Source organism: Mycobacterium sp. NGS67, assembly GCF_059812185.1.
In genome coordinates this window covers 1-57,671 of the sequence record NZ_JCALCF010000006.1, presented here as the reverse complement: position 1 = coordinate 57,671, position 57,671 = coordinate 1, and the positions used below count along the sequence as shown (strand labels likewise).

General features: G+C 66.1%; 32 protein-coding genes and 1 riboswitch (1 of these 33 running past the window's edge). Of the genes, 19 read left to right on the top strand and 13 right to left on the bottom strand.

Annotated features, from left to right (window positions below; translation table 11 throughout):
* The 3 genes from AC5Y4D_RS07035 to AC5Y4D_RS07025 form a co-directional block, all read left to right on the top strand.
* On the top strand, positions 1-161 hold the final stretch of the coding sequence (locus tag AC5Y4D_RS07035; protein ID WP_500036838.1) for a glycosyltransferase. It extends 1,075 nt beyond the left edge of the window; the window shows 161 of its 1,236 coding nt (coding positions 1,076-1,236); its start codon lies beyond the left edge, outside the window; it ends in the stop codon at positions 159-161.
* A 69-nt stretch (positions 162-230) separates the two neighbouring features.
* Positions 231-1,031 carry a glycosyltransferase family protein gene (locus AC5Y4D_RS07030; protein ID WP_500036837.1) on the top strand — a complete coding sequence of 267 codons (801 nt, stop codon included), beginning with the start codon at positions 231-233 and terminating at the stop codon, positions 1,029-1,031.
* Positions 1,032-1,060: 29 nt separating this feature from the next.
* The gene (locus tag AC5Y4D_RS07025) at positions 1,061-2,818 is read left to right on the top strand and encodes an AMP-binding protein (RefSeq protein WP_500036836.1); all 1,758 of its coding nucleotides are present in this window, start codon (positions 1,061-1,063) and stop codon (positions 2,816-2,818) included.
* 11 nt (positions 2,819-2,829) lie between these two features.
* Here the strand turns inward: AC5Y4D_RS07025 and AC5Y4D_RS07020 are convergent, their stop codons facing one another.
* The 4 genes from AC5Y4D_RS07020 to pks2 form a co-directional block, all read right to left on the bottom strand.
* Positions 2,830-6,318 (bottom strand): MMPL/RND family transporter, encoded by a 3,489-nt coding sequence (locus AC5Y4D_RS07020; protein WP_500036835.1) that lies wholly within the window; start codon positions 6,316-6,318, stop codon positions 2,830-2,832.
* A 90-nt stretch (positions 6,319-6,408) separates the two neighbouring features.
* Positions 6,409-7,677 (bottom strand): glycosyltransferase, encoded by a 1,269-nt coding sequence (locus AC5Y4D_RS07015; RefSeq protein WP_500036834.1) that lies wholly within the window; start codon positions 7,675-7,677, stop codon positions 6,409-6,411.
* Between the two features lie 59 nt (positions 7,678-7,736).
* Complete coding sequence (locus tag AC5Y4D_RS07010; RefSeq protein WP_500036833.1) at positions 7,737-9,182, bottom strand: condensation domain-containing protein; 1,446 nt, start codon at positions 9,180-9,182, stop codon at positions 7,737-7,739.
* A 55-nt stretch (positions 9,183-9,237) separates the two neighbouring features.
* The gene (pks2, locus tag AC5Y4D_RS07005) at positions 9,238-15,513 is read right to left on the bottom strand and encodes a sulfolipid-1 biosynthesis phthioceranic/hydroxyphthioceranic acid synthase (protein WP_500036832.1); all 6,276 of its coding nucleotides are present in this window, start codon (positions 15,511-15,513) and stop codon (positions 9,238-9,240) included.
* A 729-nt stretch (positions 15,514-16,242) separates the two neighbouring features.
* Here pks2 and AC5Y4D_RS07000 point away from each other — a divergent pair.
* From AC5Y4D_RS07000 to ileS, 5 genes are all read left to right on the top strand, one after another.
* The gene (locus tag AC5Y4D_RS07000) at positions 16,243-24,318 is read left to right on the top strand and encodes a type I polyketide synthase (RefSeq protein ID WP_500036831.1); all 8,076 of its coding nucleotides are present in this window, start codon (positions 16,243-16,245) and stop codon (positions 24,316-24,318) included.
* A 343-nt stretch (positions 24,319-24,661) separates the two neighbouring features.
* Entirely contained in the window at positions 24,662-25,237 is a 576-nt protein-coding gene (locus AC5Y4D_RS06995) for a carboxymuconolactone decarboxylase family protein (RefSeq protein WP_500036830.1), read from the top strand.
* Between the two features lie 152 nt (positions 25,238-25,389).
* Entirely contained in the window at positions 25,390-26,511 is a 1,122-nt protein-coding gene (locus tag AC5Y4D_RS06990; RefSeq protein ID WP_500036829.1) for an NAD(P)H-dependent flavin oxidoreductase, read from the top strand.
* 181 nt (positions 26,512-26,692) lie between these two features.
* Positions 26,693-26,862, top strand: a riboswitch (M-box (ykoK) riboswitch).
* A gap of 258 nt (positions 26,863-27,120) precedes the next feature.
* Positions 27,121-27,345 carry an Rv1535 family protein gene (locus AC5Y4D_RS06985; protein ID WP_500036828.1) on the top strand — a complete coding sequence of 75 codons (225 nt, stop codon included), beginning with the start codon at positions 27,121-27,123 and terminating at the stop codon, positions 27,343-27,345.
* A gap of 292 nt (positions 27,346-27,637) precedes the next feature.
* Positions 27,638-30,775 (top strand): isoleucine--tRNA ligase, encoded by a 3,138-nt coding sequence (gene ileS, locus AC5Y4D_RS06980; RefSeq protein WP_500036827.1) that lies wholly within the window; start codon positions 27,638-27,640, stop codon positions 30,773-30,775.
* 73 nt (positions 30,776-30,848) lie between these two features.
* Here the strand turns inward: ileS and AC5Y4D_RS06975 are convergent, their stop codons facing one another.
* Entirely contained in the window at positions 30,849-32,489 is a 1,641-nt protein-coding gene (locus tag AC5Y4D_RS06975) for a PE family protein (protein WP_500036826.1), read from the bottom strand.
* A gap of 112 nt (positions 32,490-32,601) precedes the next feature.
* Here AC5Y4D_RS06975 and AC5Y4D_RS06970 point away from each other — a divergent pair, with 112 nt between their 5' ends.
* The gene (locus AC5Y4D_RS06970; protein WP_500036825.1) at positions 32,602-34,044 is read left to right on the top strand and encodes a DNA polymerase IV; all 1,443 of its coding nucleotides are present in this window, start codon (positions 32,602-32,604) and stop codon (positions 34,042-34,044) included.
* Here AC5Y4D_RS06970 and AC5Y4D_RS06965 read toward each other — a convergent pair.
* Positions 34,009-34,938, bottom strand: a complete 930-nt coding sequence (locus AC5Y4D_RS06965; protein ID WP_500036824.1) for an asparaginase — start codon at positions 34,936-34,938, stop codon at positions 34,009-34,011. The genes AC5Y4D_RS06970 and AC5Y4D_RS06965 overlap by 36 nt on opposite strands.
* 102 nt (positions 34,939-35,040) lie before the next feature.
* Here AC5Y4D_RS06965 and lspA point away from each other — a divergent pair, with 102 nt between their 5' ends.
* Positions 35,041-35,655 carry a signal peptidase II gene (gene lspA / locus AC5Y4D_RS06960; RefSeq protein ID WP_499944134.1) on the top strand — a complete coding sequence of 205 codons (615 nt, stop codon included), beginning with the start codon at positions 35,041-35,043 and terminating at the stop codon, positions 35,653-35,655.
* Positions 35,648-36,574 (top strand): RluA family pseudouridine synthase, encoded by a 927-nt coding sequence (locus tag AC5Y4D_RS06955; protein ID WP_500036823.1) that lies wholly within the window; start codon positions 35,648-35,650, stop codon positions 36,572-36,574. Before lspA ends, AC5Y4D_RS06955 begins: the two co-directional genes overlap by 8 nt.
* On the opposite strand, the gene AC5Y4D_RS06950 is transcribed toward AC5Y4D_RS06955, so the two are convergent.
* A complete protein-coding gene (locus tag AC5Y4D_RS06950) occupies positions 36,557-37,333 on the bottom strand; it encodes a class I SAM-dependent methyltransferase (RefSeq protein WP_500036822.1) in 777 nt (258 codons plus the stop codon). The two genes, AC5Y4D_RS06955 and AC5Y4D_RS06950, sit on opposite strands and share 18 nt — an antisense overlap.
* 2 nt (positions 37,334-37,335) lie before the next feature.
* A complete protein-coding gene (locus AC5Y4D_RS06945) occupies positions 37,336-38,010 on the bottom strand; it encodes an MliC family protein (protein ID WP_500036821.1) in 675 nt (224 codons plus the stop codon).
* Between the two features lie 70 nt (positions 38,011-38,080).
* Here AC5Y4D_RS06945 and AC5Y4D_RS06940 point away from each other — a divergent pair, with 70 nt between their 5' ends.
* Together AC5Y4D_RS06940 and AC5Y4D_RS06935 are read left to right on the top strand one after the other, a co-directional pair.
* Positions 38,081-39,097, top strand: coding sequence for an SDR family NAD(P)-dependent oxidoreductase (locus AC5Y4D_RS06940; RefSeq protein ID WP_500036820.1), 1,017 nt, complete (start codon positions 38,081-38,083; stop codon positions 39,095-39,097).
* Between the two features lie 4 nt (positions 39,098-39,101).
* On the top strand, positions 39,102-39,905 hold the full coding sequence (locus tag AC5Y4D_RS06935) for an SDR family NAD(P)-dependent oxidoreductase (RefSeq protein ID WP_499989874.1): 804 nt from the start codon (positions 39,102-39,104) through the stop codon (positions 39,903-39,905).
* A gap of 10 nt (positions 39,906-39,915) precedes the next feature.
* On the opposite strand, the gene AC5Y4D_RS06930 is transcribed toward AC5Y4D_RS06935, so the two are convergent.
* From AC5Y4D_RS06930 to AC5Y4D_RS06910, 5 genes are read right to left on the bottom strand one after another with little or no spacing between them, the layout of a single operon-like run.
* The gene (locus tag AC5Y4D_RS06930; RefSeq protein ID WP_500036819.1) at positions 39,916-41,592 is read right to left on the bottom strand and encodes a coiled-coil domain-containing protein; all 1,677 of its coding nucleotides are present in this window, start codon (positions 41,590-41,592) and stop codon (positions 39,916-39,918) included.
* Positions 41,589-42,167, bottom strand: coding sequence for a hypothetical protein (locus tag AC5Y4D_RS06925; RefSeq protein ID WP_500036818.1), 579 nt, complete (start codon positions 42,165-42,167; stop codon positions 41,589-41,591). Before AC5Y4D_RS06925 ends, AC5Y4D_RS06930 begins: the two co-directional genes overlap by 4 nt.
* Before the next feature lie 60 nt (positions 42,168-42,227).
* The gene (locus tag AC5Y4D_RS06920; RefSeq protein WP_500036817.1) at positions 42,228-43,856 is read right to left on the bottom strand and encodes a hypothetical protein; all 1,629 of its coding nucleotides are present in this window, start codon (positions 43,854-43,856) and stop codon (positions 42,228-42,230) included.
* Positions 43,856-45,679: a serine/threonine-protein kinase gene (locus AC5Y4D_RS06915; RefSeq protein WP_500036816.1), complete on the bottom strand. Its 1,824-nt coding sequence runs from the start codon at positions 45,677-45,679 to the stop codon at positions 43,856-43,858. Before AC5Y4D_RS06915 ends, AC5Y4D_RS06920 begins: the two co-directional genes overlap by 1 nt.
* Positions 45,676-47,529, bottom strand: coding sequence for a serine/threonine-protein kinase PknD (locus AC5Y4D_RS06910; RefSeq protein WP_500036815.1), 1,854 nt, complete (start codon positions 47,527-47,529; stop codon positions 45,676-45,678). The genes AC5Y4D_RS06915 and AC5Y4D_RS06910 overlap by 4 nt, the downstream gene beginning before the upstream one ends.
* A gap of 65 nt (positions 47,530-47,594) precedes the next feature.
* Between AC5Y4D_RS06910 and AC5Y4D_RS06905 the strand changes: the two genes are divergently transcribed.
* The 6 genes from AC5Y4D_RS06905 to ilvA all read left to right on the top strand — a co-directional run bounded on the left by AC5Y4D_RS06905 (position 47,595) and on the right by ilvA (position 57,615).
* Positions 47,595-48,032, top strand: a complete 438-nt coding sequence (locus AC5Y4D_RS06905) for a type II toxin-antitoxin system Rv0910 family toxin (RefSeq protein ID WP_499944146.1) — start codon at positions 47,595-47,597, stop codon at positions 48,030-48,032.
* A gap of 69 nt (positions 48,033-48,101) precedes the next feature.
* Entirely contained in the window at positions 48,102-51,635 is a 3,534-nt protein-coding gene (gene dnaE / locus AC5Y4D_RS06900; protein WP_499989881.1) for a DNA polymerase III subunit alpha, read from the top strand.
* Positions 51,636-52,086: 451 nt separating this feature from the next.
* Complete coding sequence (gene fadD11 / locus AC5Y4D_RS06895; RefSeq protein WP_500036814.1) at positions 52,087-53,910, top strand: fatty acid--CoA ligase FadD11; 1,824 nt, start codon at positions 52,087-52,089, stop codon at positions 53,908-53,910.
* Between the two features lie 17 nt (positions 53,911-53,927).
* Complete coding sequence (locus AC5Y4D_RS06890) at positions 53,928-55,850, top strand: lysophospholipid acyltransferase (RefSeq protein ID WP_500036813.1); 1,923 nt, start codon at positions 53,928-53,930, stop codon at positions 55,848-55,850.
* Positions 55,851-55,860: 10 nt separating this feature from the next.
* Positions 55,861-56,298 (top strand): nitroreductase family deazaflavin-dependent oxidoreductase, encoded by a 438-nt coding sequence (locus AC5Y4D_RS06885; protein WP_499944151.1) that lies wholly within the window; start codon positions 55,861-55,863, stop codon positions 56,296-56,298.
* A gap of 33 nt (positions 56,299-56,331) precedes the next feature.
* A complete protein-coding gene (gene ilvA / locus AC5Y4D_RS06880) occupies positions 56,332-57,615 on the top strand; it encodes a threonine ammonia-lyase (RefSeq protein WP_499944152.1) in 1,284 nt (427 codons plus the stop codon).
* Positions 57,616-57,671 lie beyond the last annotated feature (56 nt).

Genomic DNA, 57,671 nt, shown 5'->3' with positions numbered 1-57,671 from the left:
CGACCGCGAAATCATTGACGAAGGATCTGCGGCGCATCCTGAGGCCGCAACGAGTTACCCGAGCCCGCGAGGTTGCCGCACAGCTGACAAAAGCTGTCACCAGCGTCACGACTGCGGCCGATCTCCTGGAACAGGCCGCTCATGGTCAACGATTTAGTTGACATGAACCTGCCGCAGCACGGTTTTCCGTGCCGGCCCGGAGGGTTCATGGCCGATGTACGGTTGCTGACGTGTCGCTTCTGATCACCGTCCCGGTCTTCGGGCAGCACGAATACACGCATGCCTTGGTCGGCGACTTGGAACGTGAGGGTGCCGACTATCTGATCGTCGACAATCGAGGCGACTATCCCAAGATCAGCAACGAACGGGTGGACACACCCGGAGAGAACCTCGGCTGGACGGGCGGCAGCGAGCACGGGTTCCGAATCGCTTTCTCCGAGGGCTACTCCCACGCGATGACGCTCAACAACGACACTCGTATCTCGAAGGGATTTGTCGCCGGTCTCCTCGACCCGCGGCTACCTGACGACGTAGGAATCGTCGGCCCGATGTTCGATCACGGGTACCCGTACGCGATGGATGCACAGAAGCCCCACGCTGCGGATTACCGGCCGCGACCGCAATATCGCGTAGTGCCCTCCGTGGAGGGAACCGCACTGGTGGTCTCCCGCGAATGCTGGCGGGAAACCGGCGGTATGAACCTGGTCGACTTCAAGCAGTACGGATGGGGGCCCGACCTTGATCTCGCGTTTCGCGCGCGGCGTGCCGGATTCGGGGTCTACACCACGGAAATGGCCTATATCAACCACTTTGGACGCAAAACCGCAAACGTGCACTACGGCGCGTGGCGGTACGAACTCTGGGCAAATATCGCAATGCTGCAAGGGCTGCGGCGACTGCATGGTTCAAGCGCGGCGCTAAATATCATGCGCCAAATTGGCCTCGCCCACGATCGCAGATGGCATAGACCGATCCCGCTGGAAAACCCGACGGGCCAGGTAACCGACCCGGGGTACCTTGACGGTTCCTGAACGAAAACCGACGGGTCGAAGGTAACCTGATGTCCGTGGTTGAGTCCTCCCTTCCGGGCGTGCTGCGCGAGCGCGCCAGCTTGCAGCCCAACGACACGGCTTTCACCTATGTTGATTTCGAGCAGGATTGGGACGGCGTTCGTACCGCGCTCACGTGGGGGCAGTTGTACCGGCGGGTGTCCAACCTGGCAGAAGACCTGAAGGCTCACGGTTCGGTAGGGGACCGGGCGCTCATCCTGGCGCCGCAAGGGCTCGATTACCTCGTCGGATTTCTCGGTGCCATGCAGGCGGGCCTGATCGCGGTTCCGCTCTCGGTTCCCTACGGCGGTGCCCACGACGAACGGACCATCTCGGTTCTGGCCGACACGTCGCCCGCCGTCATATTGACGACATCAACCGTGGCGGAGAACGTTCGAGAAGTGGTGCAGTCAGACGAGACGTCTGCAGAACCTACGATCGTCGAAGTTGATGGGCTGGATCTGGATTCGCGGCGGCGGTCTTCGGGACCGCGATCACGGTCCGCGCGGAATGAGCAACCAGAATTTCTGTACCTGCAGTACACATCCGGGTCGACGCGTACTCCGGCTGGCGTCATGGTCAACAACAGGAACGTCTTCGCCAATTACGAGCAAATCATCGGAGACTTTTTCAAGGCTCGGGGCGGTGTTGCACCGCCGGGCCTCACGATTGTGTCCTGGTTGCCCATGTACCACGACATGGGCCTGCTGCTGGGGATCGTCATGCCGATCCTGGGCGGCTTCACGACGGTGCTTTCCAGCCCGGTGGGCTTCCTGCAACGGCCGCTGCGATGGTTGCAGCTGATCGCCGAGCATCCCTGCACGGTCTCAGCAGGTCCCAACTTCGCCTACGAACTAGTCGTGCGCAAGACGAGGAACGAGGACCTGGCCGGCCTCGATCTCGGAGGACTGCACAGCATTCTCAACGGTAGTGAACGGGTGCAGCCAGCGACACTCAAGCGATTCACGGACCGATTTGCATCCTGCAATTTCCCGCCGGAGGCACACCGGCCGTCCTATGGGATGGCAGAGGCCACGGTGTACATCGCCACCCGCGAACCCGGGAATCCGCCGGAGATTGGCTACTTCGACAGCGAGAAGTTACCTGAAGGTACAGCCGTCCGGTGTGAGATCGGTTCGGGCACACCGTTAGTGAGTTACGGTTCACCTCAATCGATGGACGTTCGCATTGTGGACGCCGACACCGGTCGGCAGTGTCCGGACGGGACTGTCGGTGAAATCTGGGTGTCTGGCGACAACGTCGCAGTCGGTTACTGGCAGAAACCCGAAGAGACACAACGCCTCTTCGCTGCAACGATAGTCGACCCACCGAGCGGTACGCGGGAAGGCCCCTGGCTGCGAACCGGGGATTCCGGGTTCTACTCCGACGGCGAGCTTTTCATCATCGGCCGCATCAAAGACCTCCTGATCGTCTACGGGCGCAACCATTCTCCCGACGACATCGAAGCGACTATCCAGGAGATCACTTCCGGCCGCTGCGCGGCGATAGCCGTTCCCGACAAGGGCATCGAGAAGCTGGTTGCAATCATAGAACTCAAGAAGCGCGACGACAGTGCGGAATCGGTCGACCGCCTGCACGACGTCAAACGTGAGATAACATCCGCGATTTCGAAGTCACACGGACTAAAGGTCTCGGATCTGGTGCTGGTGTCGCCCGGATCGATTCCCATTACCACGAGTGGCAAGATCCGGCGATCGCAATGCGTCGAGTTGTACCAGCGGGACGTGTTTACCCGCCTGGATGCCTAGCGGGCTTTACGTCAGGGCGCTTTTTCGCTTTCGATGCCGTTCGATTCCTTTTTGCCGGCGCCATTGCCCACCGCCGCTGCGATGACGGGCTGCTGGGGGATGACGCTGTAGCCGAACAGCGGTAGGGAATGACCGAGGTACTCGTCCTCCTGCTGCTTATTCTTCTTTCTGCCATTGCCGTTGATCGAGTCCGAGACTCCCCATTGCAGGTCATCGGTGAATTGTTTGCGCACCCCGCTGAGATCGAATAGCGGAAGCGAGTGGCTCGGTTCGAAATGCCCTGACCGGCGGCTCTTGGCAACGCCGCCCGGTGGTCGCTTCCGCCTATTAGCGGGCGCAGTGGCGCGGGTCCGTGTCTTCGGCGGCGGTCTCCGCTTGGCTGGGTCCGGAAGCAGATGGAGCCTGACGAGATGCGGGGAGATCTTCTTCCACGTCTGCTGCATCTTTTCGTTGAGCACGTCGTTTCCGGAGCCGTCCAGTTTCGAAGGCCACCAGTTCTTCTGGCCGATCATTGCAGCCAGGGCCGGCACGGTAATCGTCCGCACCAAGAAGGTGTCGATCACAATCCCGATGCCGATGATGAAGCCGGCCTCCTGCATGGTGCTGATGCTGGCGGACAGGAGGCCGAACATCGACGCCGCGAAGATGAGGCCCGCCGAGGTGATCACGCCACCGGTGGATCCCACGGTGCGGATGACGCCGAAGCGCACACCGTGCGGCGACTCGTCACGTATTCGTGAAATCAGCAGCATGTTGTAGTCCGCGCCGACGGCGACGAGCAAGATGAACGAGAGGCCGGGCAGGCTCCAGTGCAGTTCCTTGCCCAGCAGGAACTGGAATACCAGGACGCCGATGCCAAGCGCCGACATATACGAAAGCAGCACCGACGCAATCAAATACAGCGGTGCGACGATAGCCCGCAACAGGATCACCAAGATCAGGAACACAATGACGATGGTCGCGATGATGATGAAATTCATGTCGCCGTTGTAGTAGTCACGAGTGTCACGAAGACCCGTCGGCACTCCTGCGACCATGATCTTCGCGTCGGACAACTCGGTGTTCGGTGTCGCTGCGCGCGCCGCCTTCTCAATCGCGGTGATCTGGTCCATCGCGGCAGTACTGAACGGACTAAGCCCACTTTGGATGAAGTATCGTGCTGCGTGGCCGTCAGGCGCGATGAAGAGCTGTGCGCCCTTCTTGTACTCCTCCCGGGTCGTGATCTGTGGGGGCAGGTGGAAGCCGGCCATGGACGGCTTACTCGCGTCGTGCTTCATCTCCAGCAAGAACCCGGACGCTTCATTCAGACCGGAGCCGATCCGTCGGGTCTGATCCACGAGTTCTTTGACGCCACCGGCCAATGCGCGGCTACCGTCCGCCAGAGCATTGGAACCCGCTTGCGCTTGGCTCATGGTGGATTGCAGGTTCTTGATGGTCTTGAGGGCGTCGGAAGCTTGAGTCAGCATCTGCTGTATTTTGGCCAGCGTCTGGCCGATCGTCGAAGCTTGCTCCGCCGCTTGGAGATTACGCGCCATTGCCTTGATCGACAGCAATGTTCCGTTGTCGTCGGCGGAGACCATGGCTGCCAACCCGGCACGCGAACTCACACAGGATGGATCAATGTTGCACTCGGGGCTGGCATTGAGCGCTCTGACCATCGGTCCGGCCCAGGCCGCCACATTCTCCGCATTCGTGGTTGAGGCGTTCAAGCTGTCGCTGAGGTTCTTCATCTGCCCGGTGAACCGTGCGCCCTGCTCGAGCGCGCTGATTGCCTTGTCGCCGCCCAACATCTGCTCCATGGCGGTCAGTGCCGCTACTGTTCCACTGAGACTGGAAACGGCACCGGTGACTTGATCGCGTAGCTGGGCAAGAGCATCCGCCAGTTGGTTCGCGCCTCCGACCAACCGGTCCAGATCGCCACCATGACTCTCGATCTGGGTGGAGGCTTCGTCGAGTTTGCCGCCGACCTCGCCGGCCTGCCACGACACCTTCATCTGTTCCAGCGGTTCCCCGTTGGGCCGGGTCAAGCCCCGCACCATGGTGATGTCCGGGACTTGGCTGACCCGGCCCGCCACCTGCTCCAAGTCCGCCAGCGCTGACGGTGTACGCAAGTCGTGGGATGACTCGATGAACAACATCATCGGGGTCATCGCGTTCATCGGGTAATGCTGATTCATCGCCTCGTAGCCTTTGGAGCTGTCGACTTCGTCCGGCAACGATTTGAGGTCGTCATAGTTGTAGCGAACAACGGTCATGCAAGCCGCGAGGGCAATGAGCACGGCAAGACTGGCGACCAAATGGATGCGGGGCTTGCGCACGATGCGGATTCCCGAACGCCGCCACAGTTGCGTGGTGAGATCGCGCCGCGGCTTGATCCAGCCACGTCGGCCGGCGAGCACCAGCACCGCGGGCAGGAACGTCACCGCAGCCAGCAGCGACACGACGATTGAAATCGAAATCGCCGGACCGATCGCGGAAAACACTTCGAGTTTGGTAAACACCATGGCAAGGAAAGTGACTGCGACCGTGGCGGCAGACGCGGCGATCACTTTGCCGATCGACATCAACGCCTTTTTGACCGCGGTGTCGGAATCGTCGCCGTGCCGCAGGTAATCGTGGTAACGGCTGATCAGAAAGACGGCGTAGTCCGTTCCGGCACCCATCATGACTGCCGTCATGAATACGATGACTTGCAGGTTAGTGTCCAGTCCGAGTTCGGCCGCCCCGGAGAGCACGCCCTGCGCGGTGGCCAGCGAGATGCCGATCGTCGCCAGCGGTATGAACATCGTGACGATATTGCGATAGATCACGATCAGGATGATCAGCACACTGAGAACCGTGGCGATCTCGATGAAGTGAATGTCTTCCTGACCGATGTCGGTGATGTCGGAGATGGTTGCCAACGGTCCGCTGAGGTTGGCGGTCAGGGTGGTGCCGGTCACCGTCTGTTTGACGATCGCCGCGACGCGCTTATAGGTCGCTAGGGTAGCCGGATCATTCTGGTCACCGGGGACATTGACCGGCAAAATAAAGGCTTTGCCATCCTTGGCGACCAGCAGCTTGCGCATCTCCGGGTCGTCGAGGGCGTTCTGCACGGACATCTTGTCCTGCGTGTCTTCGTTCAGTTTGCTGACAAGTTTGCGGTAGGTGGCGTCGTCGTCGGGCGTCAGACCCTTCTCGTTGGTCAGGACGACCATCAGCAGGGCAGTGGGTGTCGCCGCCGCTGCTGAGGCGTCGTTCTTCTCTTCCTGCTTGCCATCGGGTGTCACGCTCCACGCCTTGGCCATTTCTCTGGCGACGACCATGGTCGGAGCGTCATCGGGGAACGGACTGGGGGGGTGCTTGCCGGCTTGGACTTGCAGCGGCGGGAAGGTCAGCGCCAACACCACCGCCACCGCGACCCAGGCTCCGATAGTGAGCCACGGATACCGCACGACGAACTGTCCGAGGCGGTCGTAGATCCCCCCGACCTTTGCAGCCTCACTTGAACCGCTTGACACCTCTACAAACCTACAAGGTGATTTCGGGCTCGGTGGGGTAACGACGTGCCGCACTCAAGTGTGACGCTAGCGTGACGTCCGCCGCGGTCATTAATGCTTTCCACTCCCACGTGCCGGTACCGCCGGGCCCGACTGGCGGACTTTCTCCTCGATGAGGTCCGCGGCCTTCTCCACACTGACCGCCGACGGGGTCATGCGTTTCGCCATCTCGAGGGCGCGGTTGACGTACTTGGGCTCGAGAACCTTGCGCAGATCTTTCCTGAGCGATTTCTTGGTGACCCCGGCGAAGCGTCGCGCCTTACCGATCTTGAGCTTGACGACCTGGGCCGCCCATAGCGGCTGTTCGGCGCTGATCCACAGAACCAGGGTGGGCACACCGGCCTTCATCCCGGCTGCCAGGGTGCCGGGACCACCGTGATGGACTACCGCGCGGCACTTCGGAAAAACTGCGGCGTGATTGGCGTCGGCGACGAGTTTGACGTTGTCAGGAACCGCGATGTCGCCCAAATCGGTGACGCCGCCGCAGATCAAAGCTCGGGTGCCCAAATCGGCACACACTTCGCTGATCAACGCGACTGTGTTTTCCGGCGTTTCCACCCGCATACTGCCGAAACCGAAGTAAATCGGCGGTGTTCCGTCGTCGATCCAAGCTAGGACCTCGTCATCGGAGGACGTCGGCAACTCCAACGTCAGCGCCCCGACGAACGGACGCTTGTCACCCCACTCTTCTTTGAGTCCGGGAAAGAAAACGTCCTCGTAGCCCTGGATCTCCAACCACCCGTTTCGTCCGATGCGCTTGGCGGAAGACACCCTGGTGGTCGGCAGGCCCAGCGCGCGTCGCTGCTCGTTTTCGGGGCCTTTGGTCATCAACCAGTACAGTCCGTAGACCGCGCGCATCGCCGTGCGGACTGCCGGCGGGGGAAGCAGCGGGATCAAATGACCGTGCACCCGCTGGGGGAAATAGTGCAGCGCGGCCAGCGGGATATCGAGGTACTCGGCAACGTTCGCGGGGACGCCCTGGTAAGTCTGGCCCGAGACAATCACGTCGGCGCCTTCGGCCAGTGCAACCAAGACTTCACCCATTTCGGCCCAGCCCCGGGTGAGGTACTCCGCGCCCGGCCGCAACACACCGAGCGGATTGCGGACTCGCCAAAAGCTCCGGAAGATCTCTTCCTCTAACTGCGCGTGCGAATCCGGGCCGTAGGCAACGGCTTTGAGACCGGCCGATTCGACGAAGTGGACCAGATTCGGCGGAACCGCCATCTGCACGTCGTGCCCTCGACGCTGGAGCTCTACTCCTACTGCAGCGCAGGGCTCAACGTCGCCGCGGGTGCCATGGACGGCGAGGACAGCTTTCATTGCCGGTAATCAACTCCGTTGAATGTCTTCGCGTAGCGAAGGTGAACCCTTTGCCGACTCTACTGCGCTACCCGAACCGGGGTGCTCGCCAAAGTGCCGGCCACGACCCGCTGGAACACCGACTTCAACTGGTCGGTGAAACGGGTCACCGATTCCCGCGCAACCGGGTTATTGGGGTAGGACACCATGATCGAGACCTCGTCGAAGAGGCGGAACACCGTCGAGTACTTGTATGCCGGGCTGCGTCCGTCGGTGTATGCCGCGGCATTCACCCCGTCCAGCGCGGTCGCGACGATGCCGGACAGCGGCGGTAGTCCCGCGTCCATGTAGCTCATCATTGTGAACTGCGGTCCGGGCTTGCGCAGCCAGGGGGCCAGTTCGAGGACGCGGTCGAACGGCACTTCCTTGACGTTCATGTTGGCGTCAAAAGATGCCTGTGCGGCGCGAGCCGTCTCCTCGAACGAGTTCGGGTCGATCGGAACCGTGAACGGCACGATGCCAGTGAACCAGCCGACTGTCATGTACTCCGCCGGAGTCTTGCGCTTGTCGGTCGGCGTGAGCCCGTAATAGGTCAGCTCGCCGGTCATCTCGTAATACGCCAGCGCGGCGCACGCGAACAGCCCACCGCTGAACCGAGCATCCGCCTGCCGGCACATGTCTTCGAACTTCGCCGTCTGGTCGGCGGCCAGCAGCTGCTCCACGCGGACGTCACCGCCGCACGCAATCGACTGGTCGCCCAACGGCAATGGGAAGTCGGGCAGCGTCCCGCCGTTGGCCTCGGCGAACTCGATCCAGGTCCGCACTTCCGGCGACTCGAGCGTCATGGACGCGATGGTGTTCGCTTCGCGGATGCAGAAATCGTCGTAACTGGCGGCCGGCGGCATGGTCATCGGGGCCCGCCCCTCGACCAGCGCGTTGTAGTTCATCACGATCTCTACGTACAACCCTGCGATCAGCATCGGGTCGCAGTGCAGGTGGTCGACCACCGCGAAAAGAGCGAACTTGTCTTCGTACTGGATGATGCCGTAGCGGAAGCAGTCCCACTGCAACGGATCTGGGGTCGCCATCACGTGGGCTTCCCATTCCGGCTGCGTCATTGAGCCGTACTCTTTGGCGACGAAGTTGATGTCGCGCGGGTTCTTCAGAGTGTGCCGGACGATGTTGTCCGGGTCCTTGAACTCAAACCAGCTGTGATACGTGCCGTGTCGGCGCAGATGCGTGTTGATGACATAGGTCATGGCGCGAAGATCGCAACGGCCGGGCACTTCCCACGAGCCCATGATCGCTCGCGAATAATCCAGGCCCTTGTCGCGAAAGTCGACGAAACCGCGAAGGTGACCTGCCTGCATGCAGCTCGGAGGCACAGGAGTCGCCGGGGCTTGTTGCGCCTTGGCGAGGCAGCCGGCGGTCGGTTCCCACGCGATGACGGTGCCCGCACCGGGGTCCCAGTCGTAGGCGTTACCGACTCGCAAGCTGTCGTGCTCAGACCCTCCGCCTATGAACACGTTTCCTCCTATGTTAGAAGCCCTGCAGGACAAGTTATTTCGCGGTCACGTCATGTCATGCCGTTACACCTTCTTTGGGAGCCATCTTGTCGACCAGGTGATCCGCCAATCCTCGGACGGTGGTGATGTCCGCCGAGGTGATGCGCACGCCAGTCTGAGCCTCGATGTGCGTGCGCAATTCGAGATTGCCCAGCGAGTCCAAACCGTACTCCGACAGCGGGTGATCGGGGTCGATATTGCGACGCAGAATCAAACCGATTTGCTCGGACAACAGCCGGCGCAACCGGCCGGCCCATTCCTCGATCGGCAGCTCGGACAGCTCGGCACGCAACTTGCTTGAGCCAGAACGCTTGTCGCCGGCGGTCTTGAACATCTCGAGGAACTTGCTCCGCGCTGCGAACGACGCGATCCACGGTGTGCCGATCAGCGGGGTGTAGCCCGAGTACGCCCGGTCGTGGCGCAGCAGCGCCTCGAACGCGTAGGCACCCTCGTCCGGAGCGATCGCGGCACCGCTGCCTTCAGCGAAGTCCGCGCCGCGGCCGATCTCACCCCACGCACCCCACGCAATTGCGTTGGCGGGCAAGCCTTGCGCGCGCCGCCAGGCGGTGAACGCGTCCAACCAACTGTTGGCTGCGGCGTACGCGCCCTGGCCCGGTGAGCCCAGCAACGCGGCCGCCGAGGAGAACGAGCAGAACCAGTCCAGCTCGGCCGTCGCGCAGGCTTCGTGCAGGTTCCACGCGCCGTACACCTTGGGAGCCCAGTCCCGGTCGATCAACTCGTCAGTGATGTTCGTCAGGACGGCGTCCTCGACCACCGCGGCGCCGTGCAGAACACCACGCAGCGGAAGTCCGGTGGCCGTCGCCGTCGCAACCAACTTATGTGCGGTGTCGGCCTGTGCGATGTCGCCGCACATCACTACCACGTCGGATCCGATCGAACGAATGAGTTCGATTGTCTCCAAAGCCTTTAGCGTCGGCTGCGACCGCGAGCTCAGCACAATGCGACCGGCCCCGGCTGCGGCCATCTTCTCGGCCAGGAACAATCCCAGGCCACCCAGGCCGCCCGTGATGATGTAAGAGGCGTCCCGCAGGAACGCGGGCGCCTGCTCCGGAGGCAGGACCACGCTGCTGCGTCCGGCCTGCGGAATGTCCAGGATCAGCTTGCCGGTGTGCTGCGCACCGCTCATCACGCGGATCGCCGTTGCCGCCTCGGCCAGCGGGTAGTGGGTGGCCTCGGGCATCGGCAGCTTGCCCTCGGCGGTCAACCGGTACACGGTGCTCAGGATCTCGCTGACCTGCTGCGGGTGGCTGACGGACATGATGCCCACATCGACACCCCAGAACGCCAGGTTCCTGCGGAACGGGAACAGGCCCAGCTTGGTGTCTCCGTAGATGTCGCGCTTACCGATCTCGACGAACCGCCCGCCCAGCGCCAGCAATTTCAGACCGGCGAGTTGGGCCGCTCCGAACACCGAGTTGAGCACGATGTCGACGCCGTAGCCGTCAGTGTCGCGCCGGATCTGCTCAGCGAAGTCGATGGTGCGGGAGTCGTACACGTGCTCTATTCCCATGTCGCGCAACAGTTGTCGACGCTGCTCGCTGCCGGCGGTCGCGAAGATCTCCGCGCCGGCCAGCCGGGCGATCGCGATTGCAGCCTGCCCCACACCGCCCGTGCCGGAGTGGATCAGCACCTTGTCGCCGGCCTTGATACGGGCCAGGTCATTCAAGCCGTACCAGGCGGTGGTGTGCGCGGTGGTCACGGCCGCGGCCTGAGCGTCGGTCATCCCGGCCGGGAGTTTGGTGGCCAGCCGCGCATCACAGGTGACGAAGGTGGCCCAGCAGCCGTGCGGCGACATGCCGCCTACGTGGTCACCGACCTGGTGGTTGGTGACGCCGGGTCCGACCGCCGTCACGACGCCGGCGAAGTCGGTGCCCAGCGCGGGCAGGATCCCGTCCAGGCTCTGGTAGCGACCGAAAGCGTTGAGGACGTCGGCGAAGTTGATGCTCGAAGCCGTGACCGCGACCTCGATCTGTCCGGGCTCCGGCGCTACTCGGTCGAAGGCGGCGAACTCCAGCGTCTGCAGGTCACCTGGGGTGCGGATTTGCATGCGCACCCCGTCGCTCTGGTGGGCCGCGACAGTAGTCTGCCGCTCCTCGGGGCGCAGGGGCGAGGGGCAAAGGCGAGCGGTGTACCACTCGTCGTTGCGCCACGCCGTCTCGTCTTCGTCAGTTCCGGCCAGCAGCAACTGACGCACCACCTGCTCGGCGTCGGTCTGCTCATCGATGTCGATATGGGTGGTGTGCAGGTGCGGATGCTCGGCACCGATGACCCGGAGCAATCCGCGCAGGCCCCCCTGCTCCAGGTTCGGCACATCTTCGGGCAGCACGATCTGCGCACCGCGCGTGACGACGTAGAGCCTAGGTGCTTCGCCCTGGACCTCTGCCAGCTCCGTAGCGATGCGGACCAGGTGGTGGACGTAGTCGCCCCCGCGGCGCGGTGCTTGGCTGTCCGGCGCGCCGTTCCGCGGTGCGGTCAGCACTACGAGCCCGGTGAAGCCGCCGCGGTTCAGCTGGTCGCGCAGCCGCTCGGCCATCGCCGGGTGGTCGCCGTCCAGACGCCAGGACAGTGTCGTCGACTCCGCCTCGTGCAATTTCATCGTGTCGGTGAGCGACGTCGCCAGCAGGTCGGCAGCCTCGGAGGTGCTGACGATCAGCCATGAGCCGGGCTCGGTGGTGGCCACGTCGGGCAGCTGCCGTTGCTGCCACTCGACGGTGAGCAGCCGCTCACCGAGCACGCGAGCCCGCTCGCCGCTGGCCGAAACGCCGGTGCCCATCTGAAGACCACGCACGGTGAGCACCACCGCGCCGTGCTTGTCCAGCAGGTCGAGGTCTGCCTCGACAGCGCCGCCGGTCGCCGAGGTCACTCGGGTGTGGCAGTACTTGGCGGTGTGGACCGGACCGCGCAGCCGGAGCTCACGCACGCCCAGTGGCAGCAGCAGGCCGCCGAGGCTGGCGATCGCGACACTAGGGTGCGCGGCCACCGACTGGAAGCACGCGTCGAGCAGCGCCGGGTGCACCCCGTAGTTGGTCTGCTGCGTGCGGATAACGCTGGGCAGCGAGATTTCGGCCAACACCGACGTGCCGGTCTCTTCAGCCGTGTGCGCGACCGAAAGACCGGTGAATGCGGGTCCGTACTGGATGCCACACAGGTCCAGTGCGTCGCGCAGGTCTCCGCCTTGCACGGCGCTCGGGTGCACCGACTGTAGGGCCTCGATGTCCTGCGGGCCCGGCGCGGCTTCGTCGTCGGCGGCATGCAGCACCGCGGAAGCCCGGCGTGCCGAAACCCCGTCCTCGTTGGTCTCGACGACGAAGTTGAGTTCGTCGGGCACTTCTGCCGTCGCGGTCAGGGTGACCTGGGTTTCCTCGTCGAGCAGCAACATCTGCTCGAAGCGGATGTCGCGTACCACGGCGGCGTCACCGAAGATGGTGCGGGCCGCGGCCAGCGCCATCTCGCAGTAGGCGGCACCCGGCAGGGTGACCGTGCCGTGCACCTGATGGTCGCCCAACCACGGCAGCGCGTCGGTGCCGATCTCGGCCTGCCACACGTGGCGCTCCGGGTCCTCCGGCAGCCGCACGTGCTGACCCATCAGCGGGTGCACGGAGACACTCGAGCTCAGTGCGCGCGAGCTGTGCCCGTCGCGGCTCAGCAGCAGCGTACGGTGCGTCCACGCCGGCAGCGGAGCGTCGACGAGGTGGCCGTGGGGGTACACGACGGAGAAGTCGACGGTCGCGCCCGTCGTGAACAGGTCGCCGACGAAGCCGCGCAGACCGAAGGGCAGCGGCTGCTCGCGCCGCATAGCGGCCAGCGCTGCGGCCGTCATGTCGAGGCTGCGCGCGGTCTGGTCCACGGCGTGGGTCAACAGCGGGTGCGGCGACAGCTCGCCGAAGACGCGGTAGCCGTCCTCGAGCGCAGCCTGCACCGCCGCCGAGAACCGGACGGTGTGGCGCAAGTTGTCAACCCAGTAGTTGGCGTCGCAGTACAACTCCTCACGTGGGTCGAAAGAGGTCGCCGAGTAGTACGGGATCTCGGGAGTCAATGGCTCGACGTCGGCCAGCGCGTCGTACAGGTCGTCCAGGATCGGATCCACCTGGGGCGAGTGCGACGCGACGTCGACAGCCACTTCGCGGGCCATCACGTCGCGGTCCTCCCAAGCGGCGATCATCTCGCGAACGCTGTCCGTGGCACCGCCGATGACAGTGGACTCCGGCGAAGCGACCACTGCGACCACCGCGTCGTTGATGCCGCGGGCCATCAGCTCGGAGAGCACCTGCTGCGCGGGCAATTCGACCGACGCCATGGCTCCGGAACCCGAGATCTTGGTCATCAGCTTGGACCGCCGGCAGATCACGCGCGTTCCGTCTTCCAACGACAGCGCGCCAGCGACAACGGCCGCCGCGCACTCACCCATCGAGTGGCCGACGACTGCGGCCGGGTTGACGCCGTGAGACTTCATCGTCTCCGCGAGTGCGACCTGCATGGCGAACAAGGTCGGCTGCACGCGGTCGATGCCAGTCACCTTCTCCGGCGCGGACATGGCTTCGGTCACCGAGAACTCGGACTCCGCGGCGATCAGCGGCTCGATCGCGGCAACCGTCGCTGCAAAGACCGGCTCGTTCGCCAGCAGATCCACACCCATGGCGGCCCACTGAGACCCCTGACCGGAGAACACCCAGACCGGACAGCGTTCTTCCTGGCCCACCACTTCTGGGTACAGCGCATCACCGTCGGCGACCCCGCGCAGTGCGGCCACCATCTCCTCGGTGTTGCGGGCCAGCACGGTGGTCCGCACCGAGCGGTGCCCGCGCCTGCGCGCCAAAGTGTAAGCCAGGTCTCGCGCCGCGAACTCGGTCGCGCGCGACTGAACCCAGTCGGCCAGGCGCGAAGCGGTCTGACGCAGGCCGTCGGCGGAGGAGGACGACAGGGGAAGCAACAGCGTGTCATCACCGGCCGGGGCGGCAGCGACTCCATTCGGCGAAGTCGGCTGCGGGGCCTGTTCGACAATCGCGTGCACATTGGTGCCGGAGATCCCCCAAGCCGACACACCGGCGCGGCGCGGGCCGTCACTTGCTAGTGGCCACTCGGTGTTTTCCACCGGCAGGAAGAGTCCGGTCTCGATCTGTGCCAACTCGTCGGACAGCGACTCGAAATGCAGGTTCTTCGGCACGACGCCGTGCTGAAGGGCAAGGACCGTCTTCATCATCCCGAGCGCGCCGGCCGCCGCCTGGGTGTGCCCGAAGTTCGTCTTTGATGCACCGATGGCGACCTTGTTGCCTTTGGCGTACACCTTCGAGAGGCTGGTGTATTCGATCGGGTCACCTACCGGTGTTCCGGTGCCGTGCGCTTCGACCATGCCGATGCTGCCGGCGTCGACGCCCGCTGCCTGCAGAGTGGTCTCATACAGTGCTGCCTGTGCGTCCCCGGAGGGCATGGTGATATTCGGGGTGTGGCCATCCTGGTTGGCGGCCGTTGCGCGTATGACGGCCAGGATCCGGTCACCGTCGCGCTGCGCATCCGAAAGGCGCTTGAGGAGCAGCAGCACGCAACCTTCGCCGGAAACGAAACCGTCCGCTTTGGCATCAAAAGCGTGGCAACGCCCGGTGCCGGACAGCATGCCACCCGCCGAGGCCGAGGCTGACCTGCGGGGCTCCAACATAACGTTGACGCCGCCGGCGATCGTCATGTCACTCTCGCCGCCGCTGATGCTCCGGCACGCCTGGTGGATTGCGAACAGTCCGGACGAGCACGCAGTATCGATCGTCGATGCGGGTCCTTGGAGGCCCAGTGCGTAGGAGATCCGGCCGGAAGCCATGCTGAACAGCGATCCCGGGTTGCCGTACGGTCCGTCGAAGGCGTCCGACGCCATCTGCACTTGCTGATAGTCGGCGTAGTTGACGCCGATAAAGACACCGGTCTGCTTGGCGATGGTGTCCTTGGTCAGGCCGGCGTGCTCCATCGCCTCCCACGCGGTTTCCAGCAGCAATCGGTGCTGCGGATCCATCGTCGTTGCTTCTTTTTCGCTGATTCCGAAGAACTCGGGATCGAAGTCCCCGACATCTTCGAGGAACGAGCCCCACTTGCAAACGGATCGGCCAGGTACACCCGGCTCGGGGTCGTAGTAGTAGTCGTTATCCCAGCGGTCGGCAGGAATTTCGGTCACGAAATCGTCGCCGCGGAGCAGCGCGTCCCACAGCAGGTCCGGTGTGTTGATCCCCCCCGGCATCCGGCAGGCCATCCCAATGACAGCTACCGGAGTGACGCCCGTCCTAGCCACTAACCCTCCACCTCTCTGCCTATCCACAAGTTCCTATCACCGCCGCACGCTCTTATCAGCGCTTCGGAAAATTTCGCTGGACCTTTAATGGGCCTGCGACATTGCAGTGCCGCAATCCAGCCACCGATCGACCCCCGCAGCGAAGCAGCCTCAAGAACTTGATGCGTTCAGAGCGTAGCTGGTTCGTAGCGTAAGCGTGGAAAAATCGTGCGATCGTACAAAAATTTAATGTGGCCGCGCACGTGGGCACTTGGCGTCCGTGCGCACCCCGGCGGGATCCTTACTGGCCTGCAGCAGGCTACACGCGGCGCTGGCGGCCTGAACTGGGAAAATTCACAAGGGTTGTGCGACAGCGCAGTACGGCATATGCGGTGGTGGCGCAGCGCTCAGTGATCACGACCTGGCGGTGCACAGATCGTCCCAGGCGGCGGGGGACAGCAGCATGTGACCTACACCACAAATGTAATGAGGAACGATGGCGACGCCGAGTTTGCTCGTACCTGGACGACCTGAATGCTCACCCCGGCGCAGCGCCCGTCGCCTACGGCTGGTCAAGCGCCCATGTGGTGCAGTCGGTGACCTCATATTAGGCGTTGTTGCAACAGCGCGTGCGGCTTTTGAAAGTTTTCCATCGGGCGTCGGAGCGCAGGTGAAGACAACAAAGACGGGGAGCCAAATCCAAATCAAGCTTTGCCCTCCACGGCCAAATCGTCACGGTATCGTCGAGCCGTGTTTGAGCCCTCCATCCCTGCTCTGCTGCGTGAGCATGCCGCGGTGCGGCCCGCTGACCCGGCCTTCACCTACGTTGACTACGAACGGGACTCGGAAGGCATCGCAGAAACCCTTTCCTGGTCGCAGCTGTATCGTCGGATCCGCAACGTCGCCCGGATCCTGAGAACCTGCGGTTCGACCGGTGATCGCGCGGTGGTCTTGGCGCCGCAGGGAATGCACTACGTCGTTGCGTTTCTCGGCGCGCTGGAGGCAGGTCAGATCGCGGTTCCGCTGTCAGCTCCACAAGGTGGCGCCAGCGACGAGCGGGCGAGTTCGGTCCTGGGCGACTCGTCGCCGACCGCGATTCTCACCACATCGTCGGTGGCCGGCAGCATCGTTGAGCACGTCCAGCAAGGCGAGTCCGTCCCCGCAGTTATCGAGCTCGATTTGCTGGACCTCGATTCTGCGGACCCTGTTCCGGACGAGATCGCCGAGCTGCCTGACATTGCCTATTTGCAATACACCTCCGGATCCACCCGGACCCCGGCAGGAGTCGTGATCTCGCATAGAAACATGCTCATCAATACCCAGCAGATCATCGCGAGCTACTACCGCGAGGACGGCGGGGTTGCTCCGTCGGACACGACGGTCGTGTCGTGGCTGCCGTTCTTCCACGACATGGGTTTGATTGTGGGAATCAGCATTCCGATAGTTGCCGGAGTGCACGGTGTGCTCTCCAGCCCGCCTGCGTTTCTACAACGACCGGCACGCTGGATGCAGTTGCTGGCGACCAACACCAATCCGTTCACCGCGGGTCCGAACATCGCTTTCGAATTAGCTGCTGCTAAAACCTCGGATGAGGACTTGAACGGGCTCGACCTAGGGCACGTTCGCAACATCCTCAACGGCGCCGAACGCGTGCAGCCCGCGACGTTGCAGCGCTTTGCTCAGCGATTCGCTCGCTTCAATCTGCCACCGAAGGCGCTACGGCCTTCCTACGGGCTTGCCGAAGCTACCGTCTACGTAGCGACCCGCGAAGCAGCGGGGCCGCCGGAAGTGGTGTATTTCGAATCCGAACAACTGACTGCCGGCTATGCGAAGCGCTGCATAACCGGAGAGGGCACGCCTCTGGTCAGCTACGGCACCCCACGGTCGCCGATCGTGCGCATTGTGGACCCCGAGACCAGCATCGAGTGTCCGCCCGAAACCATCGGTGAGATCTGGACGCACGGCGACAATGTCGCCGACGGCTATTGGCACCGACCCGACGACACGGAACGCACCTTCGGTGCAACGCTGGTCAATCCCGACGCCGGCACCCCCGCTGGGCCCTGGCTGCGAACCGGCGACCTGGGTTTCTTCTCCGGCGGGGAGATGTTCATCATCGGCCGAATCAAGGATCTGCTGATCGTCTACGGGCGCAACCACTCTCCCGATGACATCGAGGCGACGATCCAAGAAATTACTGCAGGCCGTTGTGTTGCAATAGCGGTCCCCGACGATGACGGCGTCGAGAAGCTGGTCACCATCGTCGAACTGAAGGTGCGCGCTGACGCTGAAGACGCTGCGGCACGTGTCGGCGCCGCCCGGCGCAAGATCACGTCGTCGATATCGAAAGCGCATGGTCTGAGTGTGGCGGATCTCGTTCTGGTGCCACCGCATTCAATACCGCTGACCACGAGCGGCAAGGTCAGAAGAAGAGAGTGCCTGCAGCGCTATCAACGCAACGAGTTCGTCCGCATCGACGGATCGGTGCCCCGTCCAGAGCCGCGGCCAGTCTTGAAGACTGACGTGCTTGCCGAGGCAGACGCGGGATTGCCGCAACGGGTGCGCGCGCTGCAACGACTGCAGCACGACCTCCTGGTGGGGCTGGTCTGCGAGCAGGTGGCCGCGGTACTGGGGCTTTCCAGCACCAGCGACATCGACGCTGAATCTGCGTTCCAAGACCTCGGCTTTGACTCGGTGAAAGCGACCTATCTGCTAGATCGACTCAAGACCGCCACCGAATTGCCGTTGTCGCCCACGCTGGCCTTCGACTATCCCACTCCGGCTGCTTTAGGCACCCACCTCGGCCAGCTGTTGAGCGGCTCGTCCGCGATGCCTGCGCCTGTGCTAGCGCAGACGGCGTCGGACGAAAAGGTAGCGATAGTGGGGATGGCTTGCCGGTTTCCTGGGGGAGTGGATTCGGCTGAGGCATTGTGGGAGTTGGTGGCTGGCGGCACCGACGCGATGGTGGGTTTCCCAACCGACCGCGGTTGGAATCTGGCGGATTTGTTCGATTCCGATCCTGACGCCGTCGGCAAGACCTACACTCGCGCCGGCGGATTCTTGGCGGGGGCGGCCGAGTTCGACGCAGAGTTTTTCGGCATTTCGCCGCGCGAGGCTCAGACCATGGATCCGCAGCAGCGGTTGCTATTGGAAGTGTGTTGGGAAGCGCTGGAGACGGCCCGACTCGATCCGGCCACGTTAGCGCGCTCGCAGACTGGAGTGTTCGTCGGCACCTGGTCACAGCCTTATGGTTCGGAGGCTGCCGGAGGCGCGGAGGGATACGCCCTGACCGGTCAGTCCACCAGTGTGGCGTCCGGTCGCGTGGCATATGCGTTGGGTCTTCAGGGTCCGGCTATCACGGTGGACACCGCGTGCTCATCGTCGCTGGTCGCCGCTCATCTGGCGTGCCAGTCGCTACGTAACGGGGAGAGCAGCCTGGCGCTGGCGGGTGGCGTGACGGTGATGACGACGCCGCTGATCTTCACTGAATTCGCCCGGCAACGGGGGTTGGCGGTCGATGGGCGATGCAAAGCGTTCTCCGCCGACGCCGACGGCACCGGCTGGGGCGAAGGTGTAGCGGTCCTGGTCTTGGAACGGCTCAGCGACGCCCAACTCAACAACCACCCGGTGCTGGCGGTGATTGCGGGATCTGCGATAAACCAGGATGGCGCCTCCAACGGCCTGACCGCCCCCAACGGCCCCGCACAGCAGAACGTGATCCGCCAAGCAGGCACCAACGCCGGCATTTCGTTGGATCAGGTCGATGTCGTGGAGGCCCACGGCACCGGCACCACCCTGGGTGATCCCATCGAAGCGGGAGCGTTGATCGCCACCTATGGCACGGGCCGCGACCCCGACCGTCCGCTGTGGCTGGGGTCGATCAAGTCCAACATCGGGCACACCCAGGCCGCGGCAGGCGCCGCTGGGTTGATCAAGATGGTCCAGGCGCTCAATCACAACTTGCTGCCCAAGACCCTGCATGCCGAGCAACCCAATCCGAATGTCGACTGGTCCGGTGGGTCAGTGCGGCTGTTGACCGAGGCGGTGCCATGGCCGACCACCGATCGTCCCCGGACGGCGGCAGTGTCCTCCTTCGGGATCAGCGGCACCAATGCGCATGTCATCGTGCAGCAGGCCCCCATTGCCGCAGCGGAATCCAGTGAAGCCACTGTCGCTCCGCTGATGGTGTGGCCGGTCTCGGCACGCAGTCCGCAGGCGCTGGCCGGCCAAGCCCACCGACTGCGTGACTACCTGCACGATCACCCCGAAGTTGGCTTGACCGATGTCGCCTACAGCCTGGCCACCACCCGCACCCAGCACCCATATCGGGCCGCCGTCACCGCCAGCGGACTCGGTGACGACACCCGCCGCGAGTTGCTGGACGGCTTGGAAGCGCTGATGGCTGACTTTCCGCACCCTCACGTGACGCGACACCACCTCGCTGCCCACCAGCAGCCGGCGGAAAAGGTGTTCGTCTTCCCCGGACAGGGTGCCCAATACCCCGGCATGGGTTTGGAGCTCTATCAACAACACCGCGAATTCGCCCGCAGTCTCGACGAGTGCGATGCAGCACTGCGGCCCTTCACCGGGTGGTCGGTGCTTGACGTCTTGCGTGCGGACCCCGCTGCCCCGCCGCTGCAGCGTGTCGATGTGGTGCAGCCCGTCTTATTCGCGATCATGGTGGCGCTGGCCGAAGTACTGAAGTCTCACGGGATCGTTCCCGATGCGGTGATTGGGCATTCCCAGGGCGAGATCGCCGCCGCCTACGTCGCCGGGGCTCTCACCCTTCCCGACGCAGCCAAGATAGCAGCGCTGCGCAGCCAGGCGCTCACCAAGTTGTCCGGCAGCGGCGGGATGGTCTCGATTGTGCTCCCCGCAGAGGAGGTTTTGCCTCGACTGCAGCGATGGGATGGCGCTTTGAGCATCGCCGCAATCAATGGCCCGTCGCACACCATCGTCAGTGGCGACCCGATCGCACTCGAGCAACTCACTGCCGCGTGCGAACGCGACAAAATCCAGATACGTTCTATCGCAGTCGATTACGCGTCGCACGGTAGCCAGGTGGAGCAGCTGCGAGACCATCTCCTGACAGAACTGGATGGGTTGACCGCGCTGCCCGCCCGCATCCCGCTGTACTCGACCGTGGACGCGGCGCATCTGGCTCAGCCACTCGACACCACCAAAATGAATGCCGAGTACTGGTATCGCAATCTGCGGCAGCCGGTCCGGTTTCACGACATTGTCGCTGGGCTGCTGGGCCAACGCGAGCGGATTTTCGTTGAGCTGTCTCCGCACCCGGTGCTGGCCGCGGCGATTAGCGATACGTTGGCTGGCAATCCCGATCGAGCCCGTTCCGCGGTGCTGACCATGTTGCATCGCGACCGGCCGGACCTCGACACCGTAGCTGCCGCATTGGGTCAATTGCACAACCATGGCACATCCCCATCCTGGACGGCGCTCTATCCAGGCGCGCATACCGTCGCGCTACCCACCTACGCCTTCCAGCACCGTTCCTATTGGGCGACCCCCACTCCGGCGTCCGGCGTCGTTGGTCTGGACGACGATTCAGAGAGTGCGCTGTGGCAGGCCGTCAACGACGGGGCGGTTGACACCTTCGCAGAGGTATTAGGTTTGGGCGATACCACCGCAAGGTCGTCCCTCGAAGCTGTTGTGCAAGCCCTGCGGCAGTGGCGAGGCGACGTCGGTGTGCGGTCAGCGGTCAACAAGTTGCGCTACCGGGTCGACTGGCGCGCAGTGACTCCTAACACCTCCCCGGCCAATCGTCGTCGTTGGTTGGTACTGGCGCTGCCGGAACAGGCCCACGATGAGTGGGTCGCCGGTCTCGCCGCGAAGTTCGCGACGGACGTGCTGAACGTTGATCCGCGCGAACTCAGCCGAGAGTCATTGTCCGCCTTGCTAAAGACGGCGACATCGCGGACTCACTACGACGGGATTGTCTCGTTCCTGGCCACCGAGGAGCGGTCGCATCCCGAGTTTCCGGGATTGTCGCTCGGTCTGTTTTCGACGCATGTACTTGCGCAAGCACATTGCGATTCCGGCCTTGGAATACCGTTGTGGGTCATTACCCAGGGCGGAGCGACCGTCTCCACCGCTGACGCCCCCCCGAGTCCTACCCAGGCAGCCGTGTGGGGGCTGGGACAGTCGGTATGCCTCGAATACCCCGACCAGTGGGGCGGATTGATTGATCTTCCAGCCAGCGCGACACCGCGGGAGATCGGCCTTCTTCATACGATTTTGAGCTGTGCACAGACCGAAGACCAACTTGCGATTCGCCCACATGGGGTGAGCGCGCGTCGCTTGGTCGCGGTGCCTCTGTCGGGTGGGCTGCTCGAACGTGCCAGCAGCTGGGCACCTTCGGGGGCGGCCCTGGTGACCGGCGCCACCGGGCGCCTGGGTAAACATCTGGTCGGTTGGCTTGCTGATGCCGGCGCCGATCCCATTGTGCTGCTGAGTCGCAACGCAGCAGAGCACCCGCAGACGGCGGAACTCTCCGAGGAACTCCGAGCCCGTGGGGTGACTGTGGCAGCGTTCTCGGTCGACGTCAGCGATCGGTCGGCTTTGGCCGACGCTCTCGCCGATATCCGGAGTGCGCACGGACCGCTGCGGACCGTCGTGCATGCCGCAGCGGCTATCGCATGGAACACCATCTCCGACACCACCGCTGAAGAACTCGCCGACAGTTACGCCGCGAAGGCAGTTGGTGCAAACAATCTGGTCGAACTGTTGCAGCACGAGTCTCCCGAGCTTTTCATCCTGTTCTCCTCCGCGGCAGCGACATGGGGCGGTGCGCAACAAGGCGCCTACGCCGCCGCTAATGCCCACATCGACGCGTTGGCGACCCGTCTGCGCTGCAACGGGATCAAGGCGGTGGCACCGGCGTACGGCCTGTGGGCGGACGAGGCCAGCAGCATGCCGGTCGAAGTTCTTGACATCTTCCAACGGATCGGGGTCAATCCGATCCCGCCCACTATCGCGCTGGCCGGCCTCCGACAAGCCATCGACGCAGACGACACCTTGATCACGCTCGCCGACGTTGGGTGGGACCGGTTCCTGCCCGCGTTCACCATCCGCCGTTCGCATCCGTTCCTGACCGAATTGATGTCAACTGTGGCCGAGATCAACGGCGCGACACCAAGCAGCTCAGGACTCCGAGTACAACTGGCTGGGCAGACCGCGGACCAGCAACTCGACACGTTGACCAAGATGGTGACCAACGCCACCGCCGCCGTGCTGGCCCTTCATGACCCGGACGCCCTCGACACCGAGCTTGCGTTCAAAGACCTCGGCATCGACTCGCTCACTGCACTGGAACTGCGCAACACCTTAGGCGCGCAAACCGGGCTTACCCTGCCCGCGTCCCTGGTCTTTGAGCACCCGACCCCGCACTCGCTGGCCGGCCACTTACGGGAGCTGCTGACCGTTGCGGCTGCGCCCGCGGCTCAGCTCACTACGGTTGAGAGTCCACCTGCGGACAATCTGCTCGAATACCTTGACCAGGCGGCATTTCTCGCGACTCGGGCGGTGCACGGTGCTCTGATTCAGGTGACCTGGATATACGACCGCGGCGCCGACATCGACGCGCTGCGCCGCTTTCATAGAAACCTTGGATCGGGGATGTTCGGCCGCCTGGTCGAGCGGTCTCCCTTGCCGTTTGCGCGCGACCGCTGGGTGCTGGCCCCGAGCTCGCCGGACATGGACATCGCCGTGACGCCGCGTCGGCGCGCCGACGTCAGCGCGTGGGCGGATGAGCGGGCGCGGCTGCCCATCGATCCGGAGTTGGGACCCGGCTGGCACCTCGGGGTGCTGCCGCTCGACGACGGCGGCACCGCGGTGAGTTTGGTGGTCTCGCATGCGGTCGTTGACGCGATCGCGTTCGGGCGGGCGATCGCCGATGCCGCAGAGGGCAAGACGCACGACCTGGGGTATCCGCCCGCGGGGTCGCGCACTCGCCGGCGCGCGTTACGCGAGGACGTCCGGCAAACCGTCAGAGAACTACCAGACGTCGGTCATGCGCTGGTCGCGGTGGCTCGACGGGCCCGGCGCGACCGCAAGGAGCTGACGTCGTCGATCAAAGCGGCGCCAGCTCCACGGCGGACGGCTGACCTGGACCAGACGATTGAGATGCCTGCGCTGACTGCGTATGTCGGTCTGGCGGAATGGGATGGTCTCGCCAAAGCGCTTAATGCCAGTAGTCATTCGCTGGTGGCGGGCGTCGCGTGCCGACTCGCGGTGCGAGTCGGGCGAGTGAACGACGACGGAGCGGTCACGCTGCGACTGGTGGCGAACCTGCGAACCAACGGGGATAACCGCGGCAACGCAATCACGGCCGTCGACGTCGGCGTCGACCCGACCTCCGTGGCGACAGACCTCCGGGAACTGCACCAGAAGATCACGCAGACCATCCTCGGTGCGATGGACAACTCCGACAACGAGTGGTTGGCACCCCTGCCGTTGACGCCATTGACCCCGAAGCGGGTCGTACGGCGACTGGCGGGGGTGGCAGCAGGAGGCGCCACGCTTCCGGTGACTGTCTCCAATATCGGCGACCTGCCTGCGGCGGTGAACCGGCCCGACGGCACGGAAGCCGATGAAGCGCACATGCGACCCTTCGAACCTGGCATGAAGAAAAGCACACTCGAAAACATGGGAGGACAACTGTTGCTGGTTTCGGGGCGGGACCGCGGCAAGATCTTCATCAGGATCTCCGCGTATCTGCTCGGCCGGCCGAATACCAAAGATCAGCTGCGCGAGATCATTGTGAGTACGTTCGCCGAATTCGGTCTGACTCCCGAGATCGACTGGTAGCCGCGCGTTGCGGCGGGGAAGGGCGTATTCGCGAATCTGGGCCATCCGCCAATAGACCGTTTCAGCTTCTGCAGGTGGCGGTCGATGGACTCGTGGGCGATCGGGTTGCTCGAAAGTGAGGCGGTCGCGGTGGTCTTCTCGTAAAGCCACATGTACCCGCGTGCGGCGACCTTCTCATCGTTGAATGGATGTTGATCCGGTCCAGCAGTGCGGCTTTCCCAACAGTTCGGCTCACGCGGCGCAGTCTTCAGGCGAGTAGTGTTGCCAGCCGGGTCGGCTCCCCGATACGCGAACGCGCGAGTCTGTCAGCCTGCGTTCGCGCGGCTCTATAGTTGAAGTTCTCATGACCCAAGCCAGCAAGCCGGCCCGCATACCGCTGCTGCCCGTCGACGAGGCCAGGGCCGCTGCCGACGAGGCGGGCGTCCCGGACTACATGGCCGAACTCAGCATCTTCCAGACGCTGCTGAACCATCCGCGGCTCGCGCGGGTGTTCAACGACATGCTCGCCACGCTGCTGTGGCACGGTGCCCTGGACCACCGCCTGCGCGAATTGGCGATCATGCGGATCGGCTGGCTGACCGGATGCGACTACGAGTGGACCCAGCACTGGCGGGTCGCCTCGCGGCTGGGGGTGTCGGCCGACGACCTGCTCGGAGTTCGGGATTGGCAGGCCTACGAGGGGTTCGGGCCCAGCGAGCGTGCCGTGCTCGCGGCCACCGACGACATTGTGCGCGACGGTGCGATGAGCGCGGCCAGCTGGTCGGCTTGTGAAAGCGAATTTGCCGGTGACACAACAATTCTCATCGAGTTGGTGACCGCGATCGGGGCGTGGCGGATGGTGGCTTCGATCTTGCAGAGTCTGCAGGTCCCGCTGGAGGACGGCGTGGCCAGTTGGCCGCCCGACGGCGTGGCGCCCTAGCCGCCCGACGGCGTGGCGCCGTAGCCGCCCGCGCCGTGGCGCCCTACCCGCCCGCGCCGAGCGTCACGCTAGCGTGACGTTCGGCGTCCGCAGTCACGCTAGCGTGACGCTCGGCGAACGGTCCCGGTCGGCGGCGGCGTAGCTTTGGCGGCATGCGAACCAGGGTCGCCGAGATGCTCGGCGTTGAGTTTCCGATCTGCGCGTTCAGCCACTGCCGGGATGTGGTCGCCGCGGTGACCAATGCGGGGGGATTCGGGGTCCTCGGCGCCACCGCGCACAGCCCGAAACGCCTCGACAGCGAGCTGACCTGGATCGAGGAGCAGACCGGCGGCAAGCCCTACGGGGTGGATCTGCTGTTGCCGCCAAAATACGTCGGCGCCGACACCGGCGGGATCAACGCACGCCAGGCCCAGGACCTACTCCCCGAAGAGCACCGCGCGTTCGTCGACGAGTTGCTGACCCGCTACGGGGTAGGGCAGCACGCCGATACCGAAGAGGCGATCCGGGGCGGACTCAACATCTCGCCACGAGGCTACGAACCGCTGCTGGAGGTGGCGTTCGCCCACAACATCCGGTTGATCGCCAGCGCGCTCGGGCCGCCGCCGCACGACCTGGTCGAGCGGGCTCACCGCCATGACGTGCTGGTCGCCGCCCTGGCCGGAACCACCGAACATGCCCGTCGGCACGCCGCAGCCGGTGTAGACCTGATCGTCGCGCAGGGCACCGAGGCGGGCGGTCACACCGGTGACGTGGCCAGCATGGTGCTGGTGCCCGAAGTGGTCGACGCGGTGGCGCCGACGCCGGTACTGGCCGCCGGCGGGATCGCGCGAGGCCGCCAGATCGCCGCGGCGCTGGCCTTGGGCGCCGAGGGTGTCTGGTGCGGATCGGTGTGGCTGACCACCGAAGAGGCCGAGACCGCGCCGGTGGTCAAGGACAAGTTTCTGGCGGCGAGCTCGTCGGACACGGTGCGTTCCAGGTCGTTGACCGGGAAGCCGGCGCGGATGCTGCGCACCTCGTGGACCGACGAATGGGAGCGCCCCGACACTCCCGACCCGCTGGGTATGCCGCTGCAGACCGCGCTGGTCACCGACTCGCAGGTGCGGATCAACCAGGCCGCGGCTCATCCGGGCGCGAAGGCGCGGGAGCTGGCCACCTACTTCGTCGGTCAGGTGGTCGGCTCGCTGGATCGGGTGCGGCCGACGCGGGCGGTGGTGCTGGACATGGTCGAGGAGTACATCGACACCATCGGACGGTTGGACGGTTTGACTGACTGACCCGTGCCGTCGTCGAGCGTGCAGCCACTGCGAAAAACCTTGCGAATTTTCGCAGTAGCTACACGCTCGGCGAAAAGAGTGTGATCGTGCCCACATCTGCAGGTAGCACTGCATGAAAGATTGCGACACGGACGGTGGGGCGCGTTGACCGCGCGGGCCGAGTGGTGCATGATCGGTCGGGCAAGCACCTCGTTAGGTGAGGCGGCTACACGAACATAGGCCACTGACCCCGAACGTCGAAAGACGCCCCGGGTCAGGACAGCTCTTCCCGGCTTAAGGGTTGAGCCCAGGTGGCTTCCGGTTTATCGGACACGTCGGGTAGTGCCAAAGCTCTGACGAGAGGGGTGCGGATTTCCGGCATTCGCCGGATTCTGTTCTCCTTTGTGTGCACACTGACAACAGTGTTTGTCGTGACCGAGAGGAGGTGAGGGACGCATGAGTTCCAGTGGCAGTCCGGGTCGATATCCGGGCGTGATTTCGTCCCTGACCGATCTTCGGTGCGGCGTTCTCGGCTGAGACGCCACTAGATCGGAGCCGGTGCGGGGCGGGATCTACCAAGAATTCCTTGAGGTCCACCTGTAATCGTTGGCTATCCGCTAGGAGGCGATCATGACCAGCGCTCTGTATGACGAAGTTGTAACCATCCCCGCTGCCCCTCGGCTGCACGTGGTGCGCGACGTACCCGCGGCCCCGGCGCCGAAGAAGACGGCAACCCGGATCGGCGCAGCCGGCAGCGACCCGCTGGTCGACGGCGCCGCCCGCCTGCTCAGCGTTCCGCTGCGGCACATGTACGCCGCGCTGTGGCGCATCGGCGTTCTCGAGGTGCAGGCGTAACGCATGGACAGCGAGCAACTCTGGACTCCGAGGGGCTAGCCGACTGCGGGTGCGTCCTGCGGTGAGCTAGCTCCTCGGAGTCCATTAGAATTTCTTGTTGGCGTCGATCCGGCCATCACCGGGGAGCTTTCGGAAGAACAGCCAGTGCGGCCCACTAGAACCGAACGGGTAGGCCCGTCACAGCCTTTCGAGCGGTCACGCGTGAGCGTGGCAAGCGGGGTGGTACCGCGGCGCTTGCGCATCCGCGCATCGTCGTCCCCGGCCTGAAGGTGGCTACAGGGAGACGACGCACGTGACCGACCAGGCTTACCCGAAGCTGGCCAGCGGGGCGCCCGATTTTCCGGCACTCGAACTCGAGGTGCTCGACTACTGGTTCCGCGACGACACCTTTCGCGCCAGCATCGCCAACCGGGACGGCGCAACCGAATACGTCTTCTACGACGGTCCGCCGTTCGCCAACGGGCTGCCGCACTACGGGCATCTGCTGACCGGCTACGTCAAGGACATCGTGCCGCGCTACCGCACCATGCGCGGGGACAAGGTGGAGCGCCGATTCGGTTGGGACACCCACGGTTTGCCCGCGGAGCTGGAGGTCGAGCGGCAGCTGGGCATCACCGACAAGTCGCAGATCGACTCGATGGGCATCGCCGCGTTCAACGACGCGTGCCGCGCCTCGGTGTTGCGCTACACCGACGAATGGCAGCAGTACGTCACCCGTCAGGCCCGCTGGGTCGACTTCGACAATGACTACAAGACACTGGATCTGTCCTATATGGAGTCGGTGATCTGGGCGTTCAAACAACTGTGGGACAAGGGCCTGGCCTATGAGGGCTACCGGGTGTTGCCGTACTGCTGGCGCGACGAAACACCGTTGTCCAACCACGAACTGCGGATGGACGACGACGTCTACCAGAGCCGCCAGGACCCCGCCCTGACAGTGGGATTCAAGGTGACGGGCGGTCCGCTGGATGGCGCGTATCTGCTGATCTGGACGACGACCCCGTGGACGCTGCCGTCGAACCTCGCCGTCGCGGTCAATCCCGACGTGAGCTATGTGCAGGTGCAGGCCGGCGGCCGGCGTTTCGTGCTGGCCGAGGCGCGGCTGGCCGCCTACGCGCGCGAGTTGGGGGAGGAGCCTGAGGTGCTGGGGACGTACCCCGGCGCAGAGCTGCTGGGCACCCGCTATCTGCCGCCGTTCCCTTATTTCACCGACTCGCACAACGCTTTTCAGGTCCTGCCCGCCGACTTCGTCACCACCGAGGACGGCACCGGCCTGGTGCACATGGCGCCGGCCTACGGCGAGGACGACATGGCGACCACCGACCCCGTCGGCATCGTGCCCGTCACCCCCGTCGACGCCAAGGGCCGCTTCGACGCCACCGTCCCGGATTACCAGGGACAGCACGTCTTCGAGGCCAACCCACAGATCATCCGCGACCTGAAGGCCGGCGGCGGACCCGCCGCCGAGAACGGTGCGGTGCTGCTGCGCCACGAGACCTACGAGCACCCGTACCCACACTGCTGGCGCTGCCGAAACCCGTTGATCTACCGGGCGGTGTCGTCGTGGTTCGTGCGGGTCACCCAGTTCCGCGACCGCATGGTCGAGCTCAACCAGCAGATCACCTGGTATCCCGAGCACGTCAAGGACGGGCAGTTCGGCAAGTGGCTGCAGGGTGCCCGGGACTGGTCGATCTCGCGAAACCGCTACTGGGGCACGCCGATTCCGGTGTGGAAGTCCGATGATCCCGCCTATCCGAGAATCGACGTCTACGGCAGCCTCGACGAGCTGGAGCGTGACTTCGGGGTACGTCCGGACAACCTGCACCGGCCCTACATCGACGAACTCACCCGGCCCAACCCCGACGACCCCTCCGGCGCCAGCACGATGCGCCGCATCAGCGACGTACTCGACGTATGGTTCGACTCGGGCTCGATGCCGTACGCCCAGGTGCACTACCCGTTCGAGAACGGCGAGTGGTTCTTGGGCGGGGCGGCGGGAGAGGGGGAAGCCCACTATCCGGGCGACTTCATCGTCGAGTACATCGGCCAGACCCGCGGCTGGTTCTACACCCTGCACGTGCTGGCCACCGCGCTGTTCGACCGGCCGTCGTTCAAAACCTGTGTGGCACACGGGATCGTGTTAGGCTCCGACGGCCAGAAGATGAGCAAGTCGCTGCGCAACTACCCGGACGTCACCGAGGTGTTTGACCGCGACGGCTCCGATGCCATGCGCTGGTTTTTGATGGCGTCGCCGATCTTGCGGGGCGGCAACCTGATCGTCACCGAGCAGGGCATCCGCGACGGGGTGCGACAGGTGCTGCTGCCGTTCTGGAACGCCTACAGCTTTTTGGCGCTCTATGCGCCGAAAGTCGGTACCTGGCGCACCGATTCGACGAATGTGCTGGACCGTTACATCCTGGCCAAGCTGGCGGTGCTGCGCGACGACCTGACCGACGCGCTGGATGTCTGCGACATCTCCGGGGCGTGCGAACAGCTGCGCCAGTTCACCGAGGCGTTGACGAATTGGTATGTGCGACGGTCGCGTTCGCGGTTCTGGGTGGAGGACGCCGACGCGATCGACACCCTGCACACGGTGCTGGAGGTCACCGCGCGGCTGGCCGCGCCGCTGCTGCCGTTGGTGACCGAGATGATCTGGCGGGGTCTTACGGGTGGGCGTTCGGTGCATTTGACGGATTGGCCGCAGTCGTCAGAACTGCCGGCCGACCCCGAGTTGGTGACCGCGATGGATCAGGTTCGTGAGGTGTGTTCGGCGGCATCCTCGCTGCGCAAGGCCAAGAAGCTCCGGGTACGGCTGCCGTTGCCGAAACTGACTGTGGCGGTGGAGAATCCGGACAGCCTGCGGCCCTTCGCCGATTTGATCGGCGATGAACTCAACGTCAAGCACGTGGAACTGACCGACGCGATCGACACCTACGGGCGGTTCGAACTCACCGTCAACGCCCGCGTCGCCGGACCGCGGCTGGGCAAAGACGTGCAGGCGGCGATCAAAGCCGTCAAGGCCGGCGACGGCGTCGTCAACCCCGACGGCACCCTGACAGCCGGGCCGGCGGTGCTGCAGCCCGACGAGTACAGCTCGCGACTGGTCGCCGCCGACCCCGAGTTCACCGCCGCGCTGCCTGGTGGGGCCGGACTGGTGGTGCTGGACGGGACGGTGACCCCGGAATTGGAAGCCGAAGGCTGGGCCAAGGACCGCATCCGCGAACTGCAGGAGCTGCGGAAGTCGACCGGCCTGGAGGTGTCCGACCGGATCAACGTGGTGATTGCCGTGCCCGCCGAGCGCGAAGCGTGGGCGCGTACGCACCGCGACCTGATCGCGGGCGAAATCCTGGCGACCACTTTCGAATTCGGCGAACCGGACGAGGCCGCGGAGATCGGCGACGGGGTGCGGGTCGGCATCGCCAAAGTGTGACGAACAGACGCAAAGGCCCCCATTTCCGGTCGGAAATGGGGGCCTTTGCGTCTGTTCGCGCCGGAAATGGTGACTAGAGCAGGCCGCCTAGGAGGGGCGGAGTGGAGCCGCCGCCCAGCCCCGGCAGCAGACCCGGCAGACCCGGCAGGCCGGGCAACCCGGGCAGAGTCGGCAAGCCAGGCAAGCCCGGCAGCCCCAGACCGCCTAGCCCGCCCAGCAGACCTCCCAGATCCGGCAAGCCGCCCAACAAGCCGCCCAAGTTGCCCAACCCGCCCAGCAAACCGCCCAAGTCGGGCAGGCCGCTGCCCAGCCCGCCGAGCACGTCGCGCAGCCCGTTCGTCACACCGCTCAGGTTCGGCAGTGAGCCGATGCCCGGCAGGACTACCTCCGGCAACGGAACCAGCGGGCCGAGCATCGGCGGCGCACCTATCGCTTCGGCCAACTGCTGTGGCGCGTAGAGCAACAAACCGGGCAGGATTCCGCCGGTGGGGGTGCCGCCCAGCGGGATGGACAACAACGGGGTCGGGCTTGCCAGCGGGTTCACCACCAGCGTCGTCGTGGACAGTGGCGTGAGGATTCCGCCGAGCGGGATCTGCGCCGTCAGCGGGACGGTAACGCCGGGGAGCGGGCCGACGCCCAACGGCAGGGTCACACCCGGTAGGCCCAAACCGAAGGAGACCTGACCATTCAGGAAGCCATCGGTCACGACCGCCGGAGCCGTCAAGACCGCGACGAGAGCCCCGAAACCGTCCCCGCTCTGCACCGCACTGCCGAACGCCGAGGCGACGGAGACGACCGCGCTGCCCGTCGTGATCGGCGAACCGATGAAGTCAATGCCCAACGCGATCGGGAATCCGAAGAAGGCCGCCCCCAATTCCAAAGCGCCGAGCTGGTTCAATCCAACCGTCAACGGATTGATGTTCGTGCCGACCGAGTACGAGAAATCGGTGATAGTCGACAACACGTTGACGAAGTTCTGACCGATTCGAGCCGGTATCGACGCGATCGGCGTGAGGTCGCCCGGGATCAGGCTGAACGCCCCACTGCTCAAATGCTGACCCGCGTTCGAGAATGCCGAAGTGACGATTGCCCCGTAGCTGATCTGATTGGCGACGAACTGCCGCAGGAAGGGGAACGGATTGGCGGCCAGGCCGTTGCCGAGGCTCTGCAGATTCGCGACGGTGTTGCTGAACAGTCGCTCGTAAGGTCCGGTGATCGCGGCCAAGCTGACCGGCGTGGGTCCGGGCGTCGGACCGAAGACACCAGGCAGCAATGCGTTGAGGGAGGGAATACCGAGGCCGCCCAACAGTCCACCCGGATTGACCAATCCGAGGCCGCCCAACAGCCCGCCGGGACCAGTCAGGCCATCCAGGATCGACGCCGCCGGTAACGCCGCCGCAGCCGCCGGCGCGGCGCTTGCCAGCAGCTGTTGGGCTATCGCGGTTTCCGTGCTGAGGTAAGCGCCCACACTCGAATTCAGCGCCCTGACGAATTCCGCATGGAAAGCCTGAGTGCGAGCGCTGATCGCCTGAAATTCCTCGCCGAAATCGCCGAACATCGCGGCGATGACACCGGAGACTTCGTCGGCGGCGGCGGGCGCGAGACCGGTGGTCACACCGGCTACGGAATTCGAGGCTTCGGTCAATGCAGCGCGTATGCCCGCTAATTCCTGCGCGGCGACCTGAACCCAATCCGGTGAAACGACGAATGACATAGCCAACTCCCTCGACCCCGATGTCAGCGGCAAAACCGGTATGCGCTGGTGGTGAATCACCACCCAAACCCTCAATTAAACATGCGTAGAACTCGATATTTTAGCCACGCTAATGGCGTGCTGGCCTAATCCTCCAGCGACAGCGCCAATAGCATCGACACCCGTGGAGTCCCGATGGGTGCTGCACCTGGACATGGACGCGTTCTTCGCGTCCGTCGAACAACTCACCCGGCCGACCCTGCGTGGCCGTCCGGTGCTGGTGGGTGGGCTGGGCGGCCGGGGAGTGGTGGCCGGGGCAAGCTATGAGGCGCGGGTGTTCGGCGCCCGCTCGGCGATGCCGATGCACCAGGCTCGCCGGCTGGTCGGGGCGGCGGCGGTGGTGCTGCCGCCGCGCGGTGTGGTGTACGGCGTGGCCAGTCGGCGCGTCTTCGAAACGGTGCGCAACCTGGTGCCGGTCGTGGAGCAACTGTCGTTCGACGAGGCTTTCGGAGAACCCGCCCAGTTGGCGGGCGCATCGGCGGACGAGGTGCAGGCGTTCTGCGAAGAGCTGCGACGACGGGTGCGTCACGCGACGGGTCTGATCGCCTCGGTCGGCGCGGGCTCCGGCAAACAGATCGCCAAGATCGCCTCCGATCTGGCCAAGCCCGACGGAATTCGGGTGGTTCGGCCCGCCGAGCAACAGGAGTTGCTCGGTGCGTTGCCGGTGCGGCGGCTGTGGGGGATCGGACCCGTCGCGGAGGAGAAGCTGCACCGGCTCGGCATCGAGACGATCGGGCAGTTGGCCGCGCTGTCCGATCCCGAGGTGGCCGACATCCTGGGCGCCACCGTCGGGCCCGCGCTGCACCGGCTGGCTCGCGGCATCGACGACCGCGCCGTTGCCGAGCGCGCCGAGGCCAAACAGATCAGCGCCGAGTCGACCTTCGCCGCCGACCTGACCACGCTGGACCAGCTGCGTGAAGCGATCGAGCCGATCGCCGAGCACGCCCATCGGCGCTTGCTCAAAGACGGCCGCGGCGCCCGCACGGTGACGGTGAAGTTGAAGAAATCCGACATGAGCACGCTGACCCGCTCGGCGACGCTGCCCTACGCCACCACCGAACCGAGCGCCCTGGTGGCAGTCGCTCGCCGACTGTTGCTGGATCCGCTGCAGATCGGACCCATTCGTCTGCTGGGCGTTGGCTTTTCGGGTCTGAGCGACGTGCGTCAGGAGTCGCTGTTTCCGGACCTGGACGTGGGCCCGGAACCGGTCGACGACGTCCACCACCAGGACTTCGAGACGCTGCGCGCGGCCCTGCTGACCGGGCAGGATGTCCCGTCGTGGCGGGTCGGCGACGACGTGATGCACCGCGACTTCGGGCACGGCTGGGTTCAGGGCGCCGGCCACGGTGTGGTCACCGTCCGGTTCGAGACGCGTAGTACCGGACCCGGCCAAGCCCGGACGTTCCCGCTCGACACCGCCGACCTCAGCGCGGCCAACCCGGTGGACAGCCTGGACTGGCCGGAGTACGTCGGGCGACTGTCAGCCCCAGCGGCCGACGACGTCGGCGACCGGTAGCCCCGCCGCCAGCGTCGCCATCAGCAGCACCCGGGCCTGCGACGGCGCCAACCGCGGCACCGTCAGAGCGCCCGCCCGCACCAGGTCGTGACCCGGTCCATAGCCCGCGCTCACCGGGCCGCCGGGCACCCGCGTGGACACCGCGACCACCACCCCGTCGGAGCCGCACAACCGCCGCACCCCGTCGATCACCGCCGCGCCGGCGTTGCCCGAGCCGAGCGCCTCCAACACCACGCCCCGCGCCCCGGCGGCCACGAACGCATCCAGCGCTACCGCATCGCTGCCCAGGTACGCAGCGACGATGTCCACGCGCGGCGCCTCGGCAGCGCCGACCCGGCCGACGAACGGCCGCACCTTGGCGCCCGTCCAGGACACCGCGCCATCGACGGTGCCCAGCACCTTCCCGCCGAACGCGCTCAGGTCCTGCGTCGCCATCTTGCGCAGGCCCAGCGGTTGCAGCACGCGGCCGGCGAAGCAGACGAGTACGCCGAGGTCACGGGCGGCCGGATCGGCTGCGACCGCGACGGCGTCACGCAGGTTGGCCGGACCGTCGGCGTCTGGCGCGTCCGCGCTGCGCATCGCCCCGGTCAGCACGATCGGGACTTTGCCCGAATAGGTCAGTTCGAGCCACAGGGCGCTTTCCTCCATGGTGTCGGTGCCGTGGGTGAGGACGATGCCGTCGGCCCCGTCGTCGATCGCCGCGTCCACCGCGGCGCGGATCCGGTCCCAGTCGGCCGGTACCAGTTCGGAGCTGTCCACGGCCAGCACGTCGACCACGTCGACGTCGAGGCCTGCGGCGAGTTCGGCGCCCGAGTGGACGGGCCTGCGTACGCCGTCGGTGCCGGTGCTGGTGGAGATCGTTCCCCCGGTGGTGACGACGGTGACACGGCCCATTCGCGAATCATCCCGCACCCGGGGGGCTGCGGCGAGTGTGCGGGCTCGGTGCGATGGTGGCTGCGCCGCGCTGGGCGATCGCCACTAGTGGACAATGGACGGGTGCCTGACGAACCATCCGGGTCCGCTGATCCGCTGACTTCTGCCGGCGACACCGACGAAGCCCGCGAACCCCAGGCCCACCCGACGCGCCGGCTGCGTCTGTTGTTGTCGGTCGCGGCCGTGGTGCTCACGCTCGACGTGATCACCAAGGTGCTGGCGGTCAAGCTGTTGCCGCCCGGTCAGCCGGTGTCGATCATCGGCGACACGGTCACCTGGACGCTGGTGCGTAACTCGGGCGCCGCGTTCTCGATGGCGACCGGGTACACCTGGCTGCTGACCCTGATCGCGACCGGCGTCGTGGTCGGGATCTTCTGGATGGGCCGCCGACTGGTCTCGCCCTGGTGGGCGCTGGGCTTGGGAATGATCCTCGGCGGCGCGATGGGCAATCTGGTGGACCGCTTCTTCCGGGCCCCCGGACCGCTGCGCGGACACGTCGTGGATTTTCTGTCGGTGGGCTGGTGGCCAGTGTTCAACGTCGCCGACCCGTCGGTGGTGGGCGGCGCCATCCTGCTGGTCGCGCTGTCTATCTTCGGGTACGACTTCGACACCGTGGGACGACGAAAAGCCAACGCAGAAAACGACATTCGGCCTGAATCCGACGACGCTGGTGACTGAACGCACGATGCCGGTCCCCGAGGGATTGGCGGGCATGCGCGTCGATGCCGGGCTGGCCCGCCTGCTGGGACTGTCCCGCAGCGCCGCCGCGGCCATCGCCGAAGACGGCGGCGTCGAACTCGACGGCGTCCCGGCCGGGAAGTCTGACCGGCTCGCAGCGGGTGCCTGGCTGCAGGTACGGCTGCCCGAACCGCCGAAACCGTTGGAGAACACCCCCGTCGACATCGAGGGCATGACGGTGCTGTACTCCGACGACGACATCGTCGCCGTCGACAAACCCGCCGCGGTGGCCGCGCACGCGTCGGTGGGCTGGACCGGTCCGACGGTGCTGGGAGGTCTGGCCGCCGCGGGTTATCGCATCACCACCTCGGGCGTGCATGAACGCCAGGGCATCGTGCACCGACTCGACGTCGGCACGTCCGGGGTGATGGTGGTGGCGCGCTCCGAACGCGCCTACACCGTCCTCAAGCGGGCGTTCAAGCAGCGCACCGTCGACAAGCGTTATCACGCACTGGTGCAAGGACATCCGGACCCGTCCAGCGGCACGATCGACGCCCCCATCGGCCGTCATCACGGCCCGGAGTGGAAGTTCGCGGTCACCAGCACCGGCCGGCACAGCATCACCCACTACGACACAGTGGAAGCGTTCGTCGCCGCCAGCCTGCTCGATGTGCATCTGGAAACCGGCCGCACCCACCAGATCCGGGTGCACTTCGCGGCGCTGCATCACCCCTGCTGCGGAGACCTGGTCTATGGCGCCGACCCGAAGCTGGCGAAAAGGCTTGGCCTGGAACGGCAATGGTTACATGCCCGGTCGTTGGCCTTCGCCCACCCGGCCGACGGCCGGCGCATCGAGATCGTCAGCCCCTATCCGGCCGACCTGCGGCATGCCTTGGACGTGCTACGCGCCGAAGGATGACCGAGCGGGTTTGCGGGCTTCGACCAGTACGCGGGCGGCGTGCGCGACGAACGGACCGTCGGCCTCGATCCGCTCGTGCAACTCGCGCAGCTGCCGGCGATAGCGCTCGACGGTGAAGTCGGGGACGCACCAGATCACCTTGCGCAGGAAATAGACGACCGCGCCGATGTCGAAGAACTCCTGGCGCAACCGCTCGGACCTCAGCTGCACGATCTGCAGACCGGCCGATTCAGCTTGTGCCCGTTGGGTTTCCGGGTCACGGCGGGCCCAGGACTCGGGCTGCGGACCGATGAAGTGCTCCACCAGCTCGCAGACGGTGGCCGGACCGATGTGCTGGCCCAGGTAACTGCCGCCGGGACGCAGCACCCGCGCGATCTCGGTCCAGTAGACGGTATTGGGGTGCCGACTGGTCACCAGGTCGAAGGCCTCGTCGGCGAACGGCAGCGGCGACTCGGTCGGGGTTGCCACCACCACGACGCCGCGCGGATGCAGACGTCGGGTCGCCAACGCCGCGTTGGGCGGCCAGGACTCCACGGCGGCCATGGTCGTGGGGAAGGTGTCCGCCCCGGCCAGCACTTCGCCGCCTCCGGTCTGCACGTCCAGCGCGGCGGAGACGCCGGCCAACCGGCTGCTCATCAGCCGCTGATACCCCCACGACGGGCGCTGTTCGGTCGCGCGCCCGTCGAACCAGGAGAAGTCCCAGCCGTCCACCGATGCCGAATCGGCTTCTGCCACCAAGTCTTCGAATGTGCGCCGCATGCTCACTGTGTGCGGCACACGAAATTGATGCCGTTGAGGTTCAGCGTGACTTCACCCTGGTGCTCCCAGTATTCGGACCCTTGACGTCCGTAGCGGGCGCCACTGCCCGACGGCTGGATGAACAAAATGATGCGCGTGCCCTTCCAATTGAGCACTGCCGCTTTCGGATCCAGTTCGTTGTAGAACTGGGCGGTCAAGGGTCCCTCGTCCGCCGGACAGTTGTATGTCACGACCGGCGGCGCGACCGTGGCCGGGTCGGCGATGGCCAACTCCACCAGTCGTGTCTGGTAGGCCTCGGCGAGGCAGGTCCGGATGTCGACGAAATCGGCGCACCCGTCGCGCACGGTCAGGAAGGCGTGCTGCGCCGTCGCCAGCGTTGCCTGGTCTGCCCCGGGACGTGCCAGCGCCTGCTGATAGGCGGTCTGCGCCCGGCGGTCCAGGACTGTCAGTTCGGGATCGCTACACACCAGTTGCTGGGCTTTGTTGGTGGATCGCGCGCAGTCCAACACCGGGGTCGGCGAGGTGGTCGTGACGCTGGCCGACAGACCCGGCGACGAACTCGTGGTCGACGAGCCGGTATGCGCCGGTCGCGAACCACAACCGCCGAGACCGGCCGCAATCACGGCGATCAGTACGGGGGCAAGCTTTCTCGGCATCCGCAATCGGTACCTATTCATCGGTCGATATCCTAGGTTGGCTGTATGACCTGTGTCACACCATCCACACCGCCATCAGGAGCAACTGTCAATGAATCTCGGTGACCTCACGAACCTGGTCGAGAAACCGTTCGCTGCTGTGTCCAACCTGATCAACACGCCGAACTCCGCGGGACGATACCGTCCGTTCTACTGGCGGAACCTGCGCGATGCCGTACAGGGCCGCTCGCTCAACGAGGCCGTCGAGGGCAAGGTCGCGCTGATCACCGGCGGGTCATCGGGCATCGGTGAAGCCGCCGCACACAAGATCGCCGAGGCCGGCGGCACCGTGGCACTGGTCGCGCGCACCAAAGAGAACCTGGACAAGGTCGCCGACGACATCCGCGCCAACGGCGGCACCGCGCACGTGTACCCGTGCGATTTGTCCGACGTGGACGCCATCGCCGAGATGGCCGACAAGGTGATCGAGGAACTCGGCGGGGTGGACATCCTGGTCAACAATGCCGGGCGTTCCATCCGGCGTTCACTGGCGCTGTCCTACGACCGGATCCACGACTACCAGCGGACGATCCAGTTGAATTACCTGGGCGCGGTCCAGTTGATCCTCAAGTTCATTCCCGGCATGCGTGAACGCGGCTTCGGGCAGATCATCAACGTCTCCTCGGTCGGCGTGCAGACGCGGGCGCCGCGGTTCGGGGCCTACATCGCCAGCAAGGCGGCGCTGGACAGCCTGTGTGACGCGTTGCAGGCCGAGACGGTCAGCGACAACGTCCGTTTCACCACCGTGCACATGGCCCTGGTGCGTACGCCGATGATCAGCCCCACCAAGATGTACGACAAGTTCCCGGCGCTGACGCCGGATCAGGCGGCCGGCGTGATCACCGACGCGCTGATCCACCGGCCCCGTCGGGCCAGTTCCCCGTTCGGACAGTTCGCCGCCGTCGCCGACGCCGTCAACCCGGCCGTGATGGACCGGGTGCGCAACCGCGCGTTCGGCATGTTCGACGACTCCTCGGCCGCCAAGGGAAGCGAATCCACAACGGACACCGAACAATTCGACAAGCGAAGCGAGACCTTCCTGCAGGCGACCCGCGGAATCCACTGGTGACATCATGAGCCTTCCCAAACCGAACAAACAGACCACCGTCGTCATCACCGGCGCCTCCTCGGGGATCGGCACCGAACTGGCCAAAGGCCTTGCACAACGCGGCTTTCCCCTGATGTTGGTCGCCCGCCGCCGGGAACGCCTGGACGAATTGGCCGAAAAGCTGCGCGGCGAGCACAAAGTCGAGGTCGAGGTGTTGCCCCTGGACCTGTCGGACACCGACTCCCGCTCGAAACTGATCGATCGCTTGCGCAGCGACTCGATTGCCGGGCTGTGCAACAGCGCGGGATTCGGTACCAGCGGCAACTTCTGGGAGTCGCCGTTCGAGCGGGAGAGCGAACAGGTCACCCTCAACGCGCTGGCCTTGACCGAACTCACGCATGCCGCCTTGCCCGGCATGGTGGAGCGCGGAGCGGGCGCGGTGCTCAACATCGCCTCCATCGCCGGATTCCAGCCCATCCCGTATATGGCGGTGTACTCGGCCACCAAAGCGTTTGTCCTGACATTCTCCGAGGCCGTCCAAGAGGAGTTGCACGGCACGGGGGTGTCGGTGACCGCGCTGTGTCCGGGGCCGGTACCCACCGAGTGGGCGCAGATCGCCGACGCCGAGCGGTTCAGCCTGCCGCTGTTTCAAACTTCGCCGGAAGACGTTGCCGAGCAAGCGATCCAGGGAATGCTGGCCGGTAAGCGCACCGTGGTGCCGGGGGTGGTGCCCAAGGTCGTCAGCACCAGCGGGCGACTCATCCCGCGTACCCTGCTACTGCCGGGGATCCGGATCGGCAACGCACTGCGCGGCGGACCCGGACGCTGACCGCTCGGCGCTACGCCCGTCGCCACGGGTGGTCGTCCAGCCAACTGGTGACCAGCGGGACCGCCTCGCCGTCGGAACCGCGCAGTTGGTCGGTCAGGGTCGAGATCCGTTGCAGCAGAGCGCCATACGCATTGGCGGCGGCGGCCGCGTAACCTTCGGCGGCCTCGACCTGCCACGGCGCCTGATACTGCGCGGGCAGATTGTGCAACTGCTCGGCCAGGTCTTGCGCCTCTGCCCGCGCGGCCTGTACCAGGCCGCGCACCGCCTCGACGTCACCGCCCCCGGCGTCCAACAGGTGATCGATTTGGCGCACCGTGGAAACCGCTTGCTCGATGCTCCCGGTGTGGGCGGAGATACCCAGCGGGGGAACAGGGATCGTCAACAGGTGCGGCGACGCTTCCGCAGGGTCGGCTGCGGAAAGCGCCCGGGCGGCCTCGACCTCGGCCTGCGCAGCTTCGCGTGCGGCCTCGATCTGTGCGCCGGCTTGCTCGCGAACGGCGGCCAGTTCGGCCGCCGCGCTCGCGCGTAATTCCTCGATCGCGGCCTGTGCCTGGGTGACGGCGGCTTTGGCTTCGTCGGCTTCGGCGCGGACCCGCGCCACTTCGGCCGCAGCCGCCTCGCGCACGGCCGCAACCTGTTCGCTGGCCTGCCCGCGGGTCTTGGTCAACTCCGCCGCGGCGGCCGACCGTAGCTGCTCCATTTCGGCCTTGATCCGGGCCACTTCGGTCTCGGCGGCCCGCTGCGCGGCCGTGATCGCGCCTTTGGCCTGTCCGCGGGCCGACGCGACTTCGGCTGCGGCGTCGGCACGGATCTGTTCGAGTTCGAGGCGCACTTCTTCCAGGGCGCGCTGGGCGCTCTCGCGTGCGGCCGCACGTTCGGCGACCCGTTGCTCGGCGCGAGCCTCAGCGGCAGTGACTCTCGTTGTGGCCGCGGCGATCTCGGCCGCGGTGTCCGCGCGGACCCGGTCGAGCTCGGCGCGTACCTGTTCGAAGGCTTGACGGCCAGTCGCCCGGTCCTCGGTGCGCTCGGCCAGCCGTTGTTCGGCCCGGCTGTCGGCGGCGCTGATCTGTTCGGCGGCGGTGGCGAGTTCGGCTGCGGCGTCGGCGCGGACCTGGGCGAGTTCGGCCTGCACCTGTTCCAGGGCTCGCTGGGCGGCCGCGCGCTCGGCGGCGCGTTCCGTCTCCCGCTGTTCGGCAGCTTGCTGGGCGGCTGCCCGCTCGGCGGCGTGTTCCGTCTCGCGCTGCTCGGCAGCTTGCTGGGCGGCTGCGCGCTCGGCCGCCCACTCTTCCTCCCGCTGAGCGGCTTGCGCCTGCACCTGACGAACCCGTTCGCGCGCGGCGGTGGCCACCCGCGCCGACTGCTCGGCCTGCGCCCGCGCCATCGACACGGCCGCTTCGGCGTCCTTGCGGCCCTGCTGGGCCTCCCGCGCCTGGCCCTCGGCCGCAACCCGCATGTGGTCGGCCTCGACCAACCGCATCACCGGAGAGAGTCGCTTGCGTGCCGGGCCGGAGCGTTGGCGGTGGTCGATCAACTCGCGCTCGCTCATCGCCGCGAGCGCGACCAACTCGGTGGGCGGCTGCTGGCCCTGCCGTTCGGCGGCCGACACCGCATCCGCCGCGGCGCGTTTGGTCAACGTCGCCCACGCCGCGGGGTCGAGGTCCTCGATGTGTTGCCGTGTAGTGCTCACGCGTGACGGCGCCTTCCTTTGCCGGCGGGTTCGGCGGCGCCGTCCTCGGCGGGTTCGGCGGCCGCCTCACGCGTCGCCGGGGCGTCCCGCGGCGTCGGTGCCTCCCGCGGTGTCGGGGCGTCCCGTCGTGATCCCTGCCGGGCGGTGAGCTGGGACAGCGGACCGGCCTGCTGTGCCAGCACCAGCGAGAACTGGTTCATATACACCGTCACCGACCGGGCCAACGTGTCGTCGCCGAGGTGCTCGGCGTCGCGCAACAACCCGCGCAGCAGTTCCAGCGCCAATTCCGGGCCGAGGCCCAACGTGGCGTTCTCGCTGGCGGCCGGTTCGATCCCCGCGGTTTCCACCACCCACACCAGCCGCTGCCAGCAGCGGGCCAGCGCCGCGCTGCGCTGCTCGTCTTCGCGCAGTTCCTGATGGTGGCGCTCGCGCTGTTCGGTCTGCGCCTCTTCCCGTCGGGCGGCCCGGCGCGCGGCGAAATACGCGATGACCGCGAGGATGATGGCGACGGTCAGGGCCGCGGCGCCGCCGAACCCCGCGGACGTCAAGAATTCACGCGCCGATGGCAAGCTCATGGCTCGGACGGTACCGCAACCGGCCCCTGAAAAACCGCGCGAACCTGGCGTACCGAGTTGCTAACGGTCGGGCGCGATCTTGAGCACTTGGCCTGGTTTGACGATCTTGTCGGATCGATCTGACCGCGCCGAGGTGAGGACGTAGACGGTGCCCTCGGAATCCACCGCGACGCCGCTGGTGTGGCCGCCCAGCGGCACCTCGACAGCTCTGCCCGCCGGGGGCAATTGGAAGAAGCCCTTGCCGAATCCGTCGCCGACGAAGACGTCTCCCGCGCTGCCGATCGCGATGTGATTCGGCTCGATGAGTCCGGGGATGGTCAACGCGACGGGGCTGGTTGCTCCGACGGCAAGTTTGAGGACCTGACCGCGGCCGGCGCCCTTGATGGCGGAGGACACATAGACGTTGCCGTCCTTGTCGACGGCCATCCCGCGCGGCAGAAACAGGTTCTGGAAGGACAGGTCGGTCGGCCGGTTCTCGCCCGGAGCCAGCTTCTTCGCCCCGTACTTCAGATCTGTGCCGTCACTCATCAGGGCCCCGGCCGCATAGGTGTTGCCGGCCTGGTCGACCGCGATGGCCTTTATCGAGGAAAATCCCCGGAACGGCAACCGAATTGGGCTGGTCTTGCCCGACTCGAGCAGATAGACCTGGGCGTCGTCGCTGTAGTAGATGTTGCCGGCCGTGTCGACCGCCAGGTCTGTCGCCGAACGGAAGTTGGCGCCGGTGACGTCCAGGGAGGTCGCGGCGCCGGCGCCCGACGCCAGCTTCCACAGCTTCGCCGGCGCTGACTCGAATGGCCCGGCGTCGGCGGCCGGGACGACGGAGGCCAGCACATAGACATTGCCGGCACCGTCCACCGCGACGCTCTTGGTGGGATAGAGGCCTGGAAACGGCAACACGGTGGGTTGCGCGGTATAGGTGCGTCGCGGCGGGGCGGTGCTCGTGGTGGGAGCGGCCCGATCGCCGCGGTGGGCCAACCGCGGGATTGCAATGGCGCCGGCCACGACGGCGGCGACGATGACGACGGCGGCAACCAGAGGCCCGATGCGCCGTCGTCGCCGCGGCGGCGCCAGCTGGACGGGACGCGAGTGCGGGTAGGACACCGTCGGCGAACGTCCGTGGATCGGATCCCATTGCGGCGGTTGCGGACTGGGCACGACCGGCTGCGGCAGTTCGAACGAGCGGGTGGCTGCCTGGGAAGGTCGCGCGGGCTTGTCGGCCAGTGCGCCCTGTGCCGCGGCCACCAGCTCGGCGGCGCTGCGGTACCGGTCGTCGGGATTGGCGGCCAGGCCGCGGGCGATGACGGCGTCGAGGCCGGCGGGGACGCCGGGATGCTGAAGGCTGGGGGGAGGGACCAGCCCGGCGGGATCCGGCGGGTGCCCGGTCAGGCATTCGTAGAGCACCTGTGCCAGCGCGTGGATGTCGGCACGATAGGCCGCCCCGCTGTCGGTGACCAGCACTCGGGTCCGGTCGGCTGACGGCGTGGCCCCGCTGGTGTCGCTCAGGTACACCGACCCGTCACCGGCCAGCAGAATGGCAGTCGTCGTGACGTTGCGGTGGCCGGTCCGGTTGGCGTGGGCGGCGTCGATCGCGGCCGCGACCCGGCGCACCACGTCGACCGCACGCGCCGGATCCAGCGGACCATGTTGCGCCAGTACGGTTTTCAGGTCGCCGCTCGGGGTATCGCCCATCAGCCCGCCCCGACCTTGAGCAGTCGGTTGTTCTCGGTCAGGTAGATGCCGCCGGCCGCGTCGACGGCTATACCGCCGAACGGCTGGTTCTCCGGTGCGAACAACAGGGTCGGGGTCGCCGCGCCCACCGCGAGTTTGACCAAGCGCCCCATGTTGTCTGCGTTGTCGACGACGTAGATGTTGCCCTGACCGTCGACCACCACACCCTGCGCCCTGCCGAGCTGTCCGAACGGAACCTGGGCCGGGTCGGTGTCCCCGCGGGCCAACTTGAGCACCCGACCCGCCTGCAGTGCGTAGACGTTGCCGGCGCCGTCCACCGCCACGTCCTCGAAAAACCGACTGCCGAACGGCAATACGGTCGGAGCGGCCGCACCGGGTGCGAGCTGGAGCACCCGGTCGTTGGCGGCGACGTAGACCGTGCCGGCAGGGTCTACCGCGATGCCGTTGGGAACGAGTCGGCCGAACGGCAACTCGACCTGGTCGGTGGAACCGGGAGCCAATTTGTAGACTCTGCCGCCTCCTTCGCGGGGCAGGTCGGTGACGTAGACGCCGCCGGCCGTGTCCACGCTCACGCGCTTGGGCCGGCTGAGTCCGCGGAAGGGCAGCTCGACGGGCGCCGGGGAGTTGGGGACCAGTTTGTAGATCCGGGTGCTGCTGGTGTCGACGACGTAGACGTCACCGCCGGGCCCGACCGTCACGCCGCTCAGCTGGCCGTTTCCGAGGACCGGCAACCGGGTGGCGTTCAGCGTCGGCGCCGTGCTGGTGGACGCCGGGGCGGTGCTGGCAGTCTGCGGCGCGGCGCTGCCGCTGGGATCGGCGTGCCGGTTCGGGGCGGGCCAAGCCAGCACCGCGACGGTCGCGACGACGACGGCGACCACCCCGACGGCGGCGGCTGTCCACAGCGCGCGTCGACCAGACTTGCGCCGCAACGGTTTCGGATGCGTCCAGGGCTGGGTGGTCGTAACCTGTTGCGGCGTCCACTGATTCACCGGGGTGCTCAACGCGCGCTGTGCCGCCGCTGCCAATTCGCCGGCGCTGCGGTAGCGGGCCGCGGGGTCCTTGGCCATGCCGCGGGCGATGACCTCGTCGAAACCGACCGGTATGCCGGGATGTTCCCGACTGGGCTGCGGCGGTGGCGACGCCAGGTGCGCCGCCACCAAAGCCGGTATCTCCGTTCGATTCTCATACGGTGTCACCCCGGTCAGGCATTCGTACAGCACGCATGCCAGCGCGTAGATGTCGGCGCCCGCGGTGACCTGCCCGGAGGCGAGACGTTCCGGGGCCAGGTAGGCGAACGAGCCGACCGTGGTGCCCTCGCTGGTGAGCTTGGTGTCGGTGGCGGCGTTCGCCAGCCCGAAGTCGACCAGACAGGCGAAGTCGTCACGGCCGAGCAGGATGTTGGCGGGTTTGACGTCGCGGTGGATCACCGTTTCGGCGTGCGCGGCGTCCAGCGCGGCAGCGATCTGCCGCACCACATGCACCGCGCGCGCCGCGCCCAGCGCCCCGCCGCGTTCCAGCGTGCTCTGCAAGTCGGTGCCCTCGATGAGCCGCATGTCGATGTAGAGCTGCCCGTCGATCTCACCGCAGCCGTGGATCGGCACCACGTGCGGGTCGTGCAGCCGCCCGGCGGTGCGGGCCTCGCGGAAGAGCCGTTCCCGGAACGCTGGATTGTGAGAGTAGCTGCTGGACAACAGTTTCAGTGCGACCACCCGGTGCATGACGGTGTCTTCGGCTTCGTAGACCTCCCCGAACCCGCCGCTGCCCAGCAGCCGGCGCAGTACGTACGGCCCGAACCGGGAACCCACTCGCGGGGCAGAAGTCATTGCGCGGCACCCAGTTCCAGGACTTTGCCGGTGGCACAGTCGTCGCCCCGGTGACAGTCGACGACGAACAGGTCGCCGTCCTTGTCGGTTGCCACCCCGAACGGGTAGTTCAAGCCGGGGAAGGTCACCTGGTTGGCGCTGGTCGCGCCGGCGGCCAGCTTGAAGATGCCGCGACCTTCGATGTCGGAGACATAGACGTTGCCCTTCTTGTCCACCGCCACACCGTAGGGCTGCTGCAGTCCGGCGAACGGTAGTTCGGTGGGGGTGTCGGCACCGGCGGGCAGCTTCAACACATGCCGGTCGTCGCTGTCGGCGATGTAGAGGTTGCCGTCGTCGTCCACCGCGATCCCGACCGGTGTGTTCAACGGGGTGGTGGGCATCAGCACGGTCGGGCTCGAGGCGCCGGGCGCCAGCTTGAGCACCTGCCGCAGCGCCCCGTCGGTGACGTAGAGACTGCCGTCCCTGCCCGCCGTCACACCCAGTGGCCGTCCGAGGTGCCCGAACGGCATCGGAGTGGGCCCGCGCGCGCCCGGCGCCAATTTCCACACTCCCGGCGCGTGGGAGTCGGCGACGTAGACGTTGCCCGCCGAATCCACCGCCACGCCCTCGGCGAAGAGCTCCCCGAACGGCAATTCGGTGGGGGAGCTTTGGCCGGCCGCCAGCTTCAGCACCCGGCCGTTGGGGGAGCGGTTGGTCAGCTCGGTGGCGTAGACGTTGCCGGCACCGTCGACGGCCACGCCACGCGCCTTGACCAGGTCGGGATATTTCAACACGGTCGGGACGCTCGGCGAGGGACGCGACGTGCTGGTGCTCGTGGACTGTGACGGCGCGGGCCGGCGCGCGATTGCCACCATCGCGGCCACTGCCACCGCGGCCACCACAGTTGCCGCGGTGACGGCAATCACCTTGCGGCGGATGGGTTTTCGGCCCGGGGGGTGGGCCCAGGCCGGCGGCGGGAGGGGTCGGGGCGCCGGTGGTGGGGGCGGCGGCGTGATCGCCCACTCACGGGTGGTGGCGGCGGGGCCGAGGGCGCGCTGGGCGGCCGCGGCGAGTTCGCCCGCGCTGGGATACCGATCGTCGGGGTTTTTGGCCATGCCCTTCGCGACGACCTCGTCCAGCGCGGCGGGGATGCCGGCCCGGGCTTGGCTGGGCCGCGGAATCGGCGCGGTCAGGTGAGCGTTGATCAGCGCGCTGAGGTCCTGGTTTTGCGCATAAGGCGTCTCACCGGTCAGCAGTTCGTAGAGCACGCAGGCCAGCGAGTACACGTCGCTGCGGTGGTCGATCACCGGGTGCTGCGAAAGGCGTTCCGGGGCAACGTAATCAAAGGTGCCGACGGCCTTGCCGGTCCGGGTGAGCCGGGCTTCGCCGGCGGCGCTGGCCAGACCGAAGTCGACCAGGCTCGCGAAGTCGTCCCCGGACAACAGGATGTTGGCGGGTTTGACGTCGCGGTGCAGCACCGTCTCGGCGTGCGCGGCGTCCAGAGCGCCGGCGATCTGGCTCACCAGGTTCACTGCGCGCGCCGGCACCAGCGGGCCGTCCCGGCGCAGCACCGTCTCCAGGTCCACCCCGCGCACCAACCGCATGTCGATGTAGACCTGTCCGTCGATCTCACCGCAGCCGTGGATCGGCAGCACATGGGGTTCACGCAGCCGCCCAGCGGTCCGCGCCTCCCGGAACAGTCGCTCACGAAACACCGGGTTCAGCGAAAACGTGCTGCTCAGCAGTTTGAGCGCCACCACCCGGTGCATGGCGGTGTCTTCGGCTTCGTAGACCTCGCCGAAGCCGCCGGCGCCCAGCAGCCGGACCAACCGATACGGTCCGAACTGCGAACCCGCCCGATTCTCGACCACTACCCGACCCTCCGCTTCGTCGCCGAGCGTATCCGGCGCGCACCACCGGCGTTACGCTCACCGCCATGGCTTCTGTTGACCTGACCCTGGACGCGCCGATGACCCCGCAGGAGATGTGGGACCACGTCTCGGACCTTTCGACGCTGGGCGACTGGCTGGTGCTGCACGAAGGCTGGCGCAGCGACGTGCCCGACGTCAGCGAGATCACCGAGGGCACCCAGATCGTGGGTGTCGCGCGCTCCAAGAAGTTGCGCAACCGGGTGACCTGGACGATCACCAAGTGGGACCCGCCACACTCGGTCGCGATGTCGGGGGAGGGCAAAGGCGGGGCAAAGTACAAGGTGACCCTGACCGTCAAGGCACATGGGGATGCCTCCACCCTCGGATTGTCCGTCGACCTGGGCGGGCCCGCCCTGTTCGGTCCGATCGGGTCCGTCGCGGCCCGCGCGGCCAAAGGTGACGTGAAAAAGTCGCTGGATAATTTCCTCGAGCTCTACGGCTGAAAATCGCTCAAGACACGTTCTGCGACACGCCGAGAACGTGTCGGTGGGCGGTCATAGACTGGCGTCCCTATGAATGAGTCCTCCTTCGTGCACCTGCACAACCACACCGAGTATTCGATGCTCGACGGTGCCGCGAAGATCACGCCGATGCTGGACGAGGTGACGCGGCTGGGGATGCCCGCGGTCGGGATGACCGACCACGGAAACATGTTCGGCGCCAGCGAGTTCTACAACTCGGCGACCAAGGCCGGCGTCAAGCCGATTATCGGGGTCGAGGCTTATATCGCTCCCGCTTCCCGCTTCGACACCCGACGCATCACCTGGGGCGATCCCAGCCAGAAGGGCGACGACGTCTCGGGCAGCGGCTCCTACACGCACATGACGTTGATGGCCGAGAACGCGACCGGCCTGCGCAACCTGTTCCGGCTGTCGTCGCTGGCCTCGTTCGAGGGCCAACTCGGCAAGTGGTCGCGGATGGACGCCGAGCTCATCGCCGAGCACGCCGAAGGCATCATCGCCACCACCGGCTGCCCGTCCGGTGAAGTGCAGACCCGGCTGCGGCTCGGCCATGAGCGCGAAGCCCTGGAATCCGCCGCCAAGTGGCAGGAGATCTTCGGTGCCGACAACTTCTTCCTGGAGTTGATGGACCACGGCATCTCGATCGAACAACGCGTCCGGCAGGGACTGCTCGAGATCGGCCGCAAACTCAACATCCGGCCGCTGGCCACCAACGACTGTCACTACGTCACCCGCGAAGCCGCCCACAACCACGAGGCGCTGCTGTGCGTGCAGACCGGCAAGACGCTGTCGGACCCGAACCGGTTCAAGTTCGACGGCGACGGCTACTACCTCAAGTCCGCCGCCGAGATGCGCCGGCTCTGGGACGACGAGGTCCCCGGAGCCTGCGACTCCACCCTGCTGATCGCCGAACGGGTCCAGTCCTACGCCGACGTGTGGACACCGCGCGACCGGATGCCGATCTTCCCGGTGCCCGACGGGTACGACCAGGCTTCGTGGCTGCGTCACGAGGTGATGGCCGGGCTGGACAGGCGTTTCCCCGCCGGCGTCGGCCAGGAGTACCTCGACCGCGCCGAATACGAGATCAAGGTCATCTGCGACAAAGGCTTCCCGGCTTACTTCCTGATCGTGGCCGACCTGATCAACTACGCGAAATCGGTCGACATCCGGGTCGGGCCGGGACGCGGATCGGCGGCGGGGTCGCTGGTCGCCTACGCGATGGGCATCACCAACATCGACCCCATCCCGCACGGTCTGCTGTTCGAGCGCTTCCTGAATCCGGAGCGCCCGTCGGCACCCGACATCGACATCGACTTCGACGACCGTCGTCGCGGCGAGATGGTGCGCTACGCCGCCGAGAAGTGGGGCCACGACCGCGTCGCCCAGGTCATCACCTTCGGCACCATCAAAACCAAAGCCGCGCTGAAGGACTCGGCGCGCATTCACTACGGCCAGCCCGGGTTCGCGATCGCCGACCGAATCACCAAAGCGCTGCCGCCGCCCATCATGGCCAAGGACATTCCGCTGTCGGGGATCACCGACCCGGCCCACGAGCGGTTCAAGGAAGCCGCCGAGGTCCGCGGTCTGATCGAGTCCGATCCGGACGTACGGACCATCTACCAGACCGCGCGCGGCCTGGAAGGCCTGATCCGCAACGCGGGTGTGCACGCCTGCGCGGTGATCATGAGCAGCGAGCCGCTGACCGAGGCGATTCCGTTGTGGAAGCGTCCGCAGGACGGCGCCATCATCACCGGCTGGGACTACCCGTCGTGCGAGGCCATCGGCCTATTGAAGATGGACTTCCTGGGCCTGCGGAACCTGACGATCATCGGCGACGCGCTGGAGAACATCAAAGCCAACCGGGGCATCGATCTTGACCTGGAGTCGCTGCCGTTGGACGACCAGGCCACCTACGAACTGCTGGGTCGCGGCGACACGCTGGGTGTGTTCCAGCTCGACGGCGGACCGATGCGCGATCTGCTGCGCCGCATGCAGCCCACCGAATTCAACGACATCGTCGCCGTATTGGCGCTGTACCGCCCCGGACCGATGGGCATGAACGCCCACAACGACTACGCCGACCGCAAGAACAAGCGGCAGCCGATCAAGCCGATCCATCCCGAACTCGAAGAGCCGCTGCGCGAAATCCTCTCCGAGACTTACGGTCTGATCGTCTACCAGGAACAGATCATGTTCATTGCCCAGAAGGTCGCCTCCTACAGCATGGGCAAGGCCGACGTGCTGCGCAAAGCGATGGGCAAGAAGAAGCTCGAGGTGCTCGAGGCCGAGTACAAGGGCTTCTACGAGGGCATGAACGCCAACGGCTTCTCCGAAAAAGCGGTGAAAGCCTTGTGGGACACCATCCTTCCGTTCGCCGGGTATGCGTTCAACAAGTCGCACGCCGCCGGCTACGGACTGGTCTCCTACTGGACGGCCTACCTGAAGGCCAACTATCCGGGCGAGTACATGGCCGGCCTACTCACCTCGGTCGGCGACGACAAGGACAAAGCCGCCGTCTATCTCGCGGACTGCCGCCGGCTGGGCATCACCGTGCTGCCGCCCGACGTCAACGAGTCAGTGCAGAACTTCGCGTCGGTGGGCAACGACATCCGCTTCGGTCTCGGTGCGGTGCGCAATGTCGGGGCCAATGTGGTGGCCTCGCTGATCGGCACCCGCAATGAGAAAGGCAAATTCACCGACTTCTCGGATTACCTGAACAAGATCGACATCTCGGCGTGCAACAAGAAAGTCACCGAGTCGTTGGTCAAGGCCGGGGCGTTCGACTCCCTGGGGCACGCTCGCAAGGGTCTGTTCCTGGTGCACACCGATGCCGTCGACAGCGTGCTGGGCACCAAGAAGGCCGAGGCGATGGGGCAGTTCGACCTGTTCGGCGGCAGCGACTCCGGGGTCGAATCGGTGTTCACCATCCGGGTGCCCGAGGACGAGTGGGAAGACAAGCACAAGCTCGCGTTGGAACGGGAGATGCTGGGCCTGTATGTGTCCGGTCATCCGCTCAACGGAGTGGCGCACCTGTTGGCGGGGCAGGTCGATACGCAGATCCCGGCGATCCTCGACGGCGATGTGCCCAACGATGCGCAAGTGCGCGTCGGCGGCATCCTGGCCTCGGTGAACCGTCGCGTCAACAAGAACGGGATGCCTTGGGCGTCAGCGCAATTGGAGGACCTCACCGGCGGTATCGAGGTGATGTTCTTCCCGCACACCTACTCCACCTTCGGCGCCGACATCGCCGACGACGCGGTGGTGCTGGTCAGCGGCAAAGTGGCTATTCGCGACGACCGCATCAGCTTGATCGCCAACGAACTGGTGGTGCCCGACTTCACCAACGCTCAGCCCAACCGGCCGCTGGCGGTCAGCCTGCCGACCCGGCAGTGCACCATCGACAAGGTCACCGCTCTCAAGCAGGTGCTGGCCCGGCACCCTGGTACCGCGCAGGTTCATCTGCGGCTGATCAGCGGTGACCGGATCACCACGCTCGAGCTCGATCAGGCGCTGCGGGTGACGCCGTCGCCGGCGCTGATGGGGGATCTCAAGGAACTGCTCGGCCCGGGGTGTTTGGGGAGTTAGGCCGGCGGCGCATCCATTCCGAGCTGCGCCGAACGTCACGCCAGTGCCGCGCTCGCGTTCGAACGCAACGCCAGCGTGACGGTCGCGACGCGGCTGACGTACGCTCAGCGCTTTCGCTCAGAAACGAGTGGCGAGATTCCATGGATGCGCTCAAGGCAGTGCGATGCGAAGCGCTTTGCTGATTTCCTGCATTGTCGGCGGAGATAGTGTGCCGAGCAATTCAGTGAGTTCATCGTGGTAGAGCTGCACAATGTCGTCGACCAGGACGAACCCGACGAGGGGGTCGTCCGCTGTCAGGGGTACGACCCTCGGCACATGTGCGGTCTTGCTCGTCGTCGTGCACCTACTACGCGCCTGCCTGCCGAAAGTGAACTCAACGACGATCAATCGGCGTGTTGCGTCGTGATATTCACTCTCGGCGCGCACGGACGAAGGACGTAGGGTTACCCGTGTGACGACCCCATCCGAGCGACCGGCCACCCTGTGTGAGGCGTTTCAGCGCACCGCCGCGGTCGATCCCGACGCGGTGGCCCTGCGCACCCCGGGCAACACCCAGACAATGACCTGGCGTGAGTACGCAGACCAGGTCCGCAAGGTGGCGGCCGGCCTGACCGGTCTCGGCATCAAGCGCGGCGACACCGTGTCGCTGATGATGGCCAACCGGGTGGAGTTCTATCCGCTCGAAGTCGGCGCGCAACACGTTGGCGCCACGTCGTTTTCGGTGTACAACACCCTGCCCGCCGAACAGCTGACCTACGTGTTCGACAACGCCGGCACCAAGGTGGTGATCTGCGAGGAGCAGTACGTCGACCGGATCCGCGCCAGCGGCGCCCCGATCGAGCACATCATCTGCGTCGACGGCCACCCCGAGGGCACCCTCTCGATAGACGACCTGTACCAAGCCGCCGCCGAAGACTTCGACTTCGAATCGACCTGGCGTGCAGTGCAACCCGACGACATCGTCACCCTCATCTACACGTCCGGCACCACCGGGAACCCCAAGGGTGTGGAAATGACACACTCGAACCTGCTGTTCGAGGGGTACGGTCTGGACGACGTGCTGGGCGTCGAGTTCGGAGACCGGGGCACGTCGTTCCTGCCTACGGCGCACATCGCCGACCGGATGTGCTGCCTGTACTCCCAGGAGATCTTCGGAACGCAGATCACGACGGTCTCCGACCCGCGAGCAATCGTCGGGGCACTGCCCGACGCACGGCCAACCGTCTGGGGCGCGGTGCCCCGGGTGTGGGAAAAGCTCAAGGCGGGAATCGAATTCACCGTCGCCAACGAGTCCGACGAGACGAAGCGGGCGGCGATGCAGTGGGCCATGTCGGTGGCGGACAAACGTGCGCAAAAGCTGCTGGCCGGTGAGCCGATGTCGGAGGAGGCGACGGCCGAGTGGGACAAGGCCGACGAACTGGTGCTGTCGAAGCTCCGCGAGAAGCTCGGTTTCGGCGAACTGCGGTGGGCGGTCTCCGGGGCGGCTCCGATACCGAAGGAGACGCTGGCGTTCTTCACCGGCATCGGCATCCCGATCGCCGAGCTGTGGGGGATGTCCGAGCTCAGCTGCGCCGCCACCGCAAGCCATCCGCGCGACGCACGCCTGGGCACCGTCGGCAAGCTGTTTCCCGGCCTGGAAGGCAGGATCGCCGACGACGGTGAGTACCTGGTCCGTGGGCCGCTGGTGATGAAGGGCTACCGCAAGGAACCCGCCAAGACCGCCGAAGCGATCGACTCCGACGGGTGGCTGCACACCGGCGACATCTTCGAAATCGACGACGACGGCTACCTGCGGGTGGTGGATCGTAAGAAGGAACTCATCATCAACGCGGCCGGAAAGAATATGTCGCCGGCCAACATCGAGAACACCATCGTGGCCGCCTGCCCGATGGTGGGGGTGATGATCGCGATCGGTGACGGCCGGCCCTACAACACCGCGCTGCTGGTGTTCGACGCCGACTCGGTGGGTCCGTATGCCGCCCAACGCGGCCTCGACCCGTCACCGGAGGCGCTCGCGTCCGACGCGGAGGTGATCGCGCAGATCGCCGCGGGTGTCGCCGCGGGAAACGAGAAACTGTCACGGGTGGAGCAGGTCAAGCGATTCCGCATCCTGCCCACCCTGTGGGAACCCGGCGGTGACGAGATCACGCTGACGATGAAGCTCAAGCGCAAGCCGATCCACGCCAAGTACGGTGCCGAGATCGAGGAGCTGTACGCCAGCGAGCCGGGATCTGACGTTCACGAACCCGCGGCTGCGTCCGCGCAGCCGGCCTGAGCGGAGGGGGAGTAGCGGTGACTGCACGGGAGGTCGGTCGCAGCGGGGTGCGAAAGCTGTTGCAGCGCACCGGAATCGTCGACGAATCCACCACCCCGTTGGCGACGGATCCGGACGCGGTCACCCAGTTGCTGGACGCGCAGTGGTTCGGTGAGCGCCTGGACGCGCTGGCCGACGAACTCGGCCGGGATCCCGAGAGCGTGCGGGTGGAGGCCGCCGGCTATCTGCGGGAAGTGGCGGCGTCGCTGGACGAGCGGGCGGTGCAGGCGTGGCGCGGGTTCAGCAGATGGCTGATGCGGGCCTATGACGTGCTGGTCGACGAGGACCAGATCGCGCAGCTGCGCGCGCTGGACCGCAAGGCCACGCTGGCGTTCGCGTTCTCCCACCGGTCCTACCTGGACGGAATGTTGCTGCCCGAGGAGATCGCGGCCAACCGGCTGTCGTCGGCGTTCACGTTCGGCGGGGCCAACCTGAACTTCTTCCCGATGGGTGGCTTCGCCAAGCGCACCGGCACGATCTTCATCCGCCGCCAGACCAAAGACATTCCGGTCTACCGGTTCGTGCTGCGCGCCTACACCGCGCAGCTGGTGCAGAACCACACCAACCTCACCTGGTCGATCGAGGGCGGACGCACCCGGACCGGCAAGTTACGCCCCCCGGTGTTCGGCATCCTGCGCTATCTGACCGATGCCGTCGATGAAATCGACGGTCCGGGAAGGGGTGCCGGCGTGGACGGAGTCCACGACTCCGAGGTGTATTTGGTGCCGACCTCGATCGTGTACGACCAGCTGCACGAGGTGGAGGCGATGACCACCGAAGCTTACGGCGCCACCAAACGACCGGAGGACTTCCGGTTCCTGGTCCGGCTGTCCCGACAGCAGGGCGAACGGTTGGGCCGCGCCTATCTCGACTTCGGTGAGCCGCTGCCGTTGCGCAAGCGTCTCGAGGAACTGCGGGCGGACCCGTCGGGAACCGGCACCGTCGTCGAACGCATCGCGCTGGACGTCGAGCACCGGATCAACCGCGCCACCCCCGTCACGCCGACCGCGGTGGTGAGCCTGGCGCTGCTGGGCGCCGACCGTTCGCTGTCCATCAGCGAGGTGCTGGCCACGGTGCGACCGTTGGCCAGCTACATCGCCGCCCGCGACTGGGCGGTGGCCGGGGCCGCCGACCTGACGAACAAGTCGACGATCCGGTGGACCCTTCATCAGATGGTGGCCTCCGGGGTGGTCAGCGTGTACGACGCAGGCACCGAGGCGGTGTGGGGGATCGGCGCCGACCAGCACCTGGTCGCGGCGTTCTACCGCAACACCGCGATCCACATCCTGGTCGACCGCGCCATCGCCGAGCTGGCGTTGCTGGCGGCCTCCGAAGGCGGAGCCGACGTGTCACCCGCCGCGGTGCGCGACGAGGCACTGCAACTGCGCGAGTTGCTGAAGTTCGAGTTCCTATTCTCGGCGCGGGCGCAGTTCGAGAAGGAACTGGCCGACGAAGTTCGGTTGATCGGTCCGGTCGAGGACACCACCAAGAGCGTCAGCGCGGCCGAGGTGCGCGGGTTGTTGGAGTCCGCTGATCTGTTGCTCGCGCATTTGGTGCTGCGGCCGTTCCTGGACGCCTACCACATTGTCGCCAACCGGCTGGCTGCCCTGGAAGACGAGGCGCTGGACGAGGAGGCGTTCCTGACCGAATGCCTCGAGGTGGGCAAGCAGTGGGAGCTGCAACGCCGGATCGCCAACGCCGAGTCACGATCGATGGAACTGTTCAAGACCGCGCTGCGACTGGCTCGGCACCGCGAGCTGGTCGAGGGCGCTGACCAGGCCGATCTCGCCAAACGGCGCCAGGAGTTCGCCGACGAGATCGCCACCGCGACCCGGCGGGTCAATTGCATCGCGGAACTGGCCCGGACCGTGGTCGGCCACGCAGGTACCCAGCGGGCCTAGAGTTGGTGCCATGCCACTTTCCGGTGAATACGCACCCAGCCCGTGGGATTGGTCCCGCGAACAAGCCGACAAGTACGTGGAATCCGGCGGGGCCGATGCCGCGGACATGAAGGGCAAGCCCATCATCGTCCTGACCACCGTAGGCGCCAAGACCGGCAAACTTCGCAAGACGCCGTTGATGCGCGTCGAGCACGACGGCGAATACGCCGTCGTCGCCTCGCTCGGCGGCGCTCCGAAGAACCCGGTCTGGTACTACAACATCGCCAAGAACCCCCGGGTCGAACTGCAAGACGGCGCGGTCACCCGCGACTACGACGCGCGCGAGGTGTTCGGCGACGAGAAGGCCACTTGGTGGGAGCGGGCCGTCGAGGCCTGGCCGGATTACGCCGAGTATCAGACCAAGACCGACCGGCAAATCCCGGTGTTCGTCCTGACCCCGGTGAGCTGAGCTGGCGTTGCCGCGGCATGGCACCATTGACCGGTGTCCGCCGAACTGAGCCAGAACCCGCGCGATCTGCCGCTGTGCGCGGCTGACATCGACGGGGCGGCCAAGCGGATTGCTGCGGTGGTCACGCCTACGCCGCTGCAGTACAGCGACCGGTTGTCGGACATTACCGGCGCGGCGGTCTACCTCAAGCGCGAAGATCTGCAGGTCGTGCGCTCCTACAAGCTGCGGGGTGCCTACAACCTGCTGGTGCAGCTCTCCGACGAGGAGCTGGCGGCCGGGGTGGTGTGCTCGTCGGCCGGTAATCACGCGCAGGGCTTCGCGTTCGCGTGCCGTGCCTTGGGGGTGCACGGCCGCGTCTACGTGCCGGCCAAGACCCCCAGGCAGAAGCGCGACCGGATCGTCTACCACGGCGGCGGTTTCATCGACTTGATCGTCGGTGGATCCACCTACGATCGGGCCGCCGAAGCCGCCCGCGACGACGTCGCCCGCACCGGAGCCACACTGGTGCCGCCGTACGACGACCTGCGCACCATGGCCGGTCAGGGCACCATCGCCGTCGAGATCCTGGACGCGCTCGACGTCGAGCCCGACCTGGTGGTGGTGCCCGTGGGCGGGGGCGGATGCATCGCCGGTATCACCACCTACCTGGCCGAACGGACCACCAACACCGCGGTGCTGGGGATCGAGCCCGCGGGCGCGGCCGCGATGATGGCTGCGCTGGCCGCCGGCGAGCCGGTCACCCTGGATCACGTCGACCAGTTCGTGGACGGCGCGGCGGTGGCCCGGGCGGGCGCGTTGCCGTATGCGGCCCTGTCGGCAGCGGGGGACATGGTGTCGATCACGACCGTCGACGAGGGCGCGGTGTGCACCGCGATGCTCGACCTGTACCAGAACGAGGGCATCATCGCCGAACCCGCCGGGGCGCTGTCGGTGGCCGGCCTGCTGGAAGCCGACGTCGAACCCGGCTCCACCGTGGTGTGTCTGATCTCCGGCGGCAACAATGACGTCTCCCGGTACGGCGAGGTGCTGGAGCGGTCGCTGGTCCACCTGGGTCTCAAGCACTATTTCCTGGTCGACTTCCCGCAGGAGCCGGGTGCGCTGCGGCGGTTCCTCGACGAGGTGCTGGGCGCCGGTGACGACATCACCTTGTTCGAATACGTCAAGCGCAACAACCGCGAGACGGGGGAGGCGCTCGTCGGGATCCAACTGGGATCCGCGGCGGACCTGGACGGTCTGCTGGCTCGGATGCGAGCCACCGACATGCACGTGGAAACCCTGCAGCCGGGTTCGCCGGCCTACCGCTACCTGCTGCTCTAGTGGGGTGTGGCGAGCAGACGCAAAAGCCCCCATTTCGTGCCGAAATAGGGGGCTTT

Coding starts and splice junctions, on each gene's coding strand:
- dnaE (WP_499989881.1), top strand. CDS start 48,102: ATGAATGAGTCCTCCTTCGTGCACCTGCACAACCACACCGAGTATTCG.
- AC5Y4D_RS06940 (WP_500036820.1), top strand. CDS start 38,081: ATGAATCTCGGTGACCTCACGAACCTGGTCGAGAAACCGTTCGCTGCT.
- AC5Y4D_RS06985 (WP_500036828.1), top strand. CDS start 27,121: ATGACCAGCGCTCTGTATGACGAAGTTGTAACCATCCCCGCTGCCCCT.
- AC5Y4D_RS06970 (WP_500036825.1), top strand. CDS start 32,602: ATGGCGTGCTGGCCTAATCCTCCAGCGACAGCGCCAATAGCATCGACA.
- AC5Y4D_RS06950 (WP_500036822.1), bottom strand. CDS start 37,333: ATGCGGCGCACATTCGAAGACTTGGTGGCAGAAGCCGATTCGGCATCG.
- AC5Y4D_RS07025 (WP_500036836.1), top strand. CDS start 1,061: ATGTCCGTGGTTGAGTCCTCCCTTCCGGGCGTGCTGCGCGAGCGCGCC.
- AC5Y4D_RS06935 (WP_499989874.1), top strand. CDS start 39,102: ATGAGCCTTCCCAAACCGAACAAACAGACCACCGTCGTCATCACCGGC.
- AC5Y4D_RS06975 (WP_500036826.1), bottom strand. CDS start 32,489: ATGTCATTCGTCGTTTCACCGGATTGGGTTCAGGTCGCCGCGCAGGAA.
- AC5Y4D_RS07015 (WP_500036834.1), bottom strand. CDS start 7,677: ATGAAAGCTGTCCTCGCCGTCCATGGCACCCGCGGCGACGTTGAGCCC.
- AC5Y4D_RS06905 (WP_499944146.1), top strand. CDS start 47,595: ATGGCTTCTGTTGACCTGACCCTGGACGCGCCGATGACCCCGCAGGAG.
- AC5Y4D_RS06995 (WP_500036830.1), top strand. CDS start 24,662: ATGACCCAAGCCAGCAAGCCGGCCCGCATACCGCTGCTGCCCGTCGAC.
- AC5Y4D_RS06945 (WP_500036821.1), bottom strand. CDS start 38,010: ATGAATAGGTACCGATTGCGGATGCCGAGAAAGCTTGCCCCCGTACTG.
- AC5Y4D_RS06920 (WP_500036817.1), bottom strand. CDS start 43,856: ATGGGCGATACCCCGAGCGGCGACCTGAAAACCGTACTGGCGCAACAT.
- AC5Y4D_RS06925 (WP_500036818.1), bottom strand. CDS start 42,167: ATGAGCTTGCCATCGGCGCGTGAATTCTTGACGTCCGCGGGGTTCGGC.
- AC5Y4D_RS06885 (WP_499944151.1), top strand. CDS start 55,861: ATGCCACTTTCCGGTGAATACGCACCCAGCCCGTGGGATTGGTCCCGC.
- AC5Y4D_RS06990 (WP_500036829.1), top strand. CDS start 25,390: ATGCGAACCAGGGTCGCCGAGATGCTCGGCGTTGAGTTTCCGATCTGC.
- AC5Y4D_RS06965 (WP_500036824.1), bottom strand. CDS start 34,938: ATGGGCCGTGTCACCGTCGTCACCACCGGGGGAACGATCTCCACCAGC.
- AC5Y4D_RS06915 (WP_500036816.1), bottom strand. CDS start 45,679: ATGACTTCTGCCCCGCGAGTGGGTTCCCGGTTCGGGCCGTACGTACTG.